The sequence below is a fragment of the Halopseudomonas salina genome (genome assembly GCF_014637955.1).
GTDB classification, from domain to species: Bacteria; Pseudomonadota; Gammaproteobacteria; order Pseudomonadales; family Pseudomonadaceae; genus Halopseudomonas; species Halopseudomonas salina.
Genome location: NZ_BMFF01000007.1, coordinates 113,189 through 170,859, shown reverse-complemented (window position 1 = coordinate 170,859; position 57,671 = coordinate 113,189). Strand labels below are relative to the sequence as shown.

The window sequence follows — 57,671 nt, the reverse complement described above, 5'->3', positions numbered from 1 at the left end:
GCCGTGTGGGCCGGGTCTAAGTTCCATGGTCGCATCGAATTCATAGAATGGCGCCACGAACGGCTTACGAAACCGGCGAGCGATAGTCACCATACCGGTATGACGGTTGAATTCGCTGCCGTCATATTTGAATAGCCGCAGATATAGATCAAGAAGAAAGTCGAAGCCGACTACGCCCATGAAGACGGAGAGGGCCATCCAAACGCACATCCAAATGGCTCCAATGTCGCTATAGGCCATTAACCTGTAAAGGGCAGCAAGGGCGGCCACGCCTAAGCCCGCACTGACCAGAACAAGATAGGCCTTGAAGCTTTTTTTCCAGTATAGCCAGCCGCTCACTCCAATCATTAAGACAATAAAAAACGATACAAGAACCGCTAGAGCGAGTAGATCGGGGAGTAAGTCGACTATCGCAAGCATCCAAAAGAACCACGGAGCAGCAAACAGTGCGGCGACCTTTAAGCCGGGGATTAGAATTAAAAGCTTATTGAAGTTCTCGAACCGCCAGCGCCGGCTATCACAGTACAACTCAAGCTCACCCGTTCGCTCTACGAATGTGTGATCCTCAGCTTGAAGTTGCACATCAACCATCTGCCAAGGCTGCAGATTGGCGTAATTGCCCCAGTGAAGTTGAGTGCGGCGCATATTGGATCGCTTTGCGTCTTCCGTCCATTTATGGGAAGGCTGCGGCGGAACCGATCTTGAGTCATAAGCACTGGCTGCATAAAAATAATTATCTTTCACGGATGAATTCATAGCTGACGATATTCACTCTGTTCAATTATCCAATAGGGTGTATCGCCCATGACATCGTGTGCTGCGGGCACTTGGTTCGAGTTGAAGGCAGACCATTCACGGGGGCTGGGCTGAGGAAGAACAAGGTCGTCATAAGCCGGGAATGGATCATCGGCTCTGCAGCTCTGATGGCCTAATCGGAACTGAGCGCTCACCTTGAGCGCGTGTTTGCTGGCGAAATATGGGTTTGCTTGCGGCTGATTTTGAGAAGGGAGAACGTAAAGGACTCGGCCGGCATCCATGACCACTGCGTCCAGTTTAAGTTGATGAACTGCTTTTGGCGTTCTGCGTTGCCAGCCAGTCCCATGACTGCGTCTGAGAGTTAACTCGAATGCCAACAACATAAACCGCTTGTCGGTGGGGTATTGGCTTAAAAGGCCGGATCGTAGCTCGACCACCCAGTCTAGCGGTTCGAGTTCGCCCTGAGCTTGTCGAGCAGCAGACTGAAATTTTGCTCTATCTTCTTCGGGTGCTTCTTCGAGCCAGCTGTCCAGGCGTTTGATCGTGATTTTCGGCGCGCCTATGGCCCCGAGCAGTTGCTGATATGCAATTAGAGGATCATTCATTTGTGGCAGGCGTCGTTCAATACCGAACGGTCCATGTTTTATCGCCTGTTCGATAGCTCCGTCTGCTAAAAGTACTGCTGCTATCGCTCCTCCTAGTAGCAGAATTACGCCTGCGCTCAGTACCCAAGGGCTTGCCAATACGCCCAGCGTATAAAATGCCCACATGGCACTGCCCGAAGCCGCAATTGCGTTAGCAATAGACGCATCTTTGTCGCCGTGGTCGAAAGCCCGCTTGGCGTCCCACATGAAGAGTGCAGATGTAACACCCATAGCCACGAACGAGCCGGCTCTTGATATGCTGAGCCAACTGCTACCCGTACGCTTAGTAAGATTGGCAGCCCATTGATTCGACAAGCGCGATGCGTCTATGCGTCCTTTTTCCCATAATGCGTACCAGCGGGATCGATCGGTTGAACTTTCTATGATTTTTAATGCGACGTTGTTAGACGCAAGCAAAAGGTCCGCAATAGCTGAGGCGGCGCCGGCGATTAGTCTTCCTTTCTCCGTTTGAAGCAGATTTGACGCACCCACCGTATTCACATGCAGGTTGTAAGCAGCCAGCACGGTAGCCAAGAGCGGGAGCGCTGGCGATCTAGCTATACTACCGGCGCGGTCCAGATTGGCAGTGCTCATTTGCCACGAGCTTAAATCTCGAACCAGTGGGTCGTTTGCGGGCGCTGCAATCACCATCAAACGCCCAAGATCTTTACTGGCAAAGGAATTGGCCTGTGCCAATTTTCCGCTGGTTGTGGCCAGTACGTTCCCGGTCCGCCCCTGCAGATTGCTATACATATAATTTTGACGGGTCAGCGTTGTTCGATCGCTGGCTTTAAGGCCAAAACTGACACTGGCACCGTGCACGCCCAGCACTTCCATGTTCTGAGCAAGCGCTTCGCCTTGAGGCATAAAGCGGATAGTTCTGGCTTGGGTATGTAGTTTACTCAGCAACCCCAGCGTGGGAGCAAATAAGCGCGGCATTTCAATTTGTACAACAGCTGGGTTGGTGCGCAGTTTTCTGAGCGTTAGCAGTACGGCGCGAGTTAGATGGCTTAGCCACTCGTCAACGGCTAGTGCCACGTTCTGAATGGCGTACTGGTAGTTAGGCGAATTCTCGCTGTCCAATCCGGCGAACATTGCCAAGGTGCTGATACCCGCCCTTTGTAGATTAACTGGCTGTGTTGTAGCAGCCAACCGTGCCAAGCGTTGGGCCAGCTCGGGCAGTACCTCGCTTTCACGGGGTAATGCTTGACGAGTCAACGGATGAGTTGCAGCTGCGAGCTGTTTCACCAGTCCGTCCACATGCTGGATCAGGCTCCGATCATCCGGATGGAAACTGCGCGCATCGGTGTCTTCAGGAAGACGGCTGAGCATTTCCAGTATGTCTATCAGCAGGCTGTAGGGCTCTAACAGTCGTTCGTCATTTGAATAAATCCAATCGTTCCATATCGATGGCAGTTTCCTTTGTGCCAGCAACAAGGTGCGATCCAACTGAGTCCTGATAGTGTCGCGTGCAGATTTTCTCTGAATATGCAGCATCGACGTCTCAAGAGAAGTGGTATCGATTTGGTCTCTGAGATTCGATAGCGGGGCGTTGGCAGGTATGGACCATTGGTGGAGCACTTCGGCATACCGGCCGAAAGGCTGGAAGGGAACAAGGGCGTTGAAGGTTTGCAATGCTTCGCAGGCCAACCGAGATTGCTCGACTGCGTGGCGTAATTCAAATAAAGGGTCTTCAAGCAGAAAGCCGATTAGTTTCGGATAGCCGCGGAGGTTTTTTTCAGCTAATAAATCGTTGCCGGGGGGGAGTTCTGGCAGCTCTTCTGGCGCAGCAGAACCCATGTGTGCTGCGAGGTCCCGCTGATATGCATGTAATTGGACCAATAACTCATCAGGATCGAGGGCGGCTAGCGTTGGAGTGAACGCAGCTGGGTTTTGAAGTGCACACTCAACGTGTAAGTCCCGCGCCCGCATTCCTTCTGTGTCCGCAGCGATTATAACTGCCGGCATCGCTTGAGTAGGTTTCCACTCTTGCTCGCCTACTACTGCCGCAGCCCAAGCGGACGCCAGGTTCTGGAAACGATTGTTTACCCGCTTGGCGTCGGCTTCCAACCAGGTAAGGTATTCCCATGTCCAGGGCATTTCGCTGTATGCCATTTCGATCTGATCGCCAACGAAACGACCTTGCAGCAGCATCGGTACCAAAGTGAGCGACAGGGGCTTACCCACAGGTTCTCGATCGTCAGCCGGCTTGCCCTCGGCAGCTCGTTTTCGCCAATCGGCTACATCCACGTCTGCCAGATTGCCTTGCCCATCGCAGGACATTTCGCGCCATAGTCTGCCTTGGCGGAATATATAAATGCGTCCTGGTCTGGGTAATGCACCTTTGGGTTCCTCGGAAGCTTTTTGATGGCCTGGCAGTCTTGCCATAGGCAGCACAGCCAGAAAGGTATTCTGCTGAATCTCTGTCTCTTCCTCATGGCTGCGCATATCACTTTCTACAATAATCTGCAGGGTACTGCCGTCGATGCGCTCTATGTTTAGCGCCAACCGGGCTCGCTGCCTGGTCTCGTAATCGGCGCGCTTGCGAGTTCCTTGCTCAATCGGTTCATCCACTAATCCGCTCATGCGCCATCCTCTGGATCGAGTAGCTGTATCTGGTTGCCGAGTTCCGGATCTCCCCACACGTCGACGATCAACTGCTGCGGCCCCCGTTCGCTAGGATTCGGCTGGACTATCGGATTCACATTGGCTCTGCCAAGTGCTTCGCCTGTTGGGGCGGTATCAGCCGGCTGTGGTGCCACAGGCGGCAATGGCAAAGCCCCGCTACCCGAACCCGGACTCCCACCCGCATTGATGTTGACACTAGGCCCAACCAAGGTGACCCCGCTGGGATCCAGCTTTACGAAGCTGCCGCCGACCTTGAAGGTAATCTCGCTGCCGGCATCCAGGACGATTTTCATGCCGCTGGAGAGATGGATTTCTTCTCCTGCACTGAGCAGCTGTGCGGTGCCGAGTTTGACGTGTTGGCTTGTGCCGACGGTCAGGTGGTCGTTCGCCTTGATCTCGGTTTTGCGTTCGCCGTGGGTGGTGTGGTGCTCTTCGGCCATTAGCTCGGTATAGCTGTTGGCCTCCACACGATCATGGCGTTCGTTGCCGACGCGGATCTTCTGGTCATGCTGGATGTTCTCATCCCAGTCCCGCTGGGCGTGGATGTAGATCTGCTCCTGGTCTTTCTTGTCTTCGATTCGCAGCTCGTTGTAACCGTCACCGCCGGGTGAGCGGAGCGTCTTGAACACGCTGCGGGTCTTGTTGGCGGGCAGTTCGTACGGGACCGGATGTGTCTTGTGGTACAGGTAGCCGGTGACCAGGGGCTGGTCCGGGTCGGCCTCCAGGAAGGTGATCAGGACTTCCATGCCGACCCGGGGAATCGCGATGCCTCCGTACTGGTTACCGGCCCAGGTGGAGGCGACGCGCAGCCAGCAGCTGGTGCGTTCATTGCCCTGGCCTTCACGGTCCCAATGGAATTGCACCTTGATGCGGCCGTATTGGTCGCAGTGGATTTCTTCGCCCTTAGGACCAGTAACCACGGCGGTCTGGGTGCCGAGGACTTTGGGTTTGGGGTGATCGAGTTGTGGCCGGTACTGGACGTCCCAGGGCGCCGCGGTGAACTGGTTGCGGTAACCCTGCGTGAAACCATCTGACTCTTTGACGTCGCTGGTGACGGACTCTTCCAGTACCTGGGGCTGCTTGCCCTCGTGGTGAATGCCGACCACCAGCCATAAATCGTTCCATTCGGCGCGCGGATGCTCTGACAGGGTCAGAAAATGGCCGGTGACCAGTGTGGGTACGTCGCTTTTACCTTCGGCGAGTCGGTAATCGCTGCGGTGCCGTTCCAGGCTGCGCTTGGCCAGTTGTTTACCGCGGGCGCGTTCGGTGAAGCGGCCGGGGTAATCGTAGTCTTCCAGATCGGGCAGCGGTATGGGCTGCTCATCACCTTCAGCTGGTTGCTCCGCCTTGTGCGCGGCTTCCATCAGCAGGTGGGGCTTTTCAAAATCGTAGTCGCGACGGGTTATGCGGCTGGGGCGGGTTTCGATGCGCATGGCAAAGCGTTTGATGACGGGCTCATCGGCGACCAGGCCACTGTCCTGGATGTAGGCCGTGGGGCGGTCCAGCTTGGGAAAGCCGGTCTGATCATCGCCGAATACCAGCAGGTGGTTATCGATGCTGTGTTCAAAGTGATAGTGGATGCCTTCTTCTTCGCACAGGCGCTGGATGAAGTGCAGGTCGGTTTCATCGTATTGGGTGCAGTAGACCCGCTGGGGGTATTCGCTGTTGAGCTGGAAGCGGTAGGCGTCAGCCTGGATGCCGTGGTCGTTCAATACACGGCTGATGATTTCGGGCACGGACAGATGCTGAAAGATGCGTTGGTTGGTGCGGTGCCCGAGATAGAAGAGATGCGGCACCAGGTCGATGTGGTAACGCGTGAGCCGCTTGCCGGCATCACCCTGGGCGACGCGGTGGATCAGTCCGTGGATGCCCTTTCCCTGGCCGGCGAAATTAAAAATCGCGGGCTGTTGCAGCAGTGCTTCAATATCCAGATCGGGGCGTTCGCTCACTAACTCCAGTTGGAAGCAGTAAGACTGGCTGATGGCTTCGGTGCCGGTGAAGGACAGCACCTTGAAGTCATGGGCAATGCCGTGGATATCGAGTGTGAATGCGGCCGTGTTGGCAGGGGTGAACATCCGATGTTCCTTGTGCTTGGGCTGTGGAGCGGGCGCATTATTGCAGATCGGGAAAATGAAAAACGTGAGGTGGTCGGCAAAACGAAACACGGGTTAGGTTGTGCGCGAAATCCAGCTGGATTGGGCGCTGTAGAGCGCTAGCGAGTGCGCAAGAAGTGGCGCAGTTGTTGGCGGTGAGAAGGTCAAAATGGGTTCCCGCGTGCGCGAGAATGACGGGGTTTTGGTGGGGCGCGGTGTTATGGTCTGGGACTCCGCTTGGTTTCCCGCCTTCGCGGGAATGACGGGGTAGGGGCAAGAATGACGAGGAATCGTGGGAATGACGGGGTAGGGGCGGGAATGACGAGGACTCGCTTGAATGATTAGGAATGGCGGAAGTAGCGAAGTGGGGGCGGGAGTGGCGAGGGAGCATGTAAAAGAGTAAGGAGGTTGGGCTGGAATGGGTGCGGGGAAAACTGGGCGAGATGCAGGTGTGGTGGCCGTTTCCATTAGCAATTGAAGGTTTGCTGGGGCACAATTGCTTATTCGGAAATTGAGGGTGGAGAGCAATTATGAAAGGCAACCAGGAAGTCATCGACTGCCTTGTTTCACTGTTACGTGGCGAACTTGGTGCGCGCGATCAGTATTTTCTCCACTCGCGCCTTTATGACGATATGGGCTATAGCAAGCTTTACGACCGTATCAATCATGAGATGGAAGAAGAGACTCAGCACGCTGACGCCATCCTCAAGCGTATTTTGTTCCTCGAAGGCAAGCCGGACATGACACCTGATGCAATTCATCCCGGGTTCACCGTGCCCGACATGCTTGCATCCGATCTCAGGCTGGAATACGAAGTACGCGAAAATCTGGCGGCAGCGATTGCGCTATGTGAGAAGCACAAGGATTATCCGACTCGCGAAATGCTCGAGATCCAGCTTCAGGATACCGAGGAAGATCACGCCTATTGGCTGGAGCAGCAATTGCGACTGATCAAGCTGATTGGACTGCAGAACTACCTACAGTCTCAGATCTGAGCTTCGGGGCGGTAACCCAGTCTTATACCTCCCCAATGTCGTCCATGAACGCGAATGGGCACTGACAGGTCATGCATGATTTCGCCAGTGTCGCGTTTATAGGTTTGCAGCAATAGCGCTTTTTCGTGACTTCCACAACGCCTTCCGGTGGGGTCATCGAATAGCCGTTTGGTACGGCAGTGCTGTGTATCGTGTTTCAGATCGCCGTTAGGGCGCGCACAGAACGCATTGTTGTGCGTTGGGACGTACCCGGCGACGGTAGTCGCAATGGCATATACCAGGGCAGGATTTTCCTTTAGCAGTGGTTCCTGAATGCCCGGGAGGACCTTGTCGGCATACTTGTCGAAGTGGCTGGTATATTGCTGAGGTCGCGTGCCCTCGATGGGGTCGAGCGTGGTATTGAATAGACTATCAAGGCCGATAGCACCACTCAGAATGTCCGCTTCGAAGCGCTCCTCAATAGCCTTTGCAGCTGCCTGAGCAGCCTCGAAACAGTGCTGGTGGTAGGGGTCCAATGCGACCTCTGCCAGCATTTCACTGACCTCTTCCGCTATTGCCACCAACTGGTTTGCTTCATTGCCCAGCGACCGGGTTTGCGCATCGCTGTCAGACAAATCAGCTCTTATCTGCTCCACGGCGGTAGATAGGCTGTCCAGTTGATCCTGATTCTCGACGCTACTGTGGGCGATCAGACTGGTTGCCTGTTTCACAGCGTCACCCTGTTGATTGATACCCGCCAATTGCGAGTCTGCTTCCTCGATAAGGTGCACACCTGCCTGAATCTGTTCGGCAAGAGCATTTATACTCTCGGTCACCAGACCGGCTTGTTGGTGCATTTCGTCAATAATAAGGGAGACTTCGGAAGTGGACTGGCTGGTACGACTGGCGAGGGCCCGGACTTCGTCAGCAACTACAGCAAACCCCCGACCCATCTCGCCGGCCCGAGCAGCCTCAATTGCGGCGTTCAACGCCAAAAGGTTGGTCTGGCTGGCGATTCCATCGATAACCTGGGTCACCTGAACGATTTTGGCGGCCCGTGCATTGAGCTGTGTAAGCATGTGCAAACTGTCACTCGCCTTACCGGCAAGTTGTTGCATCAGTGCTGTGGTGTTGTCCAGAGCTTGCTTGCCAGCGGCGCTGCTGGTCAAGGCCACTTCGGCTGCCCTGTCTGCATCATCAGCATAGCCAGCGGCTTTTTCCACCTGTTGAGCTATGGCACCGGCATTGCTGGCAGCCTGGGTAGTGGCAGCCAGTTGGGAGGAGATCCGGGTCGCCAGCTGGTCGACAGAGTAGGATACCTCTGCTGCGGCAATAGCGTTGTGGCAGGTTGATTTGGATAACCGTCTTGCCAGTTCGCTCAGTTTGTCGGTGCTATCTACAGTCGGGGCTGTAGGCTGGCGCAACAGGGTTACCCAAGGCAGGGCGGCGATCAACGGGGTGTACCAGAGGGTTTCGGGCCCCATAAACAAGACAGCTGCAAGCACCAGTAGAATCTGAATGACAACGCAAAAGAATTTATTATTGGATATTGGCAGCATGGCTCTCTCCCTGGACCCAGGGCGCCTGTTTGGCTAAGCACGATCACTACGCCTGGTAGGCTGAGTTTGCGGCTGGCGTCGAGGTACGCCAATGCGCCTTTGGTCTATTACGCATTGGTCTTGAGGGTAGGGCCATGATCGAAAACTTAGCTGCGTCGGAGCAACTGTCCCCATAACGATTCTGCTGGAGCGCGCCAGATCTGAACATGGAGCCATTCTAGCGAAACCCTGTCTCTCGCTAACAGTGTGCGCTCGGTATTGCTGAGCCCCTCAGCCCCTTCACGCAGGCAGCGTGTGCGTAATGCCTGTAATCGCTCCTTGCGTGTAGCTCCGCCGAGGTCTCGCGCGAGTCCTGCGTGCAAGGCGTTGAGTCGGGGGTTGATCAACGCTTGTTGAAATGCAGACATCTGCCCATGGGCCTGGTGGTGGATGGGCTCATTGCTGAGGTCGTCGAGTAGCTGGGATCCGCTGGATTCTTCCGGTATTACCAACAGCCCACCCCGTCTGAGGGTTTGCCCGGCCCGAATGCGGCTGAGCAATACAAATACCGGTGCAGCGAAAATCAAGGGGATGGCTACTGGCAACGACCACAGAAAAAACATGGGATCAATCCAGTAGGCAAATCCGATCCAGCCCAAAGCCAACAAGCTGCCAAACGCCTGATTGATTATGGCTTCGCTCCAGCCGCTCTCACCGCTGCGATTCTGTCCTGCCCATTGGAGTTTGATATTGAACAGTGACTCAAGCACAAAGCGTGTGTGGGAAAGCATGCGGATAGGTGCGAGAAGTGCAGAGACCAGCATCTCCAGTAGAACGCTGACCATTAACCGGGATGCCCCGCCAAAACTCCGGGATCGGCCACCCATTACCGCATCGAAAACTGCCAGAAACTTGGGCAGAAACAGTAACGCAAAGGTAATCGAAATCAGGACTATCGCTCGAAGGGGCCGCCATTCCGGCCAGACCGGATGCAACTGGTGGGCTTCGGGAAAATACTCGATGGGCCAGATTACCATGCTGGCCGCGGCAACGGTTGCCAGGACTAGGAAGGCCAGCCACAGGGGCGATGCGGCATAGGACATGATGCCGTTGAGAAAGGCCATGCGATGGGCCAGACGTAGTCGACGGCCGCGCAGCATTAGCCACAGGTGCTGAAGATTACCCTTTGCCCAGCGCCGGTCACGGTTGAGTTCCTCCACCAGCGTAGGAGGAGACTCTTCATAACTTTGCCTGAGTTCGGGCTCAAGCCAGACCTCTTGCCCGGCGCGACCCATGTAGGCGGCTTCCACAAAGTCATGGCTCAGTATCGGCCCCTTGAACAATCCCCAGCCGGGCAATTTGCGAAGACCGCAATATTGCATGAAGGGTGCTGTGCGCAAGATCGCATTGTGGCCCCAGAAAGCCGCTTCGCCCATCTGAATGGCGGCAAGGCCGGTAGTAAACAGTGGGCCATACAGCTGATTGGAAAATTGCTGGATCCGCGCGAATACCGACTGGCCATTCAGCAGGCTGGGGCTACTTTGTAGAATACCCACCCGGGGGTGCCGCTGCATCAACTGCACCATTTGTACCAGCGTGTCACCACCCATCAGGCTGTCGGCATCGAGAACCACCATGTAGGGATAACTCTTGCCCCATCGGCGCAGGAAGTCCCCTACGTTGCCACTTTTATAGTTCTGATTCAGGGGGCGACGGCGATAATGGATCTGACCTTCGGCCTGCAGCTCCTCAGTCAGAGAGGCCCAGGCTGCCTGCTCGTCCAGCCAGATATCGGGATCGCGAGTGTCCGACAGAATGAAAAAATCGAAATGCTCGACCTGACCCGTCCGCCGCAGGCTCAGATACACCGTCTTGAGCCTGCCTAGACAGTCGCTGACGTTTTCGTTGTATATGGGCATGACCACAGCTGTGCGGGCCATGGGTGTTGATGCGAGTGTTGAGGCGGTCTGCTGATGCATCAGCGAGTGCCGGTCACCCCCCCTGAGGCGCAAGACAAAACCGAAAACGCCTATCCAGAACCCCAGGGAAATCCAGGAGAACAGAATGGCAAAAATGCTGGCCATGCCAATCTCTACCCAGGTTCCGCCGTTGTAGGGCAGGATAGACAACATGAACCAGGTTGCGAAGACGGTTTGCAGCAACACTGCTACGAGCAACATCAAGCGCCGCCGAAAACCTATCATCCGCCAGGGCCGAACAGGCTGCTCCTGGATTGTTGAGCGGCTTTCCAGGTTCGTCGCAATTGCAGAGGAGGGCGTGCCCATCAGTAGTCACCGTAGCCAAGGCTGCCGCGGCACAAAGGCGGCGACGGGAGTGGGGCGCTATGGCGGGGCAGTTCAAAATAGAGCGGTATCAGCCCCATGCTTGCAGCCAGGGTGTCACCCGGATCCGCATCCAGCGCTTGAGTAACCAGCGCCAACGCCTGTTTTTCCGCATCGACTGTGATGGTTACCCCCGACAACTCGAGATAGCGCAAAACCCGGCGCAGCGCCTGTTCACTTGGAGGCGTTGAAGTATTCACTTTTGCAGACCCAGCAGGCCGGTGTTTCTGGGTAGTTGGTATGTCCAGGTTTCTGTCACCGGCTCATTTTCAAGGGAGAGAAAACCGCGCAGGGTTAGCGGCTTCTCATCCGCAGGTCGCGCAAGAATAGACAGTCGCCACTGCTTCAACGGCTCCAGGTATTCAACAAAATGGCTGATGATTTCGCCATCCTCCAGGCCTGTTACCGAGGCGACGACGGGAGCGTCGGCTACCAGATCCTCCAGAGCACCCCCGGCAAAGTCGACGATAACTCGCACGGCGCCGGCCTGATTGCCCCCGCCCACACGGCTGCCGTCGCCCAGGTGCGTGGCCATTGTGCGTGCCAGTGGCTCGACTGGAATCCGCTGATCACCAAAGGTAGTAGTGTACGAAAGGTGCAGGGGTTCGTTCGGGACGACTTCCTGAGCGGGCTGCCAGAAGGCGACAATATTGTCGTTGGTTTCACCCTTAGTTGGCAGTTGCACCAACACCACATTACCCTTGCCCCAATCACCCACAGGCTCGACCCAGGCGCTGGGGCGGGTGTCGTAGCGGGCTTCCTTATCCATGTATTGGGTGAAGCTGACGTCGCGCTGCATCAGGCCGAATCCGCGTACATTATCGGTGGCGAAGTAGTCTGTGGTCAGCGATACAGGATTCAGCAAAGGCCGCCACAACCATTCATCTGATACCCCATCATGTATCAATAGGCCGTCAGAGTCGTGCACCTCGGGTCGCCATTCACCATGGGGTTTGAGGGTGTTTTCTCCGTAATAGAACATGCTGGTCAGTGGTGCAATACCCAATAATTTTACGTTCTTGCGGGGAAATACGACCGATTTGACCTCAACGGTTGTCTGGTCTCCCGGTGTCACGGTGTATTGGTAGGCACCTGTCATGCTGGGGCCGTCCAGCAGGGCGTGAAAGGTAAAGCTTGAAGCGCCTGCCTTGGGTGTTTCCAACCAGTACTCAATGAAGGCCGGAAACTCCTCCCCGCCAGGAAGGCCGGTATTGATTGCCAGGCCGCGGCCGGATAGCCCAAAGTTCGTATCGCGGCTCACGGCACGGTAATAACTGGCGCCGGCAAAAACCAGAAACTGGTTCTGCAAGTCATTACCCTTTAAAGGGAAGGTCAACTTGAATCCGGCGTAACCAAGGTCTGCGGGGATCTGCTGCTCCAGTTCGCCGCTGGGGTAGTCAAAACTGGATTTATTGAAGGGCAAGGGCTCGCTTTCGCCATCGCTGACGACATTGATCTGCACCGGGTGGGTATAGAACAGGCCCGGGGGCACAAGCATGACCTTGAATTTGGAGTCGGTTTCCTGCCACAAGCTGCTCTGCGGCTTGAACCTGATGCCTTGATACTGATCGTAATTCAGATTCTGCAAAAAACCCGGGATCTCTGGCGGAGCCTGATACTTCTCCCTGGAAAGGGATTCCGCTTTAGCCACAACGGTGCCACGGACAGTGTCTGCATTGGCGCTGACAGCATAAGCCAGCAGCGTAACTGTCAGCAGGGGTAACAGAACGAGCTTCATTCATGGTTTCCTTGCAAAGGGGGGGCAAACCGGTACCGATTGGTCTTTTCAAACAGCTGTGTCGTTCACATTCGATACACGGGGAGCTTTCGCCTTTGGCAGCTGAAACGCTTGTAAGTTCCGTTTCAGAGGCCCGGAAAAGGTGACTGGTGTGACGTTGACAAAGCTAGGGGTGTTATCAATGAGTCGTTGCTGACTGTACCTTGCGAACAGCGCACCCTCGGGGGTATAAGACCCGATCCATTCTGGAGGTCTAAATGAACACACACAATCCAACAGATCCTCTGAGCTGGCGCCCGGCCGGTCGTCGTGAATGGTTGGGGCTGGCTGTTCTGGTCTTGCCCACTCTGCTCCTGGCGCTCGACATGACGGTTCTGCATCTGGCTGCACCGCAATTGAGTGCAGACCTGCAGCCAAGTAGTGCGCAGTTGCTCTGGATACTGGATATATACGGCTTCATGGTGGCCGGTTTTCTGATTACCATGGGCACCCTGGGTGATCGTATTGGTCGTCGGCGCTTGTTGCTGATTGGTGCTTTTGCCTTTGGGGTGGCCTCTATCGCAGCAGCCTTTGCCAGCTCTTCCGGCATGCTGATAGTAACTCGGGCCATTCTGGGGATCGCCGGTGCAACTCTGATGCCCTCCACGCTTTCGCTGATCCGCAACATGTTCCATGTTCCCCATGAGCGTACTCTGGCGATTACCATATGGATGACGGGCTTTATTGTTGGTACCGCTATAGGGCCGTTGATCGGCGGCATCGTTCTGGAATTCTTCTGGTGGGGTGCGGTGTTTCTGCTGGCGGTACCGGTGATGGTTCTGCTTTTATTGGTTGGGCCATTTCTTCTTCCAGAATTTCGCGATGAGCAGGCCGGACGACTGGACTTTCCCAGTGCGCTGCTATCGATTTCTGCCCTGTTGCTGGTCATTTTCGGCCTCAAGGATGTAGCACGCGATGGCGTCAACCTCCTGGCCATTGCGGCTAGTGTGCTGGGCATCGTTGTGGGTGTGTTATTCATACGCAGGCAGCGCAGCCTGGTCGATCCGATGCTGGATATGGATTTGTTTCGACGTCGCGCCTTTACGGTGTCCGTGATCGCAATGTTGATGTCGATCCTCGCCTTGTCCGGCGCGTGGCTGCTGATTTTCCAGTACTTGCAGGGGGTGATGGGTCTCAGTGCTCTGGCAGCAGGCGTGGTGATGCTCCCGTCTGCGGTGTTGCAGACCATCGCTTCCCTGTTGGTACCGCGTATGTCCCGGTGGCTGAAGCCATCCTGGTTGGTCAGCGGTGGCTTGCTGATAGCGGTGATAGGGTTTGCCGCACTGATCCTCGTGGAAGGCGAGTACGGACTAGGATGGATGATTCTGGGTACCATTCTGCTCGGCGTCGGGATAATGCCCATGATGATTCTGGGCACTGATCTGGTAATGAGTTCCGTGCCGCCTGAAAAAACCGGCGCAGCCGCGGCTACTTCCGAAACGGCGACTGAGCTGGGGATGGCCATGGGCATTGCGGTAATCGGGAGTGTTGGCGCTGCCGTTTACCGTGGACACATGGCTGCCCAGATGCCAGCCGGGTTGGACGTGCAGCAGATTGAAATAGCGAGTGACACCCTCGGAGGCGCCCTGGGTGTTGTTGCTATGTTACCCCCGGATTTGGCAGAGGCGTTGCTGGTTGCGGTGCAGGGTGCCTTTGCGGAGGCATTGCACGCCAATGCGCTGATCGGTGGGGCGATCATGGCTGCTGCTGCAGTACTGACGGCAATCTGTTTGCGGGATGTGCGGGTGAGCGGGGGCGGGCACTGACCGTTTTGGCAAAAAAAACGCCCCGGCGGCAAAAGCCGGCGGGGCGTTTCAGATAGCGGGCTGAACCTTAGTTCTTGGCCGCTTTCTTTTCTTTCTCTTTCGCGATAACGGTCTCGGCTACGTTAGCCGGGCACGGCGCGTAGTGAGCAAACTCCATGGAGAACTGACCACGGCCAGACGTCATTGTGCGCAGGGTGCTGATGTAGCCGAACATTTCTGCCAGCGGAACATCAGCCTTTACGCGCACGCCAGTGGCGCTGATTTCCTGACCGAGGATCATGCCGCGGCGACGGTTCAGGTCACCGATAACATCACCAACATGGTCTTCAGGTGCGTATACGTCGACCTTCATCATAGGCTCGAGCATTTGTGGGCCGGCCTTGGGCATGGTCTGGCGGAAGGCACCCTTGGCTGCGATTTCGAACGCAATGGCCGAGGAGTCAACGGCGTGGTAACCACCGTCCTTCAGCTCGACAACCACGTCCAGCACGGGGAAGCCAGCCAGCGGGCCAATGCCCATCATGGAAGCGAAACCCTTCTCGATAGCCGGGAAGTATTCCTTCGGAACGTTACCGCCCACAACGGAAGACTTGAAGGTGAAGCCAGTGTTCGGCTCGCCGGGCTTGATGACGTAGTCAATCTTACCGTACTGACCGGAACCACCCGACTGCTTCTTGTGGGTGTAGCTGTCTTCAACGTCCTTGGTGATGGTCTCGCGGTAGGCAACCTGTGGCTGACCTACAACCAGATCCACACCGTAAGTGCGGCGCAGGATGTCGACTTTGATATCCAGGTGCAGCTCGCCCATACCCTTGAGGATGGTTTCGCCTGAATCAATGTCAGTTTCAACACGGAAAGTAGGATCTTCTGCAACCATCTTGCCGATGGCCACGCCCATCTTCTCGGTGGAACCCTTGTCTTTCGGGGTAACCGAGATGGAGATTACGGGCTCGGGGAACACCATGGCTTCCAGGGTGCAGGGGTGCTTGGGATCACACAGGGTGTGACCGGTTTGCACGTTCTTCATGCCCACGATGGCAATAATGTCACCGGCGGTGGCGAAGCTCAGTTCGTTGCGCTCGTTGGCCTGCATTTCGACCATACGGCCCACGCGCTCGCTCTTGCCGGTAAACGAGTTGAGGATGGTGTCACCCTTGCTCAAGGTACCGGAGTAGATGCGTACGAAGGTCAGGGCGCCGAAACGGTCGTCCATGATCTTGAACGCCAGAGCACGGAAGGGCTCCTTCTCGGAAACGATGGCGTATTCGCCGTTGGCGTTGCCTTCTTCGTCGGTCAGGGGCTGCGGGTTAACTTCGTGCGGTGCAGGCAGGTAGTCGACAACGGCGTCGAGCAGCAGCTGCATGCCCTTGTTCTTGAATGCCGAGCCACAGTAGGTTGGGAAGAACGCCAGTTCCAGCGTGCCCTTGCGGATGCAGCGCATGATGTCTTCGTTGGAGGCTTCTTCGCCTTCCATGTAGGCCATCAGCAGGTCGTCGTCCATTTCCAGGGCAGTTTCGACCAGCTCGCCGCGGTATTTCTCTACATCGTCAACCATGTCGGCTGGGATGTCGGTGATCTCGTAATTTTCCGGCAGACCGGTAGCATCCCAGACGTAAGCCTTGCGGGTCAGCAGGTCAACGACGCCGGAGAAGGTATCTTCCCGACCGATTGGCAGTGTCATGATCAGTGGCTTGGCACCCAGCACTTTCTCGACCTGAGCGGTTACGCGCAGGAAGTCGGCACCGATACGGTCCAGCTTGTTGACGAAGATCAGGCGGGATACTTTCGAATCGTTCGCGTAGCGCCAGTTGGTTTCTGACTGGGGCTCAACACCGCCGGAACCGCAGAATACGCCGATGCCGCCGTCGAGTACTTTCAGCGAGCGATAAACTTCAACTGTAAAGTCAACGTGGCCGGGGGTGTCGATAACGTTGAACCGGTGGCCTTTCCAGAAACAGCTGACGGCTGCCGACTGAATGGTAATACCGCGCTCGGCTTCCTGATCCATGAAGTCGGTGGTGGACTCGCCTTCGTGAACTTCGCCAAGTTTGTGGATACGACCGGTCAGCTTGAGAATACGCTCGGTAGTGGTGGTTTTCCCGGCATCAACGTGGGCGAAGATACCGATGTTTCTGTAGAGGTTAAGGTCTGTCGTCATAGCGCTCTCTGATAAGCCGGGTGGAAATAAAGGCGCTCATCATACAGGATTAGAAGTGATTTCGCTCTGCTTTTACGACGGAAAGGAGGGCAAGCTTTCCAGAGACACGTTTGACGAGCGCCGGGGCTAACGACGCTCGCATATTTCCCGTCTCCGCCTCGGAGTTGGAGGCCTCTATTACAGCCGCTCCGCGGCATCCTGTTACGCCGAGGCTTCTACCTCGTAGTTGGCATAGGAATGTTTCAGTGTCGCATGGTTGAGCAACATCTGTGCTTTGAGTGTTTTGCCACTGGCATCGTAGATGCTGGAAAGCACCCAATAGGATTCTGTGCGCTTGCTCTCGGAGAGTGCAACGATTTCCCGCCGTATGAGGTAGTCCTCGCCTAAAAACAGAGGGCCATCGATCATGCGGATCTCCTGATCGGCGAACAGGCCAATAACCGGTTGCTTGACCGGGAATTCTGCTTCCTTGCTGGTGTATTCAGCGAGCACGCTGACCATTTCCATCGGGATGATGGCGCGGCCCCACGGCGTAGTGGCGGGGTCGGAATACCAGGGAGAGTTCTCGGTGATACCCTCGAGTTTCTGTGCAAGGGAGAACGGGTACAGGTTGCCCATATGTTGGTCGTGGTCCATACGCACTTTTTCGTCGCGGGCGCCGGTCATCCCCACATGCAGGTCCGACAGGATGACCAGTTTTTCCGGTGGGCGCAGTTTGGCCATGCGTTGGTCCAGCAGGCTTTCGCCGGCATCCGGCCCCAGGCTGGCGCTGGCTTCAAGCACCGGAGTGCCGTCTGCCTTTTCGGCCCAGGCGCGCACCCTGGTGGCGCCTGGGGCGGGGCGCTCTATGAACGCGCGAACCTGCTCACCTTCCACGACCATGTTCTGAAAGTGGGCGGAAAAACAGCCACGCTCAAACCAGGTCTGCCCCCATATTTCGGCCAGCAGCGGTGCAAACTGGCTGAAATGCGTGGGGCCTTCAATCGGGCCCGCCCTGAAGCCCAGCTTCTCGGCCATGCTGTCATCGTGTATGGAGGTGTGGCCGCTGTATTCCTGATCGGCCAGCATCTGTTTTGGCTCACGCACGGGGCCGCACAGGTAAAGGGGGGTATCGAAGCTCATCATTGATCCTTGATTTGGCTGTTTGGGTTTCAACAGCTCGAGTGTAGGCGCGGTGGGGCAAAGCCGGCAAATGGCTTGTTAATGCAGCATTCAGCGCGTTTATCTTCGCGTGTTGGTTAGCGCGCCTGGGCGAAGGGAGCTGGCTTGGTCCTGGCTGCGCTCACCTTGCGGTAGCCTTCGGTCAATGCAGCAGCGATACCGTCTGCGTCTGGGATATTTCTCGAGACCACGTATACCAAGGGCCAGGTATCGAGCACGTCGCATTTTGAATCTGCTTGCGGATAATGAAGCAACGCTTTCTTGATTGGATCGGCGTAACTGATCAGGTAGTCGGCACGCCCTTTTTGTAGCAGTTGCATGGCAGCTACGTGATCCGGCGCGACAATTGGACGCCGCTTGTTTTTCTCGAATATGTCGTCGAGCTGTGCGCGGTAGGTGTAACCCCTGATCAGTACCAGATCCTTGCGAGCAAGGTCCTGAACACTCTCGATCGAAGGAGTAGCTTCCAATGAGAATGCGCATAGCGTTATATCGATGCCGATTGAAGGCGTTTCGAGCGTAGCATCTTGCAGGGCAGGAATGGCCTGCGATCCGGGCCAGAAATCGATCTTGCCGGTGGTCAGGCCGTGGTAAATGCGCCTGATCGGATAACTTACCCAATTGATACCTAGCCCGCTTTCCGCCGCGACGCGATTGGTCAGCTCGATAACGCTCCCGGCTGGCTCACCGTTGTCATCGAGATACGCCATGGGGGGGAAGTTCAGAAAGGCTGCATTCAGTGTTCGAACGGGTTCTGCGGCATGCACGAAACTGAAACTGGTGTACAGCATCAGCAGTAGACCCAGAGAGATTCTGCGCCAGGGGCGGGTATATTGGTTCATTTATTTATTATTGGTTTGGTATTTGTAAGCGCACGCTGCCAAGCCTAGACGGGAATTCATTTGGCGTCGAGCCAGGATTCACACCCATTTGGGTTAGACTTGATTTCCTTGTTCGGCCCGGAGAGCAGCTCTTTATGGCTGTAGCGCATCCTTACCTGTCGGCTAACCCGCTGCATGAAATTTACCGGGACTCATGGCTCCTGGCGGCTCACAAGCCGGCCGGTCTGCTGGTACACCGTAGTCCTATTGATCGGCATGAAACCGAGTTTGCACTGCAATACGCCCGTGCGCTCAATGGCGGTGAGCATGTGTACCCGGTGCATAGATTGGACCGCCCGACCTCGGGTGTGCTTCTGTTCGCTCGAGACCCAGCGACCGCGAGTGCTCTGGGGAAAATGTTCATGGATGGAAAAGTAGCGAAGACGTATCTGGCGATGGTGCGGGGCTGGACTCCCGAGGCGGGGGTCATCGACCACCCCCTGCGCGAGCATCCGACTGACCGACGCTGCAAGGGTGAAGAGCAACCCCTACGCGAGGCGAAGAGCGGCTTCCGTCGGTTGGCGACGACGGAGATTCCAGTTGAGATAGAAGGCTACCCGGCCAGTCGTTACAGTCTGGTAGAGCTCAGCCCGCAAACCGGTCGCAAACACCAATTGCGCCGGCACATGCAGCACATCAGTCATCCGATTATTGGCGATACCAATTACGGTCGTACCCGGCACAACCATTATTTCGCCGAGCGTTTCGGCCAGAGCCGGTTGATGCTGGCGGCCACCGCTATGGCTTTCAGCCATCCCGTCACCGGTCAGTCGGTCATCCTGGAATCAGTACCCGAGATGTCGTTCATGCGGGTTTTATCAATTTTTGATGGGGAGTTTAGCTAAGCTCATACACTTTCCTTTTCTGGCTGGGCTTGCGCCTCAAAGAGGAAAGCTTCCAGCGAATCGTCCATCGCATCCATCCAGGGGGTGTGGTGGACGGGGGCCAGGGTGCCGGTCAGTGTCGAGCGGTAACTCTTGTTGCGATAACCGAGTATGTCCGCCTCCTTGTGATGTTCCCACTGCTTGAAGATCTCGGCGACGCCGGTCACATCGAAGGGCGGGTAGTCAGTCGGCTCAAGCAGATCCAGTATGTAGGCCGCCTGGAAGTCGATTGCCTCGAAGGGGTCAGTTACCTGTTCCTCGCGTCCTACCCATTCCCGGGTGTCGGCTGCCATCGCCTGGTCCGTTGGCAGGGTGATGCGGCCGAGCATCAGATCCCGCGCGTACCAGGCCTGGGCGTCAAACATATTGAAGGTGTAGTACTGGTCCTGCATGCCGAGGAAAACCAGTTTGGGGTTGGCCAGCGACACGATGCCCTTGTACAGGCCTTCCGGATAGAGTCGGTTGCTGGTGGTGAGCGTCAACTCGTTGGGCAGGAACGGGAAGTGATGCTGATACCCGGTACACAGGATGATCGCGTCAACGTCCTTGCTGGTGCCGTCCTTGAAGTGGGCAGTCTTGCCGACAACTTCGGAAAGCAATGGCACTTCGGCAAAGGATTCCGGCCAGTCAAAACCCATGGGCTTTGAGCGGTAGCTGAACGTGACCGACTTCGCCCCGTACTTGTGACACTGGGTGCCAATATCTTCCGCCGAATAGCTGCTGCCGATCAGTAGCAGATCCTTGCCCTGGAACTCGCAGGCGTCGCGGAAATCGTGGGCGTGCAGCACGCGACCGGGGAACTTTTCCAGACCTTCGAAGTAGGGCGCGTTGGGTGTTGAAAAGTGGCCGGTGGCAACGATCACATGATCGAACTCTTCAGTGCTGAGCACGTCCTGTTTGAGGTCGCGCACGGTGACTGCGAACTTGCCGGTGGCTTCGTCTTCGGCAACCCAGTGCACAGCGGTATTGAAGCGGATGTACTGGCGCACGTTGCTCTTGGCAACACGACCCATGATGTAGTCACGCAGGACGGCCCGCGGCGGGTAGGAGGGGATGGGGCGGCCGAAATGCTCCTCGAAGCTGTAATCGGCAAACTCCAGGCATTCCTTGGGGCCGTTCGACCACAGGTAGCGGTACATGCTGCCGTGAACCGGCTCGCCGTAGGCATCGAGTCCCGTGCGCCAGGTGTAGTTCCACAGGCCGCCCCAGTCACTCTGCTTTTCATAGCAGACGATTTCGGGGATGTCAGCGCCGTCGCGGCGGGCTGCTTCGAAAGCACGTAGTTGGGCCAGGCCGCTCGGGCCGGCGCCTAGAATGGCAACTCTAAAGCTCATAATGACTCCTGATAACAGGCAAGGTATCGTGCGCGGGCGAGAGCGGCCCGGGCAACGATTAAAAGCGAAAAGCACGCACCGCCCGAACCGAAATACGGTCGAGACATGGGGCTTCGCAATGAAGCGCACTGAAGTCGGGTTAACCGATGGCGCAATGTGATGAAGGCTGCAGCTGTCGGGGTGCAACAGAGGGCCGAAGGTGGGCAGGCCACCGATGAAACGCGAGGTCTCGAGAAAACGCCGGAAGGAAGCGCTCGAACTGGTCAAGCAGAAGAAGAATACTTGGTAACTCGTATGCCAGGAGCGGCACCTTAACACAATCGGGGTGTCCGCGTTTCTGCCGCATAGGATAGCTGACAGGAAAAATCGATATGAAAACCACCTCGCGCTTGGTTTGCCCCCTCTGTGGACAGGCTAACCAATGTGCTTATGTCGCATCGGACGTGACCGTAAAGTGCTGGTGTTTTGCTGTGCCGGTAAGCAAGCAGAATCTGGCTCGTGTCCCGGCTGATCAGATTGACAAGGCATGCCTTTGTCCACGCTGCGCAACAGCTGGAGCAAATACGGCTGAAGCGGACCACTCCGTCCGTCGAGCCGATTAAAGGATGGGTAATACTGGTCGACATATCAGGGAATATTTCGTGTAACACTTTTGGTGGATACGATCAGGTATGCCCAACCGGTGGTATTTCTCCACAAGTCGCGAAATCACCCTCCCTTCCGAGTACATCCTATGACTCTGCTTCGCCGATTCTCCATATCTCAGAGGCTGCTTGCGGGTACCTCGCTGACACTTCTGATCATTTTCGCTCTGGTCGGAGGCTTTGCCGTGGACTTCCGACAAAGCCTCCTTGATGGACGTGGGTTGAAAACACAGCACATTGTGGAATCGGGGATGGGCGTGCTGCAGTATTTCCATGACCGCCAGCTCAGTGGGGAGCTGACAAGGGAAGAAGCTGTTGCTGCAGCAATGGTAGCGCTTGAAGGCCAGCGTTACGGTGACAATGATTATTTCTGGGTTCACACCCTTGATCTGCAGATGCTCATGCATCCTTTCAGCAAGGCGCTGGTGGGAAATAGCGTGGCGCAGGTGAAGGATCCCAATGGCAAGTTTCTTTTCCGCGAAATGAACGATGTGGTCCGCGCTGATTCGGCTGGTTTTGTTGCTTACGACTGGCCGAAACCGGGAGTTACTGATCCTGTTCCGAAAATTTCTTACGTTTCTCTGTTCGAGCCGTGGGGCGTGGTACTGGGATCGGGAATCTATCTGGACGATGTAAATGGATTCTTCTGGGCGGAAATGGCCCCCAAACTCATTCTGGCGGGCTTCGGTTTGCTGGTGCTGATCGGCTTCAACCTGCTGATTGCACGCAGCATCAACGGGCCCCTCGGTCACGCAGTGCGAGCCATGAATGACATAGCAACAGGCGACGGCGATCTGACTCGAAGACTGGATACCAGCGGCAATGACGAAGTGGCGGGGTTGGCGCGTGGCTTCAATGCCTTTACCGACAAATTGACGGGGGTCATAGATGAGCTGCGTGAGGTGGTTTCGCGCAATCGGGAAATCGCGAGTGAAGTTGGTGGGGCCATGGCCAAGGCCGAGGCGTCCTATAACCAGCAAAGCAGTGAGCTGGAAACCATCGCTTCTGCGGTAGAGGAAATGAGTTCGACAGTCGAGGAAATTGCCAGACGCATGTCGGATTCGGCCGGAGCGGCCAAGGAGGCAGGCGACCAGACAGCCAAGGGGCATGAAACTGCAGAGCTTACCTCGGCAATGATGGTAACCCTGGCCAACGATATCGAACGGGCAGGGCAGGCCGTTAGTGAACTGAATGAAAACTCCAAAACGATAGGGTCGGTTCTGAGCGTGATACGTGGGGTAGCTGACCAGACCAACCTGCTGGCCTTGAACGCGGCTATAGAAGCTGCTCGGGCAGGCGAGCAGGGTCGGGGCTTTGCAGTAGTAGCCGATGAGGTAAGAACCCTGGCAAGCCGGACCCAGCGCTCTACCGATGAAATTCAGGAAATGATAACGCTGCTCCAGAATGGTACTACCAAGGCGGTGGAGTCCATGGAGGGCAGCCATCGTCAGTCGGAAGAGATGCAGGCACAGGTTGAGGCGTCCCGTACTGCCCTGGGCTTGATCGCCACCTCGGTATCGACCATTACCGACATGACCCATCAGGTGGCTGCCGCGGCCGAGCAGCAGTCACAGACATCCAACGAAATTGCTCGCAGCCTCAATCAACTCAGTGCCCTGGGCGGCAAGGTGATGTTCGAGCTGAAAGATACCGCAGAGAATACCGAGCACCTCAAGGAGGCTGCTGAGCAACTCGAACGATTGATTGGCCAGTTCAAGACAGCCCGGCTCTGAACGGGCACCCGGTAACAATGCTAGGCTTCTATTCTTGAAAACAACCAACAGGAGCCATGCAATGAAAACTGTACTTATCACCGGTGCCAACCGTGGAATTGGGCTGGAACTGGCTCGTTTGTATGCTGGCCGGGGTGATCAGGTGACAGGTGTCTGCCGCGAATCATCGCCCGAGCTCGACGCCGTCGCTACCAGGATTGTGGCAGGTATCGACGTGACATCTGAGCTCGACGTCAGGCGCCTGGCCAGCGAGCTCGCCGGCAGCCGCGTTGATCTACTGATCAATAACGCAGGCTTGTTGCAGGATGAAAAGTTGGGTGCCATAGATTTCGATTCCATTCGCACCCAGATGGAAATCAATGCCTATGCGCCGTTACGGGTTGCTGAGGCTTTGCTTGCGTTGATACCCAGGGGTGGCAAGATTGCCAATGTCACCAGTCGCATGGGGTCCATAGCGGATAATGACTCGGGCGGGCGCTACGGTTATCGCGCTTCAAAGGCTGCGCTGAACGCTTTTGGCAAGTCGCTGGCGATGGATCTCAAGCCCAAGGGAGTTGCCGTCGCGCAGCTGCACCCCGGTTATGTACAGACCCGGATGGTCGGTTTTTCCGGCCATATCACACCCACTGAGTCGGCCCGTGGGCTGGCTGAAAGAATCGATAATCTGAGTCTGGAAAATACCGGATCTTTCTGGCACAGCAATGGTGATGAACTGCCCTGGTAATCCATTTAGCTTTCGCGCCTAGCGGCAGAACCCGTAATTACTGGTATCCAGATGAAAGTGGTTGGCGTGGGCCTGGTTGTATTCGGGACCAAGGACGGTGCCAAAGTAATCGCAAGCGCTATCCTGGAAAGCCCTCAGGAAATCTCCAGCCTTTGACTCCCCAGGCCGTGCCCAATCCCTGAGCACCGAAATCCGCTCACCACCAACCAGTTCAAAGCTTGCAATATCCAGTGCAGATGCTGTGGCGTGTTCGCTGCGGCGACCCTCCTCACGGTTATACACATTGCGACAGGCAAAACTGCCGTAGTGATCTATCCGCTTCACTTGATTGTCCAGATGGATCAAGGCCAGGCGCTGTAATTCATTGCGTTCGAACATGATCCAGGCCACCGCCCAGGGACAACTGATGGTAAACGGAGAGTTGAAAGCCACGTCGGTTCGATTGATTCTGATTACATTTTCCAGCGGGCAGCCTTCCACCGGGGAGTAGTCTTCAAGCGGCATATAGTCCAATACGTTGTCGGGAGCTGTTGCCAGTGCATTTCTACACTGCTCGGGAGCGAGCTTGAGCCGGGACAACTTCCAGCGGGAAACAGGTGTTAGCTGGTGCTCGACCGACAATGGGGCCCAGGGATTCCAGGCAGCCGGAACAGCTTCCCAGGGGCGCGTCAGATATATCAGCAAGCATAAGGCCAGCAGGGCGAGGAGCTTCGCCAGGCGCAGTAGTAATTTATTCAACTGAACCTCGGTTTCGGGAGTGTGCGACTGTTCTTGGATGTTTCAGTCAACGTATTCATATTGTTGATTTGTCTTGCCTGCAGCACAATTTATGCTTATATCGGCTTTGAAATTCAGCCTCAGTGTGGAGAAAGCATGCCTGACAATAAAAACATCTACATTCTTTATGGCGCGTCCCATTCCCTTTACACAGGTAAAGCGCGCTGTTATTTACGCAACCAGCGCATTTCCTACATCGAGCGGCCGACCACCCATCCGGATTTTGCCGCGCGGATTCTCCCGCAGATTGGCAGGGGGATCATCCCTGTGCTGGAGACACCCGATGGGCAGATCATTCAGGATACTGTCGATATCATCGATTATTTCGAACGTCTGGGTGTACCTTACCCGGTGTATCCACAGGGTCCCTTGCAACGTGCAATAGCGATTATCATCGAGTACTACGGTGGCCAGGCTATGCTCAAGCATGCGATGCATTATCGGTGGTCCTACCTCGAGCAACAGAAAGATTTTCTGGTACATGCATTCACCAGCGGATCGGGTGCAGGGATGGCGGAAAAGATCATGATGCGTATGCAGGCCTATTTGCCGCGTCTGGGTGTAACCGAACAGAGCATCCCGCACATCGAGCGGTCATACGAGGCCTTGTTGGATATTCTTGATGCGCACTTCGAGCAGATGCCCTACCTGCTCGGGGACCGGCCCTCGATTGGAGACTATGGACTGATAGGCTCCCTGTTTGCCCACCTGGGACGTGATCCGGTGCCCTGCCAGATCATGAAGCTACGCGCGCCGCGGGTGTATCGGTGGGTTGAGCGCATGACGGCGCCTGGGCTTGATGTGGTCGAATATCCTGAGCGTGCTGCTGAATTCTGGCCCGAGGACGCGATCCCGCTAACACTCGAGCCACTACTAGAGCATATCGCCAGCGAAATCTTTCCTGAGCTGAGCGATAAGCTGGCCTTTATCGATAACTGGGTGTTGCGCAATCAGCCAGCCGATGGTGAGCCCGTGACTGAAAAGCCCCAGCAACGCCAGCTGGGTATGGTAAATACCAGTTTCAAGGGCACCCCGCTCGAGGTTGGAGTGGAACCGTACCTCTTGTTTTTACTACAGCGTGCAGCGGATGCGTTGGCGGATTTGACCGGGCCCGAGTCTGAGCGCGTGCAGGTCTTTCTCGACCGTATGGGGCTCGCAGCAGCTGTGCCTCGGGGCCTGGCTTACAGTGTTGCCCGCCAAAGCAATATCGAGGTGTGGGCTATAAGATGAAGCTGGGACAGTAATTAACCGTTTTTCAGCTGTGCTACTCAGGCGAGCTCAGCCCTCATCGAACCAGTTGCCCAGATGGATCTTGCCCTTGCGCGTGCTCGATGCGGGCTTGGGTTTCTTGGGTTTCTTCGGCTTTTTGACAATCTGACCGCCGGGGGTAGTTATCGGCACGCGGTGGGTGGGAATGAAGTCGGCTTCCTCCTTGCGCGGCAAGGTCTGGCCGATAAATGTTTCGATTGCTGCGAGCTGCTCTACTTCGTCAGCACTGACCAGCGAGATGGCTTCGCCGTTGCTGCCTGCGCGACCGGTGCGGCCGATTCGGTGGACATAATCCTCGGCGACCACAGGTAGGTCGAGATTGACGACCTGGGGCAAGTCATTGATGTCCAGTCCGCGTGCCGCGACGTCAGTAGCCACCAGCACTCGGACCTCGTCAGCCTTGAAGCGGGCGAGGGCGCGTAGGCGTGCAGGCTGCGGCCTGTCGCCGTGAATTGCATCGGCACTAACGCCATTGCTCTGTAGCATATCCACCAGTTGGTCCACTCCCTGGCGTGTTTTGGCAAAGACCAGTACCTGACGCCATTTGCGCTGTGATAGCAGGTGCATGAAGAGTTCAGGCTTACGTTTCTTGTCCACCGGGATAACACACTGCGAGACGGTGACTGCCGCGACCTCATTGGGGCTGATATCAAGCACCAGTGGGTCGCGCAACAGATCCTCGCCCAAGATGCGAATAGCATTGGAAAAAGTTGCGGAAAACAGCAGCGTCTGACGCTTGCTCGGCAGTGCACTGAAAACCTGATGCAGCTCTTCGGCGAAGCCCAGATCGAGCATGCGATCGGCTTCGTCCAGGACCAGTATCTGTAGCTGGCTGAAAGACACCGCGTTCTTGCGATAAAGGTCCAGCAGGCGACCGGGTGTCGCCACCAATATGTCCACACCCTTGCGCAATGCCATCATCTGCGGATTGATTGAGACCCCACCATAGACTGCATAGCTGCGCAACGGCAGCTGATCCCCGTAGGTCATGAAACTCTGCAGAACCTGTTCAGCCAGCTCCCGAGTGGGTACCAGAATCAGAGCCCGAGTCTGGTTGCTGGCGACCCTGGGGCCCTCTTGCAGCAGTTTGTGTAGTACCGGTAAGGCAAAGCCGGCGGTTTTGCCTGTCCCTGTCTGCGCCGCGGCCATTAGGTCCCGACCCTTGATCACGGCTGGAATGGCTGCTGTCTGGACTGCGGTTGGTGAGCGGTAGTTCAGTCGATCAAGTGTGCGCAGGATCGGGTCGAGCAGACCCAGGGAGGAGAACGTCATGGATGCAATGCCGGCAAGAAAAGAGTCGGTGCAGTTTACCCGTGGCTTGTGGAAGAAAGCCAACCGCGAATAATGGAGGCACCGACGGGTCGAATGGCTGGAGGGCCGCTCAAAGCAGACCTATGGCACGCGCTGGGATTGTCTACCATTCAATAGAACCTTTGCGGGTTATCTGTGTCGACTTTCAACCTACTCACTTTTATGTTCTGCTCTTTATGCCGTGATGTGAATTCTCACGGGCGCACCGCGGTGAAAAGCAAACGTTAACGTAATGGATAGCACAACATGCCCAATCAGTATTTACGATTTACCTGGCAACTGGCACTGGTTCTTATGCTCGGCAGCCTGCTTTCGGGGTGTGGCATAAACAACATTCCTACCTATGATGAGCAGGTCAAATCATCCTGGGCGCAGGTGGAAAATCAGTACCAGAGACGCGCAGACCTTGTGCCCAATCTGGTCGAGACGGTCAAGGGCTTCGCTCGCCAGGAGCGGGAAACACTGACCGCTGTGGTCGAGGCTCGGGCCAAGGCAACATCGATTCAGATCAGCGCCGAGGACCTGAACGACCCGGCCAAGATGCGGCAATTCGAGCAGGCGCAATCTCAGCTGACGGGGGCGCTCAGTCGGTTGATGGCTGTTTCGGAACGGTACCCGGATCTCAAATCCAATCAGAACTTTTTGACACTGCAGTCGCAGCTGGAAGGCACCGAGAACCGTATCGCGGTAGCAAGGCGCGATTACATCGCCTCCGTGCAGCAGTACAACACCGAGATCCGCACCTTCCCGGGTCGCATCTGGCACAGCCTGATGTATAGCGACATGCCCATACGCGAAAACTTTGAAGCCACCACTGAGGGCGCAGAACAGGCGCCGGCAGTGCAGTTCGAATGAGTATGCGCAAACTTCTCGTACCCTGGCAGTTGCTTGCCCTGCTGGTGTTCAGCTGCGCCGCTACTGCTCAGGTGCCGGCCGTCGAGGTCGAGTTGCCAGAATTGACCGGCCGCGTGGTGGATCAGGCTGAAATGGTTGGACCCCAGACTGAGACGCGCTTGACGCAAATGCTTGCTGCTCATGAACAGGCAACCGGTGAGCAGGTGGTGGTAGTGACTGTGCCGGATCTTCAGGGTCGCAGCATAGAAGAGTTTGGCGTGGAACTCGGCCGAGCCTGGGGTATAGGCGAGGCCGAGGAAGATACCGGCGCCTTGCTGATAGTGGCGCGCGATGATCGGAAGATCCGTATCGAGGTGGGTTATGGTCTCGAAGGTCGACTGACGGATGCGCAATCATCAGCCATCATCAACAGCATCATTACGCCAGCTTTCCGTGAGGGCAATTTTGAACAGGGCATCGCCGATGGAAGTGCGGCGATGGTCCAGGTTCTGGGCGGCGATCCCCTCTTGACGGCCAGTGGTCGTCCGGTCACTGAAAAGAATGACAACCCTCCCGGTGGTCTGTTCGTCATTCTGTTTTTCGTGGTGATCTCGCTGATCCGCGGTGCCTTCGGTGGTCGTGGCGGCCGCGGTGGCAGAGGTTTCGGCAGCGCGATACTGGCCGGCGCTCTGCTCGGTGGCATGGGTCGCGGCGGCGGTGGGGGAGGCGGTTTTGGCGGTGGCGGTGGCGGCTTTGGTGGCGGTGGCGCTTCGGGCGGCTGGTAAACTCAATCATGGATTCCCAATGACTCTTCTTACGCAAGACGAACAACAGCAGGTTGCTGATGCGATCGATCGTATCGAACTTGAGACCGACGCCGAGGTGGTAACGGTGCTTGCTGCCCGCGCCGATGACTACCATTACATTCCGTTGCTCTGGGCTGGTGTGCTTGCTCTGCTGATACCCGGTCTGGTGATACTTGTCACCGGCTGGCTGGGTGCGGCAGAGTTACTACTGGCCCAATGGGTGACTTTTATCATTCTGGCACTGGTCTTTCGGCTGCCGCCGGTCATTACCCGGCTTATCCCGCGATCAGTCAGGCATTGGCGAGCGAGCAACCTCGCGCGGCGACAATTCATTGAGCTCAACCTGCACCACACCGATGGTGCTACAGGCATGCTCATTTTTGTTTCCGAAGCTGAGCGGTATGTAGAGATTCTGGTTGATCGGGGTATTTCCGGTCGCATCGATAACGCGGTGTGGGAGTCCATTGTCGAAGCCTTTACCGTCAAGGTACGTGAAGGCAAAGTACTGGATGGCTTCCTGAGCTGCATCGACTCATGCGGAGCACAACTGAGTCAGCATGTGCCAGGCACGCACGACCGCAACGAACTGTCCAACCGTCTGGTGGTGCTGCCCTGAATCGTCGAACGGTTGGCCTCATCCTGATTGGCGATGAATTGCTCAATGGTCGCAAGCAGGACGCGCACCTGCCGGCAATGATCCCGCGGTTTTCCCAGCGTGGGCTGGAAATTGATTGGGTCAACGTCGTTGGCGATAATCCGGGCCTGATCACGCGCGCGCTTGAGGATTCCCTTGGTCGTGGAGATATCGTGTTCTGTTTTGGGGGTATAGGTGCTACGCCGGATGACCTTACCCGCCAGTGTGCAGCGGCGGCGCTGCGGGTAGATATCGAACTGCATCCCGCCGCCGAACAGGAAATCCGTGCGCAATTGGGTGACAGGCTTAACGCCAACCACCTGCGCATGGGCGAGTTTCCGGCGGGTTCTCGTATTATCCCCAACCCGATCAACCGCATACCGGGCTTTTCGATACGTGATCATCATTTTGTGCCCGGCTTTCCTCGGATGGCCTGGCCGATGGTCGAGTGGGTGCTGGATCACGACTACGCCAGTCTGCAAGCCCCGGGCCAGCAAGTCACTCAGACCCTTGTGCTTACCGATACTTCCGAGGGCCCTTTGATACCGCTCATGGAGCAGCTTTTGGCCGAGTTCGTTCATCTGCGTCTGGCCTGCCTGCCCCACGCCGAAGGCCGTCAGGAAGTCGAACTGAGTCTCAGGGGCAGGCCTGAGGAGGTGGTGGCAGGCATGGACCGGCTGCGTGAGTTATTGAATCAACGGGAAAAGTAGATGTTAAGCTGTCGAGTATATTCAGGTAGCCGAGGAATTGATCATGGGTGAGTCAAAGCGTCGTCAGGCAACAGGGGAGCCGAGCCCCCAGAGGCGCAAGCAGAAAGGCCGTAACGGCCTCGTGTGGGGCGGCGCTGTGCTGGCCGTGGCAGCAGCCTTGGCTGCTACCTTTTATCTGGCCACTCCAGGTACCGGTCCGATCGCATTGCCATCGGTGCCCGCGGATCAGCCGGCATTCCCTGCCGAGGTAGACAGATTCGGAGTGCAACTGGGCGACCCTGAGGCACCTGTTGTGGTGCGTGAGTTTGCGGACTATCAGTGCCCGGCCTGCGCGCGTTTCTCCGGCGTTATTGATCAACTGAAAAGCGACTATATTGATTCGGGCAAGGTGCGTCTGGTGTTCTTTGAAATGCCCCTGGCTCAGCACAGTAACGCTATGCCTGCGGCAATTGCGGCCCGTTGCGCCGGCGAACAGGATGCCTACTGGGGCATGCATGATGCGTTGTTCACCAATCAGGCTGCCTGGAGCACTTCAAACGATCCACTGGCACTATTTGCCGGTTATGCCGGGGAGCTGGGGCTGCATGAAGGGCGCTTTGAGCGTTGTATCTCGACCGAGCAGACCCGTTCTGCTGTAGAGGACAGTCTCGCAGTGGCCAAGCAACTGCGCGTCGCCAGTACGCCGACAGTGATCGTCGATAACATCCCGTTGACACGCAGCAACTGGGAGCAGCTTTCAGGCGTTATCGAGCAGCAGCTCGACAGGGACTAACACTCCAGATCGGGACGATGGCCGGCAGGCAGCTGGCCATCGTCCATAAAGCCGAGGCTAGCAGGTATGTCCGATAAACCGCTTGCAGCGCGTTCTGACCGCAGTTCGATCGACGCCTTCATCAATCAGGTACGCGCTCTGCCTGCACGCCCGGACGAGCAGGGCAGACTTATCTTTGCCCTTGACGCCACTGCCAGCCGTGAGGCTACCTGGGATCAGGCCAGTGATCTGCAAAGCGAGCTCTTCGGTGCGGCGCAGGACCTGGGCGGTTTGTCGATCCAGCTTTGCTATTACCGGGGATTTCGCGAGTTCAAAGCCACAGGCTTTGTTGAAAAGACCAGTCAGTTGCTCGGTCTGATGAATGGCGTTCGCTGTCTGGGCGGCATCACCCAGATTGGACGTGTGTTGCGCCATGCCTTGCAGGAGACCCGTGCAAAGCCGGTCAAGGCGGTGGTATTCATTGGTGACTGTTGCGAAGAGTCGGTTGACGAACTCTGTCATGCCGCTGGCGAGCTGGGCATGCTGCGAACACCGGTTTTCATGTTCCAGGAGGGTGCAGATCCTCATGCGCAGGCGGTGTTCCGGCAAGTCAGTAGCCTTTCGGGGGGCGCCTATGCACCTTTTGACCGAAGCAGCCCACAATTGCTCAGGGAGTTACTCGCCGCTGTTGCCGTGTACGCCTCGGGGGGTGTCAAAGCCTTGAGAGATCATTCCGATAGAAGCTCCGTAGAAGTGAGGCGTCTCACGCAGCAGATCCGGTAGGCGTGATGATGCGATACGATCTTTCATTTTTGGAGCGTTAATGGCTGCATTATTGCTTTTTTGTCTGTTCGCCGCTGTTGCTGGCTGGCTCTGGGTGCGTTCCCTTCCATCCGCCCAGCGCAAGCCGGCAATTCTCAAACTGGTGATTATCGGCACCGTTGCTGTGGTTGCCATTCTCGCGCTTACCGGACGTTTTTACCTGGTACTGGCGTTACTCGCGGGTCTGTTTCCATTGTTGCGCCGTATGCTCCCGGGGCTGTTGCTGGGGCGATTATTTCGGGGGTTCGGCTTGCCGGGGATGGGGCGCGGCCGCAGCAAGGCGAGTAGCGGCAATCAATCCCGGGTATCCAGTCAGATTCTGGAGATGACACTGGACCATGACAGTGGGGATATGAGCGGCAGTGTGCTGGAGGGTCCTTTTTCCGGTCAGCAGCTGGCTGATCTGGGCGAACAACAATTCATCGAGTTGCTTGAATATTGCAGGCAGAATGACGATGACTCAGCCCGCTTGCTGGAAAGTTATCTGGATCGGCGCTTCGGCGATTCCTGGCGTGCTGATGACTCAGCTAATGGATCTGCTGAAGGGCGGGAGGGAAGTCAGCGCTCAGCCCGTGCGGGTTCACTCACCAAGTCCGAGGCTCTGGAGGTGCTAGGGCTGGAGGCGGGAGCCACGCAGGAAGACGTTATTCAGGCGCATCGGCTCTTGATGCAGAAAATGCATCCTGATCGCGGCGGGAGTACTTATCTGGCGTCCCTGATCAACGAGGCAAAGGACGTCCTGGTCGACTAGCCGGAGCGACTAGAGGAGTTTTCCGGCCCACTGGCAGGCTCGTATTCCTTGCAGAATACGCCGCCGGCAGACAGGCAATAGGTTACCCATCTAGAGTCAGGTTTTATATCAAAAGGTGTCTCAGGACCGCCCAGAATGGCTTGTCTGGCAGCCTCGCAGCTATCAAACCGTACCGGGATATGGTACCCCGCCTGCGCTACCTGCTCCGGAAGCACTATTTGTGTGCCGGGCCCATCTGCAATACTCCAGCCGTTATCGCGCAATCTGACAGCGTAAAGCGCGCGCTCGACGGGTATCGCTTCGCTGTAATCATTGACTATATGCAATGCATTCTCCAGTTCAGGCCCCCTGCAGGCAGGGGGCCATTCATGTTCAGTCCTCGACCTGGAAGGTCAGACCAGCGTTGTTCTGCAGACGCTCAATCAGCAGCGAGCCAAGGGCTGATGCAGGTGTCCAGATACCACCGGAGGCGGCATTCGGGTTTTTCACCAGACACACAGCGCTCTCGGCGATCATTTTTGATGTGGAGCCATAGCCTGGGTCCTTGTCGCCCTTGACGCTGACCCTGAGGCTGTCGCCCTGCTCATTGGAGCCGGCAAAGAGTACGTCGTAGTAACCGTTTTCACGTTCTTCCTTTGATGGACCCTCGCCTGGCTGGCGCGGATCGTTGGCCATGGATTTGTCCGCGGCTACCGCCTTGGCGGTGGCTTCGCCCTTATCGCCAGGTCCGGTCAACATCATCTCGTCATACACAAAATCTTCGCCATACTTGTGGCCAAGCAGGAAGTTGGAGCGATGAATGTTCTTGGTATTGATCGTGGCCATGACGAAAGGCGCAGACCAGCTATTAAGGTCCTCGTCATAGCTGGGAGCGTTGCCTGAGGGCTGATCCGCACCGGTAAAGCCTGGAGTCAGCGCAAATGGATTACCCAGCACTTTCATCATTTCCGGCTTCTTGGATGCTGCTGCCATGGTGGCCTTGAAGCTGGCCAGGGTACCGCCGGAGAAGGTGCCTTTCATGGCTCGCACGCGGCCCTTGATCCTGGGCAGGGTGGTGGCGAACTTTTCCCTGGCCTTCTCCTGCAGGAAGAATGCGCCCAGGTCGAATGGCACAGAGTCGAAGCCGCAGGAAAATACGATACGCGCGCCGCTGGCCTTGGCGTCATCCTGATGCTTGGCGATCATTTCGTGCATCCATGCCGGCTCACCACACAGATCCACATAGTCAGTGCCTGCCTTGGCGCATGCAGCAACCACATCAGACCCGTAAAGCTGATAAGGCCCCACGGTGGTCAGTAACACCCGGGTTTTTTCCACCATGCTCTTGATTGAAGCGGGTTCATTTGCATCTGCGACCACGGTGGGCACATCGGCGGGTATCCCCATCTCTTCCCGTACGCTATCGATTTTGCTCTGACTGCGACCGGCCATCGCCCATTTGACCTCACCGTTGACGCCGTATTGCTTGTTCAGGTACTCGCATACCAGCCGACCGGTGTAGCCGGTTGCGCCATAAACGATGATGTCCAGTTCTCTTTCCGCTGACATGTCAGTTGCCTCTGTTGAGATGGGTGTATGAATCAATCCTAGACCAGGCCGCACGTCCATCAAGTATCGAGGATTCGGGCGGTGCTGGTTGTGTAGGTCAACAATAGGCTGATCAGATTCATTGCTGAAGCACTATCGCTTTGCGCCATTGGTGGATATAGACAATGGAAATTGACAGGGGAGGGGTGATGCTTGATGTCTGGGGAGAGGTGGAGAGCAGCCTGGCTGCTCTCCTGAGGCTTCTGAAGGATTAGATCAACGCAATCAGAGCTGTTGTTCTTTCTCAAGGAATTCTTCTTCCAGCAGTGCATCGCGACTCTCACGAGCGGCCTCGTCATCTAATGAGGTTTCAGCCATTTTTGCCGGATTGCCACGGGCGTCCAGTTTGCCCATCAAATGCTCTAGGGCATGACGAGCCTTCTCTGCTGCGCCATTGACCGCCAGCTCCAGGGACTCGTCATGGTTGGTCACTGAAAGAGGCTGGTGACCACGGGGACGCATTTCGATCTGGCAACGCTTGTCGCGAGCGCCGGACTTGTTACCATTCTCGTCGCTCACATGAACCTCAACGCGAGTCAGAAAATCGTCGAATCGCTCCAGTTCGTTTACCACGGCTGCAGTGACCCATTCCTGGAATGAGACGCTGGCGGTTTCAATCTGATGGCTGTTAATCAGTACTTGCATCATAGTGTGGTTCCATTTTTCCGCTGTTAAATTATTTGGCTCTTATCGCCACCGTAGAGCAGCCAACACGGATTGGCAACTACTCTGAGCAGTCCTTTTGACGCGGGTCAGGGAAAGCTGTTTGCCGGCAGCAAGAAACCCTGGACTCTGAATTTTGGACGATGGCGCAAAAGAAAAGATTCCGTCTGTCTTCCAAAATAATCCATGGCGTTACGTCATGCGGGATATTCGGTCAATTGTTGCCAGCAATAGTTAGTGTCGAATCAGCCTCGAGGCAAGTCAGCAGAACGCGGCGCTCATGAGTCTGGGTAACACTTCACCGGCAGGCCCCTGGATGGAGTGTTGCTGAGGGTGCTGGCTGCGTACAGGTTGAGGATTAATGTGCACCACATTGGCGCCGAGCTGATACGCCGCTGCGCATACCGAGCAACGGGGAGAATGCAGATCACCGTGTAGATGGATAACGTCTCTGCTGCCTGCGCGCTCATGCAGATCATCCACATTTTGCGTAATCAAAGTGAGGCGTGGCACTCGTTCCGCTAGCCCGGCTATTACAGCATGGGCCGGATTTGGCTGGGTGATACGCAGTTGCCGACGACGCCATTCATACCAGCCCCACACTAGCGCAGGATCGCGATCAAAGGCTTCCGGTGTGGCAAGGTCCATAGGATCATGCAGCGCCCAAAAACCGGTTAGTGCATCGCGAAAAGTAGGTATACCGCTCTCAGCGGAAACGCCCGCGCCGGTAAACACGACAACGTGTGCTGCCTGCCTGAGCAAAGAAGAGCAAACCGCAATATTCTCTTTGTTCATGCTGGCTCCGCCACGCCTATAGCAGGGCTAGGGCTACTGGCTTATCATTTGATTTGCGCATCGTGTGACCCGGTGGGGCAAAGCAGTGACAGAAAGAGGGCCGATGAGGCCCTCTTTGCTGCGCACACTTTTACTCGTCGAGTTCACCGACTTCAGGCTCTTCAGGATAGGTTTTCTTGTACGCGCTGCTGTGTACTGCGTCGTCCGCGCCGGGCATGTCTTCATTTGCATCCGCCTCGCCACGGTTGCTCTTCACAGCATCAGAGTCGGAACTGACGCCTACATCCGTACCGGCACGCGGGCTCTCTTCATGAATAGTGGTAGCCGGGGTGGTTTCCTCGGCTGCCACAGGCGCTGCGATACCCAGGGTTGCGATGGCTGCTACGGCTGTAAGCATTTTCATGTTGACCATAATAAACTTCTCCATTGTTGATTTTGCGGTAAGGGATAGAACACCTTTGCCGCTCGGCCTTCACAAAAATTGACAGACAATGACATCTGGAGTTCCGTTGTTCTGAATTGACATGATTTTGTACACGGATGAAATCGACGAAAAGCTACACACTCAAGATGCGTGGCAGGGCATACTCGTTTTTAGAATATAGCGAGAGAATCACATGAGCATGGAAACCTGGCTGGCTTTTCTGGTGGCGTGCTGGATTATCAGTTTATCGCCAGGCGCTGGTGCTATTGCTTCGCTTTCCAGCGGTCTGAACTACGGTTTTGGAAGGGGCTACTGGACGGCGATAGGGCTTCAGTTCGGGCTTTTGCTGCAGATAGGGGTTGTGGCGGCAGGGGTTGGCGCGCTACTGGCGACTTCGGAAACGGCATTCAGACTGATCAAGTGGTTTGGCGTTGCCTATCTCTTGTTTCTGGCCATACGCCAATGGCGCTCACCACCGGTGGATATGAGTGCTCAAGCGCGGGTTCGTTCCGTAGGGCAGCCTCTGGCACTGATGTTTCGTGGGTTTCTTATCAATGCCAGCAACCCCAAGGCCGTGGTTTTCATGCTCGCAGTTCTGCCCCAATTCATCAATCCCGCAGCGCCGATGGTTACCCAGTATCTGGTGATGGCAGCCACAATGGTTGTTGTCGATCTGATCGTCATGGCAGGCTATACCGGTCTTGCTTCAAGGGTGTTGCGAGTACTCAGTTCCCCACGCCAGCAGCGCATGCTCAACCGTGTTTTTGCCGGACTCTTCGGTGGCGCTGCGGCGTTACTGACGACCGTGCGGCGCGCCAGCAGTATATAGGCCCGGGCAAAAGCCCGGGTGCGTGGCACTGCCAACTTTTATCAGCTCTTACATCTGCGATTGCAAGAAGTTCTCAAGGCCGATGCTATTGATCAGGCTCAGCTGGGTTTCCAGCCAGTCAACGTGCTCTTCCTGGGATTCAAGAATGTCTTCAAGAACTTCACGGCTGCCGTAATCCCCCGCAGTTTCACAGTAGGCAATAGCCGACCGCAGATCGGGCAGGGTTCTCATTTCCAGCTTGAGGTCCGATTGCAGAATTTCCGGTACGTCTTCGCCGATCAGCAATTTACCGAGATCCTGTAGATTGGGCAGACCTTCAAGGAAGAGAATGCGCTTGACCAGTTTGTCGGCGTGTTTCATTACATCAATGGATTCGTGGTATTCGCGCTCGCCCATCTTTCCCAGGCCCCAGTCCTGCAGCATGCGCGCATGCAAAAAATACTGGTTAATGGCGACCAGTTCGTAGCCGAGAATGGTATTGAGCTGCTGAATTACTTTTTTATCGCCTTGCATGACCCTGCCCTCGAATGCGTTCAATCGGTGAGTTTGGAGTGCGGGGTGGGGGCTGTCAATTGATCGCGCAGTAGGGGCGGGGAATTATCAGCCGGCCAGGTGGCCGACCCGGATCTGTGCTGTGGGGGGAGAAGCTGCGCGACTCAGGCCGCGACAAATTGGGATGTATTCATGGATCCAGAAGCTGCACCGGCAAGACTTGATTCATTCAACAGGGATTTGCAGTCGCGACCACATTTACCGCATTGGTTAGCCACATCCAGTGTGTCACGCAAATCACGCATGCTGCAGGCGCCTTCATTGATCGCGTTACGAATCTGCTTGTCGGTCACACCCTTGCAAAGACATACGTACATGGCATCGATCCCATAAATAATCGCTATGTTTTGCATGCTAATGCTAACGAGAATGATTGTCAAACAAGTATCATGTTGATCTTCCTGCCTGCCGCTCCTGCCACTTCAACACCATCACAGTAAGCGCCGGCAACATGGTCAGGGTAACCAGAGTGGCACCGATAATGCCGGCCATGACGATCACACCCACACCCCGGTAGAGTTCACTCCCGGCGCCAGGCAGAAACACCAGAGGGGCCAGGCCGCAGATGGTCGTGATGCTTGATATTGCTATCGGACGCAGGCGTGATTCGACTGCCTCACGTACCGCTTCAACCGGATTCATGCCCTCGTCCTGCACGTTACGCGTGGACCTGTCGACGATCAGAATGGGGTTGTTGACTACTGTGCCCATGAGAATCAGAAAACCCAGCATCGAGATCATATCGAAGGGTTGGCTTAGCGAGCCAAGTCCCAACGTCTGCATGATTTCACCAATCAGATTGAGCACCGCCAGCCCGGCAATGCCGCCAGCAAACCCCAGGGGGATGGTGAGCATGATCAGCAGCGGATAGCCCCAGTGACTGAATATGGCCACCATCAGCAGGTAGACGATGACCAGTGCCACTAAATAGTTGTCGGTCAATGAGTCGCGAGTGGCATCCAGTTGATCTGCCGCGCCGGAAATGGTCAGCGTCACGCCGTTGGGTATCTGCCCGTTCTCCTGAAGGTAACCGACTACGTCTTCCTGCACGGTGGCCACCCCGGTCTCCAGTGCTACCGAACGCGGCGGGATAATGTTCAGGGTGATGGTGCGCCGGCCGTCCTTGCGTCGAACCGTACTGGTATCGACTGTCTCTTCGATGGTTACCAGTTCGGAAAGCAGAAGGGTTTCCCCTGCAGGCGTATGTACAGCGATATTGTCGAGTGTCTCCAGTGTGGCGTTGGGGCCCTGTTGGTTGTACAGGTACATATCGATCTTGTCGTCTTCGAGGAAGAACTCGTTTACGAATGCGCCATCGGTCAACACAGCGACGGCAAAACCGATGTCCTCGGTGGTCATGCCGACATCAGCTGCACGGTCGAAATCCGGCTTTACCTGCAGCAGTGGTTGCGCGAGGGCCAGACTCGAAGGTTGAGACTGAATACGCGGGTTGTCGAAAACGTCCTCGGCACGACTGTAGGCGGCCTGAGCGACTTCATACAGGGTGGCCAGATCAGGCCCGGAGATGTCCAGATTGACGCTACGCGTGCCGCCATCATTGCTGCTGATAATCGAGCCACGTGCAGCGAAGGCGCGCATGCCTGGATAGCTCTCATATTTGCGTTCCAGTGCGTCCATCAGGTCGCGTATGTCCGCCGGGTCCTTGGACTGGGTAATGATGCGGATACCCTGAGGGGTGACGCCCATGTTGATGTATGCCATTGCGGGTACGTCTGTTTCTCCGCGTTGATATTCTCCGGGTTCATCATCCATAAAGGGCAGGAAATAGGCCTGCAGTTCATCGGCATAGCCTTGCATGGTTTCCAGGTTGTAACCCGGGGGTGCGTTCATTGAGGCGAAGGTCTTGGGTTCTTCGCCCTCGGGTAGATACTCGGCTGGAGGCGTCAAGAGCAGGACGATAGCCAGACTGCTCCCCAGAGTTACAACCATGCAGCCCAAGCGCCGCGGGGCGGTTTCGATCAACCATCCAAGGGCGTTCACTACTTTCTTGCGTACCCGCTCGCGGCCACCTCCATCCAGGGAGCTGTCCTTCAGCTCAAGTCGGGCGCTGAGGGTGGGCACCACAGTGACGGCCACCAGCATCGATACAAGGATTGAAGCGGCAATGGCAATTGCTACGTCCGAGTAGAGCTGGCCCGCTTCTTCAGTGATGAAGACAACAGGTAGAAATACCATGACGGTTGTAAGGGAGGAAGCCAGCACGGCCGGCCAGACCTTCTGCACCCCGACAATGGCGGCGCGCAGCCGATCAAGCCCGCGGCGGCGTTCCAGCTCTATGCTTTCCAGTACCACAATGCTGTTATCCAGCGTCATGCCGATGGCAAACGCCACCCCGGCCAGGGATATGACATTAACGGTACGGCCGAACAGCATCAGGCCCAGAAAGGCCGCAATGGTGCAGATCGGTATGCCCAGTACGCCCAGCAGGGTGGCGCGGAACGAGCGCAGGAATACATACATGATGAGGGTCGACAGCAATGCGCCGAGTATCAGGTTTTTCCAGACATTGAAAATCGACGCTTCTACATAAACGACGTCATCGGCAGAGAGCTGCAGGCGCATACCCGCCGGGTTGAGCAGCTCCTTGTTGATAAGGTCTACTTCCTCCAGCATCGCTTCCTTGATCTGTATGACGTTTGAACCGCTTTGGCGTCGCACGGAGAGACTGATGACCGGATCACCATTGACGAAGGAGCGGTCGCGGATCTGGAAATGATCGAGGCTGATCTGGGCGATTTCACCCAGCCGTACCACGCTGTCTCCATCGCGCTTGATTACCATTGTGCGCATATCGTCCAGATCTGCGAAGCGGCCAACGGTGCGCAACAGGTAGCGCCGCTTGCCACTGTTGATTTCGCCCGCGGACACATCCTGGTTGCGCTCGGCGATTGCGCTGCGTACTTCACTCAGGGTGAGATCGCGAGCGGAAAGTTGATCGGGGTCCAGGCGTATCTGGATCTGCCGCTGTGCGCCGCCACGAACCTCGATCTGAGCAACATCGGGAACGCTGGACATGCGTGTACGGACGTTGTCCTCGATGTAGTCGCGCATCATGTCCATGTCGAGATTGCGCGGGTTACCGGGCAGCGGCGCCACGTAGAAATACATGAACGCGTTGGCCGAGAATGAAGTGGCCGTTACTCTGGGCTCATCGACATTTTCAGGGTAGGAGGGCACCTGGGTAAGGGCGTTGTTTACCCTTATGAGGGTTTCGGTGATGTCTACGGCGAAGGGGAAATCCAGTTCGATCTCAGCGGAGCCGGTATTGGCGCTGGAGGTAATCTCTTCGAGATAGGGGATGTTGCGCAGAAATTCCTCCTGCTCGATCAAAATCTCCTTTTCAATATCCTGCGGGGTCGCGCCTGACCAACTGGTTTGTACCGTGATGGTCCGGGTTTCCAGATCAGGGATCATCTGCACTGGTATGCGCAGCGCTGCGATTATCCCCAGCACGCATACAATGAGTACACTGACAGTCACTAGAATACCGTGTCGAACTATCTGCTCGAACATGGCCTCAGCGCCCCGAATCGATGATGTTTACCTGCTGATCTTCGCGTAATGCCTCATTGCCCCGCGTGACCACTTCCTGACCTGCCTCCAGGCCAGATGTGATCTCGATCTGGCCATCAAAGCTCAGACCGGGTTGTACCTGACGCTCGCGGACCTTGGCTGTATTGCCAGTTTCATCACGCTCCACAACCCAGGCGGTGACCCGCCCATCCGGGTAGCGCAATAATGCATCCCGATTGATAACTACGCCTCGTGTGCCACTGGCCAGACTCATGGTGGCATTCACTGACATGCCGGCGATCAGCATGGGTGGGCTGTCATTTTCATCGAGCATAACCCGTAGAAGAAACGTGCGGGCACTGTCACTGCTCTGGGGGACCTTGTGTGCTACCTGTCCGGAGAAACTCTGGTCCGGGTAGGCGTCAAAGCGCAAACTGACAGTAGTCTCGATTCCGATCATTGGATAAAAGCGCTGGGGCACCTGGAAGTCGGCGCGCAGTGGTTCCGAGGAAATGATTTGCAGAAGGCCTGTGCCTGGGTCAACCCACTCTCCGACTTCTACCAATTTCTGGCTGAGGGTTCCGGCGAAGGGTACCGTAACCCGGTGGCGACGCAGCTCGGCTTCACGTTGGCGGATCTCGGCCTGTGCTACGCCCAGAGCGGCTCGCCCGACCTCGGCCTGCGACTGTCGGGTACGTATTTCGCTCGCTGCAATGCTGTTGCTCGCAGCCAGTGCCTGAGCTTCAGATAACCGGCGCTCACTGTCATCCAGCTGCTCCCTAGCGCTGGCTGCTGCTGCCCGTGCCCTTTGCAAGGCTATTTCAGCCAGTTCAGGGTTGAGTTCAAGCAGCGTATCGCCGGCATCAAGCTGGTCACCTATGTCAACGTTGAGGCTGCTTACCAGTCCTGCTACCTCGGCGGAGAGGGTGGCAACTCGGGCTGCGGATAGAGATCCGGTCAGCGGGACTTCATTGATTAGTTCATTTTCGCGCGCGAGGTCGGTCTCTACGCGTGCCGCACGTTCGGCCTCCTGGGCAATAGCAACCGAAAACATGGAGCTGCCTGTAACGCAGGCTAGGACAATGAAAGATAACCAGGTTCTGGGTACTGCGCCTACCTTCAGTTTCATGAATAAACAGCCCGTTACAGATCGAAAATTCAGGATACACGTGCATCCGGACTGCGCAACCACGGGGGTCCGGCCTGAAATGTTGTGAACCAACTTTGTCTGTATACTCGCGCTGCTATGGAACTGATTGCGTTTGCTATCCTCCTAATGAACAGCAACACGCTCGCTGATGCCAGCACGTGGATATCCGCAGGAAGACCTTCAGGAGAATGAAATGGATACGCAGCAAAAGAACATGCAGATACTATTCGAGCAATTGGGTATGAATGGTGATGAAACCAGCATTGAAGCCTTTATTGCAGATCACTATCCACTGTCAGACGAGCTGAAACTGTCCGAAGCGCCATTCTGGACACCGAGTCAGGCAGCATTTCTCAAGGAAGAGATAGTAGAGGATGCTGAATGGGCACCCGTTGTTGATGAGCTGAACGCGCGCCTGCATGAGAATACGTCTTCTCGATAACGCGTTGTTGAGGCCGAGTGAGCCGTCGCTCGGCTGGTGGCATTATCAGCGACGACACGAATACACACGATTTCAGGTAAGCACGCGTCAGGGTCGATGGCATAATTAGGGGTGCACTCAAGACCAGCGGACCACCGCCCAAGGACCTGCCAATGACCATCGCCGAACAATTTCATGCTTCCGGAACAGCGCTTCTGCAAAGAACCCCAGCTCTGGACGGCCAGGATCCGGAACGTAAGCGGGCCGAGATAGCGGATTATTATGCTGCTGTTTCAGATCGCTATGAATCGCTTTTCCAGACCCTGGCTTGTGATCAGGCTTTCTATGAGAAGGCCATCCCCCTGCGGCACCCCCTGATTTTCTACTACGGCCACACAGCTACTTTCTTCGTTAACAAACTGGTGCTTGCCAAGTTGTTGCCAGAGCGTATTGATCCCAGGCTTGAGTCGATCTTCGCTGTAGGCGTGGATGAGATGAGCTGGGACGATCTGGATGAAACGCACTACGACTGGCCCAGCGTTGCAGAAGTTAAAGCCTATCGTGACAAGGTGCGTGCGGCAGTCCTGCACTTGATCAATACATTGCCTCTACAACTGCCCATCACCTGGGACAGTACCTGGTGGCCAGTTATCATGGGTATCGAACACGAGCTCATTCACCTGGAAACCTCCACAGTACTGATTCGCCAGCACCGCCTGGAGTACCTGCGCGCGCACCCAGACTGGAGGCCCTCCCATGAGCATGCCCATGCCCCTGTAAATGAGTTGCTGCCCGTACCGGCTGGGCGAGTGCAGTTGGGTAAGCCGCGAAAAGCCTCCATGTACGGTTGGGATAACGAATTCGGTCTGCGCGAAACTGAGCTGGAAGAGTTCAAGGCAAGTCGCTACCTGGTTTCGAACGGCGAGTTCCTGGGTTTTGTAAAAGCTGGCGGTTATCAGAACGACGCCTTCTGGGACGAGGAGGGTACGCAGTGGCTGCAGTTTGCCCAGGCAACTCATCCGACTTTCTGGGTGCCAGGGGCGCAGTGGCGTTTGCGACTGATGACTGATGAAGTGGAGATGCGTTGGGATTGGCCGGCCGAAGTCAATTACCACGAAGCCAAGGCCTTCTGTAACTGGAAGGCCGAGCAGACTGGCGAACCGATCCGCCTGCCTACTGAAGATGAATGGTATCGACTCTATGATGTGGCTGGTGTGAATGAAGTGCCCGCCGATGCCACTGCAGCGGCCAATCTGCAACTTGACCACGGAGCGTCCTCCTGCCCGGTCAACAGGTTTGCCCACGGTGATTTCTTCGACGTGGTAGGTAATGTATGGCAGTGGACCGAGACGCCGATGTATCCCTTTGACGGGTTCGAGGTGCACCCGCTATACGATGACTTCACTACTCCAACATTCGATAACCAACACAATCTGATCAAGGGCGGATCCTGGGTGTCCTGCGGCAATGAAACGCTGCGCAGCGCCCGTTATGCCTTCCGTCGTCACTTCTTCCAGCACGCGGGGTTCCGTTACGTGTCCAGTCATGCCCAAGCAATAGAACCAAACGCCTACTACGAAAGCGACCGACAGATGTCGGAATATGCCGAGTTTCATTACGGCGAAACCTGGTTCAATGTGGCCAACTTCCCGGCTGCCGTGGCGCAGCTGTGCATCGAAGTGATGGGCGATCGACCCGCACACAGTGCACTGGATCTGGGTTGCGCATCAGGCCGGGCCACTTTTGAGCTGGCGCGGCATTTCGATCAAGTGACCGGAGTTGATTTTTCTGCCCGCTTTGTCAGCCAGGGTGTAGAGATGGCGGAGCAGGGCGTGTTGCGTTACACCTTGACCGAGGAAGGTGATCTGGTCTCCTACCGCACGGCAACGCTTGAACAGCACGGGCTGGCTGATACTGTTGGCAAGGTGGCGTTCTTCCAGGGTGATGCGTGCAATCTAAAGCCGCAATTGACTGGCTACGATCTGATCATGGCCGTCAATTTGATTGATCGCCTGTACAATCCGGGGCAGTTCCTTGGACAGGTTCATCAGCGTATCAACCTTGGCGGACTGCTGGTCGTGGCATCTCCTTACACCTGGTTGGAGGAACACACGCCGAAGGCGCAGTGGATTGGCGGATACAAGAAGGACGGTGAAAGCTACACGACACTGGACGGGTTGCGCGACATACTGGGCAGCCACTTCGTGCAGGTGGGTGATCCGCGGAAACTGGAGTTCGTGATTCGCGAAACGCAACACAAATTCCAGCACAGTTTTTCCGAAGTCACCGTCTGGGAGAGAATCCGCTGAGCTGCCGATTTGCTGCTCGGCGGCCATAACGGCAACGCGCGGGAGAGCAATACAGTGGCGGTAAATTCAATAATCGATTTTGATCAGCAAATAGAGCGCAGCAATACCAACTCGGTAAAATTTGATGCGCTCAACGCGGTTTTCGGCAGCGAAGATGTACTGCCGATGTGGGTAGCGGATACCGACTTCGCTGCTCCAGAGGCGGTGGTTCAGGCCTTGATAGCGCGGGCGCAGCATCCCGTGTACGGCTATTCACTGTTCCCCGACAGCCTGTATCACTCGATGATCGACTGGTTTGCACAGCGACATAACTGGCAGATCAAGCGCGAGTGGATCATGCTGGCACCGGGCGTAGTACCTTCCCTGCACGCCGTTGCCATGGCCTTTGCAGCAGAAGGCGAGGGTATCATCGTGCAGCCGCCCGTGTACCCGCCGTTCTTTGCCGCCGCAGCCAAAACCGGTCGCTCGCTTGTGCTCAATCCCCTGGTACGCCGTGATGGTGAGTACCGCATGGACCTTGAGCAGCTCGAGCAATGCGCCCCTCAGGCGCGGGTGCTCGCGCTGTGTTCACCGCACAATCCGGTGGGCCGGGTTTGGCGCGAAGGCGAGCTGCGCGCGTTGCTCGACATCGCTCGACGGCACAACCTTCTGATTCTCTCCGACGACATCCATTGCGACCTGACATTCCCCGGCCATAGCCACACAATGCTGGCTGCACTGGCAACCGAGCAAGACCAGATCATTACTGCAGTGGCGCCGAGTAAAACCTTCAATATTGCGGGCATGGGGCTGTCGGCCCTGGTCGTTCCTGATCCGGCGCACCGCCAGGCCTTGAAAACCACTTTCGAGGCGATGCACATAGAACCGGCCAATCCGTTCAGTATTGCTGCCTTCGAGGCTGCCTACAGCCAAGGCGGGCCCTGGCTCGATGCGTTGCTCGACTACCTGCAGGGCAATGTGCAACTGGTCAGTGGTTATCTCACCGAGCATATTCCCGAGATACGCATGGACCAGCCCGAGGGCACTTACCTGCTCTGGCTCGATTGCAGCGACCTGGGTATGAGTGACTCGGAGTTGAAGAGGTTTTTCATTCGTGAGGCGCGGGTTGGAATGAACCCCGGGGTGAGTTTTGGTGAGGCCGGTAGCGGTTATATGCGGCTCAATATCGGTACCCGGCGCGCAGTAGTTCAGCAGGCTATGGAGCGTATTGCCCAGGCGGTGCGTGAATTGAAACGTACCTGAATATAAAGGCGGCTCAGTTTCGCTTTGACGACTCCGCTGCGCCAAACTGCAGGTGTGCCAGTCGCGCGTAAAGGGTATTGCTTTCGATCAGTTTGCTGTGGGTTCCGAGGGCGACAAGCTTGCCACCATCAATCACGGCAATCCGGTCCGCATGCTGCACGGTAGCCAAACGGTGGGCGATTACCAGCGTGGTGCGGCCTTGCATCAGTTGCGGCAAGGCTTGCTGGATAAGGTGCTCACTCTGGGCGTCCAGCGCACTGGTCGCTTCGTCCAGGAGCAGGATCGGTGCATCGGTGAGCAGTGCGCGGGCGATCGCCAGTCGCTGCTTCTGGCCGCCGGATAGACCCAGTCCGGCGTCGCCCAGGTGCGTGTCGTAGCCCTGGGGCATCTGCTGAATGAACTCGTCGGCATGTGCTGCGCGGGCTGCAGCAATCACTTCGGGCATGCCTGCTTCAGGTCGGCCGTAACGAATATTGTCGGCAACAGTGCCGTGGAAGAGCGCGGGATTCTGTGAAACCAGGGCAAAGCAACAGCGCAGATCGGGCGGGTCCAGTTGCCGGATATCACAACCCTCCAGTGTGATACGCCCTGCCGACGGATCAAAAAAACGCAGTAGCAGATCAAGGAGGGTGGATTTTCCGGCACCGGAGGGTCCGACCAGTGCCAGGGTCTCACCAGGCTGAACCCGCAAGTTGAAGCCGTCTATGGCATTGACTTCCGGTCGGCCAGGGTAGGCAAAGCTCAGGTTCTCGAACGCGATGTTGCCTGGTACCTCAGAGGGAAGTTCGCAACGTTCGCTCTCCGGTGGGGCGGCTATCTCACGTTCGGTGCGCAGCAGTTCGGCAATTCTCGCCCCGGCTCCTGCTGCGCGCTGCAACTCGCCGATCACTTCGCTCAAAGCACCGGCGGACACCCCGACGATCAGGCTGTAGAACACGAAGGCAGCCAACTCGCCACCAGTGATGCGTCCGGCAATGACGTCCATACCGCCTACCCAGAGCATGACGCCGATTGCGCCCAGCACCAGAAGAATGACCACGAATGTGAGCCAGGCACGCTGGCGTATGCGCTGGCGCGCTACCTGGAAGGCCTCTTCGACCACGCCTGAGAAGTGCTGTTTGTCCTGAGCCTGGTGGTTATAGGCCTGCACTGTCTTGATTTGTCCGAGTATCTCACCGACATAGCTGCCGACATCAGCCACCCGATCCTGACTCAGACGCGACAGAGTGCGTACCCTCCGGCCAAAAAACAGGATCGGCGCTATGACCAATGGGATCGCAAGCATCACGATGCTGGTCAGTTTCGGGTTAGTGATGAACAGCAGGATGATCCCGCCCAACAACATCAGCGCATTGCGCAGGGCGATAGAGACGGTGGAGCCGATCACGGATTGCAGTACCGTTGTGTCGGCAGTCAGGCGTGACTGGATTTCCAGTCCACGGTTACTTTCATAAAATCCCGGGTGTAATTCGATCAAATGATTGAACACCTGGCTGCGGATATCTGCAACAACCCGCTCACCTATCCAGGAAACCAGATAGAAACGAGCGAAGGTACCTATAGCCAGCGCCAGAATCAGCACAGCAAAAAGTGCGACAGACTGGTTGAGCAGCTCCGGCGATCGGGTCGCAAAGCCCTGGTCAACCAGTAGCCGTAATCCCTGTCCTAGAGAGAGGGTAATGCCCGCAGTAAATGTTAGAGCAAGCATGGCTCCGAGGACCTGCCACCGGTAGGGGGCAACAAACCATCGGGCTAGCGCCAGGGCTTTTCGAGTTGGGGCGGGGCTGGTCTTCATGGCGCATCCGGTCGAGCTATTGGTGCGCCTATGGTACTCTTGCCGGCGTTTTTTTCCTGAATAATCAGCCCCTGGAACCCTTTCTGATGAGCTCACGAAATATCTGGACCCACAAAGGCACCTTTCTGCTTGCAGCCGTAGGCTCTGCGGTCGGCCTGGGCAACCTCTGGCGCTTTCCATATCTGGTGGGCGAGAACGGCGGCGGTGCCTTTATTCTGGTTTACGCCGTTACTATTGCGATTGTGGGTATTCCGATCCTGATCGCCGAGACGTTACTGGGTCGTTCCAGTCGTAAAAGTCCGATTCTGGGCATGCAGCACCTTACCGAAAGTCACGGCACCAGCAGAGGCTGGCGTACGATTGGCTGGATGGGTGCGGCTGCGGCCTTTCTTATTCTGAGTTTTTACTCGGTGATCGCCGGTTGGGCGATTCACTACAGTATGCAGATGTTCTCCGGCGCTCTGGCGGGGGCTGATGCAAGCGAAATCAGCGCCTCATTCGATACCTTGCTGGCTTCTCCGAGTCTGCTGATCCTGTACCACACCCTGTTCATTGCCGCTTCTGGTCTGATTGTCGGCATGGGCGTGCACAAGGGTATCGAGGGCGGCCTACGGTTTCTGATGCCGGCACTCTTCCTGATTTTGCTGGTCGTGCTGGGTTATGCGGTGATGGTCGGCGATGCAGGTGCTGCCTTGAGCTTCCTGTTTACCTTCAATCTTGCCGATCTCAGCCTGGAAGGATGGCTGGAAGCCATGGGGCAGTCGTTTTTCACTCTGAGTCTGGGCATGGGCGCGATCATGGCCTATGGCGCGTATATGTCTGACGAAGCCTCGCTCACCCGCACTGCTATTTCCATCGCTCTGGTCGACACCCTGATTGCCCTTATGGCCGGCGTGGCTATCTTTGCCCTGGTATTTGGCAGTGGCCTGGAGGCAGGTCAGGGTCCGGGTCTGATGTTTGTTACCCTGCCACTAGCCTTTGCCGAGCTACCTGGTGGTTCCGTGTTGGGCGGCGTGTTTTTCATCCTTGTTATCGGGGCAGCATTGACCTCTGCCATCTCGCTGGTGGAGCCGGTCGCAGCCTGGCTGGTCGAACGCTTCGGTTTCAGTCGGCCGCTGGCTGTGCTGATGATGATCGTCGGTTGCTGGTTCCTGGGATTATTGACAGTGTTCAGTTTCAATGTCTGGTCGCAGGGTACGATTACCCATGAGCTGTTTGGCCGCTCGCCCTTCGATGTGCTGGAATTCATTACCAATATCCTGATGCCGCTGGGCGGCTTGCTGATTGCGCTGTTTGCTGGCTGGGCACTCACGCGTGAGCAGGTCATGGCACAGATGGCGACTAACGCAACCTGGTTTGCCGTGTGGCAATTCCTCGTTCGCTTTGTTGCGCCGACTGCCGTTGCCTTTGTATTTCTGCGTACCATTCCTCAGATCGAAGGCAACGTGGCACCCGCCGTGCTGGCCTTGCTGATGATTGGTGCCTTTACCGCCGGAAGGACATTCCTGGTCCGCCGCTGACTCCCTTGCCGGACGGGTTCCTTTGCCTGTCCGGCTTTTCACCAGCATCTCGTCCCTTTGCTGCAACACTCTGTTGCCGGCAGCTGTGGCCGGTTTCTGGCATCATGACGCTTCTGTGAATCGGAATTTTCTCCGCCGTCGCTAAACGGAATACGTCATGCCCTTCAACATATTGCTCATCCTCGGTGGGCTCAGTGCCTTCGGTCCACTGGCGATTGATCTCTATTTGCCCGCTTTTCCGGCCATGGCTGACTCCTTTGGGACGGATATTGAACATATCCAATTGAGCATGTCGGTCTATTTTCTAGGCCTGGCCTCGGGACAGATTTTTTATGGCCCGCTGGCTGACCGCTTTGGCCGCCGCAAACCGCTGCTCTTCGGTATCGGTCTTTTTGCACTTGCTTCTCTGGCCTGCGCCTTTGCTCCTACCCTGGAATGGTTGCTGGCTGCCCGTTTCGCCCAGGCACTGGGTGGCTGTGCTGGCATGGTCGTGACCAGGGCGGTAGTACGGGACCTGTGCAAGCCCATCGATGCTGCCAAGGCATTCTCCCAGTTGATGCTGGTAATGGGTGTTGCACCCATTCTCGCCCCTCTGGGCGGTGGTCTGCTGCTGAAGCTCAGTGGCTGGCCATTGATCTTTCTGTTCCTTGCCGGTTTTTCCGCACTCTTCGCCTTTGCTGTGTTTTTTGGCCTGCGTGAGACGCTTTCCAATCTGCAGCCGCCAGCGCCGCTCTCCAGCGCATTTGGCCGGTACAAGCAGTTGCTGCGTGAGCCGGTATTCATGTTTCATGCGCTAACGGGTGGCGTTGCAATCTCGGGCATGTTCGCCTATATCGCTGGTTCGCCTTTTGTGATTATCGAGCTGTACGGTGTGCCAGCGGAGCATTTTGGCTGGTTCTTCGGTGCCATCGCCGCGGGCTTCATTCTGTTTGCCCAGTTCAACAGCCGAATGCTTCGGCGTCGGCCGCCGGTCAAGTTATTGCAGCGCACGACGCTCATCTATCTGTTGTGTACGTTGTGGCTTCTGGGCACGGCACTTTGGCAACCAGACGCGCTCTGGCCCTTGCTGTTGCCCTTGTTCGGCAGCGTTGCAGTGGTGGCTCTGGTGTTACCCAACTCGTCGGCCTGCGCCATGGCGGGCCATGGGCACCAGGCTGGTGTGGCTTCAGCGTTGATGGGGACCATGCAGTTCATCATTGCGGGTATTACTTCAGCCCTCGTGGGTATTCTGCATAATGGCACTGCGGTACCCATGGCAGGGGTGATGGCTGTATGTGGGGTACTGGTGGTCCTGATGGCGCGCCAGGCCCGTCGGGCAGGTGGGCTCGACTTCTAGCGCAGTATCCGGGTGTTGCCTGAAGCACGGGTGAGGCCGGCACGGTCAAAGTACTCCAGCACCGCCACGCTGTGGTTGCGACCAATGCCGCTGCGATCACGGAAGTTCGCCGTGGAAAAATGCCCATCATGCTGCTCTGCTGCCAGACCCCGCGCGACATTCAATAGCCGGTCAGCATCTGCGGGGAGCAGATAGCGGTTACGGGCTATAAAAACCAGCAGCCCCGCTGCACTCAGCCGATCCAGCCAGTCCAGTAGTACATGTTTGTCGACCTGTAGTTGATTGATCATGTCCCCGATTACCGGCGGGCGGGGGCTGCACTCAACAAACGCGGGCCGGACCCGGTCGAACCAGTCAGTTACCTGTGCATCGAGCTGTGGGGTATGGGTCAGCAAGTGCAGGCAAGGTCCGGTTTGCCTCAGGTGATTCCTGTCCAGTGCCAGGCGCAGGATAGCTGCCAGTGTCCGGCTATCTGCTGTCAGCCCCAATTGCTTCCCCAGTTGCGCTCGAACAGGCCCGAGCAGCTGGGGGTTGATCTGGTGATAGTGACTGACCGCAGCTATGGCCTGTTGTATGAGGGCCTCGAGGTTGGCGCGGGTCCATAACCAGCCGCCAATCTGCAGCGTATCCGTGGAAATGGATGGAACAGAGTTCAGCCGACGGCTAAGCATGAAACGCTGGGTATCGACGCCCTCTGACTGAACATCGAGCATGGTTTCCAGTGCCTGATCGGGGCCGACCTGATCCATGGCTCTGATCAGGGCTAGGCGTTCAGGCTTCTGGCGCCCGCGCTGGGGCGCAAAGGGGTCAACGACAACGCCACTGCCAAGCAAGGTTCTGGAAGCGGGGTCGCGAACAATGAAGCGGTCTCCGTGAAAGCAGCACAGGGGCTGCTCCAGGACCCACTGGCCGTAGCTATCGGATGATTGCAATCCCTTCAGCGGCACCAGGCGAGCGCCTACCACTGCGCTGCCGATATGCAATTGTACTGTACCGCGCAGGTTGTGTTCCTGCAGATAAAGACGCGCATCAAAGCGGTTGGTAGGCGCCCACGAACCCTTGGCCAGCAGCTGACTGCCGCGCCCTAAAGCTGCGTCTTGCAGGTCGCCGCTGAGGTTGAGGGCGCAACGCTGGCCGGCACTTGCCTGCTTCGCTTCACGGTGATGAATCTGGATACCCCGTACCCGCACGAGTGCGCCGTTATCGGACAGCTGCAAAAAGTCACCAGTTCCAATCTGCCCCCCCAGCAGCGTGCCGGTAACAACTGAACCAAGTCCGGGTTGCTTGAAGTGACGGTCAATAACCAGTCGTGCCGGTTCGTTGGAGTTGGGTTTCGGGGTAATGGACGCCCATAACTGTAACTGCGCACCAACTGCCTCGACTCCAGTACCAAGCAGGCTGTCGACATGTAAACATATCGTCGCAGGGAGATTCTGTTGTTCTATGAGGCTCAGAACATCCCGTTCAATTGCCACTATCTGGTCCGATGTTGCCAGGCCAGTCTTGCTGATCACGATCAGTAGACGCGGGATTTCAAGCAGTCCAACCAGCGCAAGGTGCTCCCGTGTTTGCGGCATTACACCATCATCTGCAGCAATGACCAGCATCAATGCATCCACACAGCCGACACCCGCAAGCAGCGTGCGCATGAATTTTTCATGGCCGGGTACGTCAACAAAATCAATGCTCTGCCCGGTGTCGCCCGGGAGGTAGGCGTAACCCAGCTCGATACTGATGCCGCGGCGCAGTTCCTCGGCTGTGCGATCGGTATGCTGACCTGTCAGCGCTTTGATCAGGGCTGTCTTGCCGTGATCCACATGGCCTGCAGTGGCGACAATCATGTCGACTTATCGCGGGCAAGCTGGTCGATCAGTTGTTGTTCCTCATCCAGGCAGCGGAGGTCGAGAAGCAGACGGCTGTCGTGAATCCGCCCGACTACGGGTACTGGCATATTCAACAGGGCCCGTTGCAGTTCGCGCAATTGGCGATTAGCGGAACGCGCGGGCCCGGCAGGAGTGAAGGCGATTGCTTCACTGGGTAAACGTTCGATCGGCAGTGACCCGCTGCCTATCTGACCCATGACCGCCACACTGCTGACCGTGGCGCGGTCACCCGCCCACTGCCGCATCGCAGGAAGCAGACGCTCCACCTGCGCGGTAATATCCAGGTGGGGTCTGCTCAGCCAGCGCAGTGCAGGCAAGCGCTGACTGAGGGTTTCCGGGCTGGCATATAATCGCAGTACAGCTTCCAGCGCTGCCAGCGTGACCTTGTCGCAGCGCAAGGCTCGTTTGAGCGGGTTTTTTTTCAACTTCTCGATCAGTTCGCGTTTGCCAACAATAATTCCGGCCTGTGGACCACCGAGTAATTTGTCGCCACTGAAGGTCACCAGGTCCGCGCCGTCACGCAGACTGTCCATGGGCGTCGGCTCATAGGGTAGACCCCATTGCCGCATATCGATCAGGCTGCCACTGCCAAGATCCACGGCATAGGGTAGGCCGTGGGCGTGGGCGCTTTCGGCCAGCTCATGCTCGGCGACGCTGGCTGTGAATCCCTGAATAACGTAATTGCTGGTGTGGATGGTCATCAGTAGACCGGTGCGTTGGCTTATTGCTTCGTCGTAGTCGCGCCGGTGCGTGCGATTGGTGGTGCCCACCTCGTGCAGTTTTGCCTGCGCACGGCGCATGATGTCGGGCACGCGAAATGCGCCGCCAATTTCCACCAGCTCCCCACGCGAGACGAGAACTTCCTTACCCTTGGCCAGCGTGTTGAGCGTCAGCAGGACCGCGGCGGCGTTGTTATTCACCACGGTAGCTGCCTCGGCGCCGGTCAGACGACACAGCCACTGCTCTACATGACTGTCGCGGTCGCCGCGCTTGCCCTTGCCCAGATCAAACTCCAGGTTGCTCGCGCCCCGGGACACGTCGCACATGGCCTGTATGGCTTCTTCGGGGAGTGGCGCGCGTCCCAGATTGGTATGCAGCACAGTGCCGGTCAGGTTGAAAACCTTGCGCAGGGAAGGCGAAAGATATCCATGGATGTGCTGCTCGACGTTGGCGGCAAACTGAACAGGCTCACAGGGTTGTTGCGCTTTGCGCAATAGATCCAGCTGCTGGTTTACCAGACATTTGACCAGCGTCTGGCCATGCTGTTCTGCGAGCACGCGTATGAGCGGCCAGCCTAGTATCTGGTCCATGGCGGGGAGGGTACGGCGGGTGTCCAGCTTGGTGATTGACACTGTAAGGTAGGCCTCGTGATCAATAGACAAAGAGCCGCGACTGATGACACCTGCGGGGTCATCAGCCAAGTCTCCAGACGGGCAGGGCCCGTCTTGATCACGCGCCTTGCAACGTCAATGCTTGCAGAATGTTGTCCAGTGCCTGGTCTGCCAGCAACCTGAGTTCCTCATCGGTACGGTCCTGAATCGGGTGTTGGACGAAAACCATCTTCGGCTCCATCCCCAATGCCTTGGACTGCATTTTTGCCGCGTCGATGAACTCGGTCGAGGCAATGCCTACTCCGGGTATCTGTCTGCCTTCCAGGTCGCCTATATCATGCATACAGCACGAGGTACAGGAGCCTCAGTCGGCCAACCCTTCAACGAGCACGTCACACTCACTGGCGATCTGTTGTTTCAGATCAGTGGGTGCAATGCGAGCGAATGTGGGCTTGCGATAGCGTTTCACTTCGATTCCGCGCTCACTGAGAAGCTCGTCCAGGCGATCCAGCAACACGTTGCCGCGTGCCTTGGAAATGTCCAGCAGGCCGACAGTAAGCCCGTCGAGGGTCGCCGGCCGGGCTGTCAGGCTTCGGCTGGCCGCAGAACGCTCGGCGGTTGGGTCGAGCAGTACGGTTGGCGATGTCATGCCAATACCTCCTTGCTAACCGGGGTGGAGCCGGTTGGGCCAGACGCAGCCCAGCCAGCGATTACGGCGGAAAACAGACCGGCCGGGCCACCGGCCCGCACGATCATCAATCCACCAGGACGAAATTTGGGTAAATCAGCGCCAGCGAAATTCTCCGGCATGCCTTCGGTAATACCCTGGGCGCCCATGACCAGATCCTTGCCTGGCAGGGTCAATAACCTGCCTAGCTCCTCATGCAGGCGCGCCTTGCTCCAGCCGGCATCGGTAAATACGCGGCAATGCTCCGGTGATACCACCAGCATCGCATCGCCGTGCATCACCAGCTTGTAGTGGTCAACCGAGCGTAGCGACAATGCAAAACTGCGGGCCAGGGATTCGGGTGTGCGGGATTTCTGGTCAACGATCGCCTGCACCCCTTCAGCGGCGAACAGGGTGACGACCGACTGGTCTGCGCTGAAACCCCGCTCCACCGCCAGGGAATCCCAATCACTGTCCTCTGCTTCTGCAAAGCAGAAAGTGTACTTGCCCGGAGTACCCATGGTGGCGCGATCAATTTCGCCGGGACGGCCGCCGCCGATGTTACGCACCACCAGTTGCAGGGCGCGCCCGATGCTGGCATTGGCCCGATTACCCTGGCCCAGGCAGTTGACGCCGGAATTCATGCCTACACGCTTGGCCGCCGGACCGTTCACCAAAACCAGCGGGCTGGCAAACATGGTGGTGCAGAGCAGGCCGTGCATGCCGAATTCGTCAATCAGTGCAGCTTCGACCGCGGCCAGCACCACGGGCATATATTCGGGTTTGCAGCCAGCCATTACCGCATTGATCGCCACCTTCTCGACGGTGCAGGGCACCAGGTCCGGCGGCATTAATCCCAATACCTCGTCGGCTTTGCGAGTGGTGCCCTGGAGCATGCGATAGACGCGTTCCGGCGTCGGTGGAACGACTGGCAGGCCATCGCTCCAACCACGCTCGTGACAGGCTTCGATGGGATCTTCGCTTTCGCCGATTTCCACTTCGCGGGAATTGAACTTGACCGCGCCGAAGCGGATGGCCAGGCGGTCGGCGACGCCTGGATCCTGGGTTTTGGACCCACACCCTGGGCGAGATGCGGGTAGATCAGCACCTAACCCGGATACGCCGCTGAGCTTTTCCCAGTCTTCTCGAAACCAGCCGTAGGTGCGATCAACTTCTGCACCTTTTGCACGGTGGATCAGTGTCGGCACAATTTCACAGTTGAGTTGCCAGGACCATTCCAGGCTGTCATCAGCAATTTGCTGGCCACGGCCCACGTCGAAATCAGCGGTGTCCTGCACTATGACAGTCAATGGCAGCGACCCGCCAGCCAACTGGGCGAGCACGGGTTCAATGAGGGCGCAGGTTGGACAAGCGCGCTTGAGGATAACGATGAGTCCATCAGGTAGTGTTTGCATACAAGAGTTGTAGCAGCTTATGCCTGTCAGGCAAGCACTATCATCAGGTTTGATGGGGCAGGGCTGTTGTCGCAAATCGAGACACACGACCGCGTCTATGCCAGATCTGCTGCAGTCGTGTGCCCGTAAACCCGTTTCAAACAGCGAGGCTTGGTCGAGTTCCACGACCCTTTGCAGTCACGTCCGTCAGTAATGCGGACAGGCGCACGTCTGCGCCCAGTACGTAGCGTAATCGACCTTCCATGTCGAATACGGGAGTAGAGAGCGTAAAACAGAATGCGTCCGTCGCAGATGATCTGTACACCGGGCTGATGTGGGGAGCTAGCTGTTCCTTGGCCGCACGGAACCATGGGCGCGTGGACCAGTTCTTGCCGCGCACGCTGTTCTTGGCCACAGGCAGATCTGCGGCCAAGATGTTTTCACTGACCTGGATGCCATCGGCGCCCACGAGATACAGCAATTCCAGACGATTGTCGCGGGCGATGCATTGCTGCATGGCCCGCTCTGCATCGCGAATGCTGGCGATCATGGAGGGCTCTGCGGCCAGGGCTGTAACGCTTTTGCGAATCTGCTGGTGGATACCAAGCTGGAAATCGCCAAGACCCTCCAATAGCCTGTCGCTCTCATTGCGTACGGCATCACTATGCTCGCGCACCGCGGTGGCGCCAAGCTGCAACTCACCTGCCACATCAGCTACGTTCTGTACGTCCTTACTGACAGAGCGTACTGCTGCGCCAATTTGCTCAGTGCCGCTGGCCATACCGGCAACGCGTTGATCCAGCCGTTCCATCGCGCTCGTGGCTTCAATAAGACCCTGGTCTACACTCTGAATACCTTTTTGACCATCGACGACTGCCTGATGCATGCATTCGCCTGCTTGGTGTAACCGCTGCATACTGGATCGAAAGCCGTCGATGATCTGGCTGACCTGATTGGTTGCTTCAGTGGTGTTGCCCGCCAGGCGTCGGACTTCGTCTGCGACCACCGCGAAGCCTCGACCGAGTTCTCCGGCGCGAGCAGCTTCAATGGCGGCATTCAATGCCAGCAGATTGGTTTGCTGGGAAATGGTCGCAATCATGACAATAACCTGGTTGACCTCCTCAATCTGTTTGCCTAACTGAATGATTTCACTGGCTAGCTGCTCTTCCGTATTTTGAATAGTCTGCACCTGCCTGAGCACCAGTTGGCTCTCACTGGTGCAGTCTTTGAGCTGAGTGGTGACATCGCTGGAAAGGTCAGCTACAGCAGTGGCCCCCGGGACCAGCTCAGCCTCGAGACTGGCGCTGATTTCCTCTACAGCGCTGGCTATTAGTTCGGAAGACTGCGCCAGTTGTTCTCCATGGATTTCAGTAGTACGCGCAATTCTGGCCAGTTGAGGTGCATGGGAGGCTATGCCCACCGCTGCGTGCAAGCTCAAGGTAATGCGTTGCTGTAGCTTGGCGGTGAAATGCCCAAGCTTGCCAATCAGCCCAGGTTGAGCTGGGATCTCCAGGCTCAGATCCATATCCTGAAATAA

48 protein-coding genes (1 of these 48 cut by a window edge) are annotated in these 57,671 nt (G+C 56.7%); 20 read left to right on the top strand and 28 right to left on the bottom strand.

Translation table 11 applies throughout. From position 1 onward, the window contains the following. The 3 genes in view from IEV54_RS17405 to IEV54_RS15165 are tightly spaced (at most 8 nt apart) and all read right to left on the bottom strand, a layout consistent with a single transcriptional unit that may run on beyond the window. A protein-coding gene (locus IEV54_RS17405; RefSeq protein WP_223825532.1) for a hypothetical protein crosses the window boundary here: on the bottom strand, window positions 1–744 show its 5' portion. The gene continues 450 nt to the left of window position 1, outside the view; 744 of the gene's 1,194 nt are visible here — the first part of the coding sequence; it begins with the start codon at window positions 742–744; the stop codon falls past the left edge of the window. 8 nt (window positions 745–752) lie between these two features. Further along, window positions 753–3,986, bottom strand: a complete 3,234-nt coding sequence (locus IEV54_RS15170) for a hypothetical protein (protein WP_150278865.1) — start codon at window positions 3,984–3,986, stop codon at window positions 753–755. Continuing rightward, entirely contained in the window at window positions 3,983–6,103 is a 2,121-nt protein-coding gene (locus IEV54_RS15165; protein WP_150278866.1) for a type VI secretion system Vgr family protein, read from the bottom strand. The genes IEV54_RS15170 and IEV54_RS15165 overlap by 4 nt, the downstream gene beginning before the upstream one ends. Window positions 6,104–6,651: 548 nt before the next feature. On the opposite strand from IEV54_RS15165, the gene bfr (IEV54_RS15160) reads away from it, so the two are divergent. Continuing rightward, window positions 6,652–7,116 (top strand): bacterioferritin, encoded by a 465-nt coding sequence (bfr, locus tag IEV54_RS15160; RefSeq protein WP_150278867.1) that lies wholly within the window; start codon window positions 6,652–6,654, stop codon window positions 7,114–7,116. Here the strand turns inward: bfr (IEV54_RS15160) and IEV54_RS15155 are convergent. From IEV54_RS15155 to IEV54_RS15140, 4 genes are all read right to left on the bottom strand, one after another. Next, window positions 7,107–8,654 (bottom strand): methyl-accepting chemotaxis protein, encoded by a 1,548-nt coding sequence (locus tag IEV54_RS15155; protein WP_150278868.1) that lies wholly within the window; start codon window positions 8,652–8,654, stop codon window positions 7,107–7,109. The two genes, bfr (IEV54_RS15160) and IEV54_RS15155, sit on opposite strands and share 10 nt — an antisense overlap. A 146-nt stretch (window positions 8,655–8,800) precedes the next feature. Further along, window positions 8,801–10,918 (bottom strand): glucans biosynthesis glucosyltransferase MdoH, encoded by a 2,118-nt coding sequence (mdoH, locus tag IEV54_RS15150; protein ID WP_150278869.1) that lies wholly within the window; start codon window positions 10,916–10,918, stop codon window positions 8,801–8,803. Then, complete coding sequence (locus IEV54_RS15145) at window positions 10,918–11,175, bottom strand: hypothetical protein (protein WP_150278870.1); 258 nt, start codon at window positions 11,173–11,175, stop codon at window positions 10,918–10,920. Before IEV54_RS15145 ends, mdoH begins: the two co-directional genes overlap by 1 nt. Continuing rightward, window positions 11,172–12,713, bottom strand: a complete 1,542-nt coding sequence (locus IEV54_RS15140) for an OpgD/OpgG family glucan biosynthesis protein (RefSeq protein ID WP_150278871.1) — start codon at window positions 12,711–12,713, stop codon at window positions 11,172–11,174. The genes IEV54_RS15145 and IEV54_RS15140 overlap by 4 nt, the downstream gene beginning before the upstream one ends. A 257-nt stretch (window positions 12,714–12,970) precedes the next feature. On the opposite strand from IEV54_RS15140, the gene IEV54_RS15135 reads away from it, so the two are divergent. Further along, window positions 12,971–14,518 carry an MFS transporter gene (locus tag IEV54_RS15135; protein WP_150278872.1) on the top strand — a complete coding sequence of 516 codons (1,548 nt, stop codon included), beginning with the start codon at window positions 12,971–12,973 and terminating at the stop codon, window positions 14,516–14,518. A gap of 67 nt (window positions 14,519–14,585) precedes the next feature. Here IEV54_RS15135 and fusA read toward each other — a convergent pair whose 3' ends face one another. From fusA to IEV54_RS15120, 3 genes are all read right to left on the bottom strand, one after another. Then, window positions 14,586–16,676: an elongation factor G gene (gene fusA / locus IEV54_RS15130; protein ID WP_150278873.1), complete on the bottom strand. Its 2,091-nt coding sequence runs from the start codon at window positions 16,674–16,676 to the stop codon at window positions 14,586–14,588. A 201-nt stretch (window positions 16,677–16,877) separates the two neighbouring features. Next, window positions 16,878–17,798 (bottom strand): hypothetical protein, encoded by a 921-nt coding sequence (locus tag IEV54_RS15125; RefSeq protein ID WP_223825533.1) that lies wholly within the window; start codon window positions 17,796–17,798, stop codon window positions 16,878–16,880. 116 nt (window positions 17,799–17,914) lie between these two features. Beyond that, entirely contained in the window at window positions 17,915–18,679 is a 765-nt protein-coding gene (locus IEV54_RS15120; RefSeq protein WP_150278875.1) for a substrate-binding periplasmic protein, read from the bottom strand. 134 nt (window positions 18,680–18,813) lie between these two features. Here IEV54_RS15120 and IEV54_RS15115 point away from each other — a divergent pair, with 134 nt between their 5' ends. Beyond that, entirely contained in the window at window positions 18,814–19,563 is a 750-nt protein-coding gene (locus IEV54_RS15115; RefSeq protein WP_150278876.1) for a pseudouridine synthase, read from the top strand. A 2-nt stretch (window positions 19,564–19,565) separates the two neighbouring features. Here the strand turns inward: IEV54_RS15115 and IEV54_RS15110 are convergent, their stop codons facing one another. Then, complete coding sequence (locus IEV54_RS15110) at window positions 19,566–20,936, bottom strand: trimethylamine monooxygenase (RefSeq protein ID WP_150278877.1); 1,371 nt, start codon at window positions 20,934–20,936, stop codon at window positions 19,566–19,568. Between the two features lie 371 nt (window positions 20,937–21,307). Here IEV54_RS15110 and IEV54_RS15105 point away from each other — a divergent pair, with 371 nt between their 5' ends. The 3 genes from IEV54_RS15105 (at window position 21,308) to IEV54_RS15095 (ending at window position 24,037) form a co-directional block, all read left to right on the top strand. Further along, window positions 21,308–21,538 carry a cysteine-rich CWC family protein gene (locus tag IEV54_RS15105; protein ID WP_150278878.1) on the top strand — a complete coding sequence of 77 codons (231 nt, stop codon included), beginning with the start codon at window positions 21,308–21,310 and terminating at the stop codon, window positions 21,536–21,538. A 131-nt stretch (window positions 21,539–21,669) separates the two neighbouring features. After that, window positions 21,670–23,313: a methyl-accepting chemotaxis protein gene (locus IEV54_RS15100; protein ID WP_150278879.1), complete on the top strand. Its 1,644-nt coding sequence runs from the start codon at window positions 21,670–21,672 to the stop codon at window positions 23,311–23,313. Window positions 23,314–23,374: 61 nt separating this feature from the next. After that, window positions 23,375–24,037 (top strand): SDR family oxidoreductase, encoded by a 663-nt coding sequence (locus IEV54_RS15095; RefSeq protein WP_150278880.1) that lies wholly within the window; start codon window positions 23,375–23,377, stop codon window positions 24,035–24,037. 18 nt (window positions 24,038–24,055) lie between these two features. Here the strand turns inward: IEV54_RS15095 and IEV54_RS15090 are convergent, their stop codons facing one another. Continuing rightward, window positions 24,056–24,775, bottom strand: a complete 720-nt coding sequence (locus IEV54_RS15090; RefSeq protein WP_150278881.1) for an extensin-like domain-containing protein — start codon at window positions 24,773–24,775, stop codon at window positions 24,056–24,058. A gap of 135 nt (window positions 24,776–24,910) precedes the next feature. On the opposite strand from IEV54_RS15090, the gene IEV54_RS15085 reads away from it, so the two are divergent. Further along, window positions 24,911–26,044, top strand: coding sequence for a glutathione S-transferase family protein (locus IEV54_RS15085; RefSeq protein WP_150278882.1), 1,134 nt, complete (start codon window positions 24,911–24,913; stop codon window positions 26,042–26,044). A 48-nt stretch (window positions 26,045–26,092) separates the two neighbouring features. Here IEV54_RS15085 and rhlE1 read toward each other — a convergent pair whose 3' ends face one another. Continuing rightward, on the bottom strand, window positions 26,093–27,355 hold the full coding sequence (rhlE1, locus tag IEV54_RS15080; protein ID WP_150278883.1) for an RNA helicase RhlE1: 1,263 nt from the start codon (window positions 27,353–27,355) through the stop codon (window positions 26,093–26,095). 285 nt (window positions 27,356–27,640) lie between these two features. On the opposite strand from rhlE1, the gene IEV54_RS15075 reads away from it, so the two are divergent. From IEV54_RS15075 to IEV54_RS15045, 7 genes are all read left to right on the top strand, one after another. Continuing rightward, window positions 27,641–28,249, top strand: a complete 609-nt coding sequence (locus tag IEV54_RS15075; protein WP_150278884.1) for a LemA family protein — start codon at window positions 27,641–27,643, stop codon at window positions 28,247–28,249. Beyond that, a complete protein-coding gene (locus IEV54_RS15070; protein ID WP_150278885.1) occupies window positions 28,246–29,013 on the top strand; it encodes a TPM domain-containing protein in 768 nt (255 codons plus the stop codon). Before IEV54_RS15075 ends, IEV54_RS15070 begins: the two co-directional genes overlap by 4 nt. Before the next feature lie 19 nt (window positions 29,014–29,032). Continuing rightward, entirely contained in the window at window positions 29,033–29,650 is a 618-nt protein-coding gene (locus IEV54_RS15065) for a TPM domain-containing protein (protein WP_150278886.1), read from the top strand. Then, window positions 29,647–30,378, top strand: coding sequence for a competence/damage-inducible protein A (locus tag IEV54_RS15060; protein ID WP_268235155.1), 732 nt, complete (start codon window positions 29,647–29,649; stop codon window positions 30,376–30,378). Before IEV54_RS15065 ends, IEV54_RS15060 begins: the two co-directional genes overlap by 4 nt. Window positions 30,379–30,421: 43 nt before the next feature. Next, complete coding sequence (locus tag IEV54_RS15055; protein ID WP_150278888.1) at window positions 30,422–31,150, top strand: DsbA family protein; 729 nt, start codon at window positions 30,422–30,424, stop codon at window positions 31,148–31,150. Between the two features lie 66 nt (window positions 31,151–31,216). Further along, entirely contained in the window at window positions 31,217–31,912 is a 696-nt protein-coding gene (locus tag IEV54_RS15050; RefSeq protein WP_150278889.1) for a VWA domain-containing protein, read from the top strand. Between the two features lie 40 nt (window positions 31,913–31,952). Further along, window positions 31,953–32,702, top strand: coding sequence for a J domain-containing protein (locus tag IEV54_RS15045; RefSeq protein WP_150278890.1), 750 nt, complete (start codon window positions 31,953–31,955; stop codon window positions 32,700–32,702). On the opposite strand, the gene IEV54_RS15040 is transcribed toward IEV54_RS15045, so the two are convergent. The 5 genes from IEV54_RS15040 to IEV54_RS15020 form a co-directional block, all read right to left on the bottom strand. Continuing rightward, entirely contained in the window at window positions 32,699–33,028 is a 330-nt protein-coding gene (locus IEV54_RS15040) for a hypothetical protein (RefSeq protein ID WP_150278891.1), read from the bottom strand. The genes IEV54_RS15045 and IEV54_RS15040 overlap by 4 nt on opposite strands. A gap of 46 nt (window positions 33,029–33,074) precedes the next feature. Then, the gene (locus IEV54_RS15035) at window positions 33,075–34,250 is read right to left on the bottom strand and encodes a saccharopine dehydrogenase family protein (protein WP_150278892.1); all 1,176 of its coding nucleotides are present in this window, start codon (window positions 34,248–34,250) and stop codon (window positions 33,075–33,077) included. 264 nt (window positions 34,251–34,514) lie between these two features. Beyond that, the gene (locus IEV54_RS15030; RefSeq protein WP_150279004.1) at window positions 34,515–34,934 is read right to left on the bottom strand and encodes an HPF/RaiA family ribosome-associated protein; all 420 of its coding nucleotides are present in this window, start codon (window positions 34,932–34,934) and stop codon (window positions 34,515–34,517) included. 279 nt (window positions 34,935–35,213) lie between these two features. After that, on the bottom strand, window positions 35,214–35,747 hold the full coding sequence (locus tag IEV54_RS15025) for a Sir2 family NAD-dependent protein deacetylase (RefSeq protein ID WP_150278893.1): 534 nt from the start codon (window positions 35,745–35,747) through the stop codon (window positions 35,214–35,216). A 130-nt stretch (window positions 35,748–35,877) separates the two neighbouring features. Then, on the bottom strand, window positions 35,878–36,159 hold the full coding sequence (locus IEV54_RS15020) for a hypothetical protein (RefSeq protein ID WP_150278894.1): 282 nt from the start codon (window positions 36,157–36,159) through the stop codon (window positions 35,878–35,880). Between the two features lie 205 nt (window positions 36,160–36,364). Between IEV54_RS15020 and IEV54_RS15015 the strand changes: the two genes are divergently transcribed. Beyond that, the gene (locus tag IEV54_RS15015) at window positions 36,365–37,000 is read left to right on the top strand and encodes a LysE family transporter (RefSeq protein ID WP_150278895.1); all 636 of its coding nucleotides are present in this window, start codon (window positions 36,365–36,367) and stop codon (window positions 36,998–37,000) included. 48 nt (window positions 37,001–37,048) lie between these two features. On the opposite strand, the gene bfr (IEV54_RS15010) is transcribed toward IEV54_RS15015, so the two are convergent. From bfr (IEV54_RS15010) to IEV54_RS14995, 4 genes are all read right to left on the bottom strand, one after another. Further along, on the bottom strand, window positions 37,049–37,513 hold the full coding sequence (bfr, locus tag IEV54_RS15010; protein ID WP_150278896.1) for a bacterioferritin: 465 nt from the start codon (window positions 37,511–37,513) through the stop codon (window positions 37,049–37,051). A gap of 143 nt (window positions 37,514–37,656) precedes the next feature. Next, the gene (locus tag IEV54_RS17450) at window positions 37,657–37,869 is read right to left on the bottom strand and encodes a bacterioferritin-associated ferredoxin (protein ID WP_150278897.1); all 213 of its coding nucleotides are present in this window, start codon (window positions 37,867–37,869) and stop codon (window positions 37,657–37,659) included. A 70-nt stretch (window positions 37,870–37,939) separates the two neighbouring features. Further along, complete coding sequence (locus IEV54_RS15000; protein ID WP_150278898.1) at window positions 37,940–41,086, bottom strand: efflux RND transporter permease subunit; 3,147 nt, start codon at window positions 41,084–41,086, stop codon at window positions 37,940–37,942. A gap of 4 nt (window positions 41,087–41,090) precedes the next feature. Beyond that, window positions 41,091–42,140 carry an efflux RND transporter periplasmic adaptor subunit gene (locus IEV54_RS14995; protein WP_188434476.1) on the bottom strand — a complete coding sequence of 350 codons (1,050 nt, stop codon included), beginning with the start codon at window positions 42,138–42,140 and terminating at the stop codon, window positions 41,091–41,093. 289 nt (window positions 42,141–42,429) lie between these two features. Here IEV54_RS14995 and IEV54_RS14990 point away from each other — a divergent pair, with 289 nt between their 5' ends. The 3 genes from IEV54_RS14990 to IEV54_RS14980 all read left to right on the top strand — a co-directional run bounded on the left by IEV54_RS14990 (window position 42,430) and on the right by IEV54_RS14980 (window position 46,208). Beyond that, a complete protein-coding gene (locus IEV54_RS14990; RefSeq protein WP_150278900.1) occupies window positions 42,430–42,678 on the top strand; it encodes a DUF2789 domain-containing protein in 249 nt (82 codons plus the stop codon). A 152-nt stretch (window positions 42,679–42,830) separates the two neighbouring features. Next, window positions 42,831–44,966: a 5-histidylcysteine sulfoxide synthase gene (ovoA, locus tag IEV54_RS14985; RefSeq protein ID WP_150278901.1), complete on the top strand. Its 2,136-nt coding sequence runs from the start codon at window positions 42,831–42,833 to the stop codon at window positions 44,964–44,966. A 54-nt stretch (window positions 44,967–45,020) separates the two neighbouring features. After that, window positions 45,021–46,208: a MalY/PatB family protein gene (locus IEV54_RS14980; RefSeq protein ID WP_223825534.1), complete on the top strand. Its 1,188-nt coding sequence runs from the start codon at window positions 45,021–45,023 to the stop codon at window positions 46,206–46,208. A 13-nt stretch (window positions 46,209–46,221) separates the two neighbouring features. On the opposite strand, the gene IEV54_RS14975 is transcribed toward IEV54_RS14980, so the two are convergent. After that, on the bottom strand, window positions 46,222–48,003 hold the full coding sequence (locus tag IEV54_RS14975; RefSeq protein WP_150278902.1) for an ABC transporter transmembrane domain-containing protein: 1,782 nt from the start codon (window positions 48,001–48,003) through the stop codon (window positions 46,222–46,224). A gap of 86 nt (window positions 48,004–48,089) precedes the next feature. Between IEV54_RS14975 and IEV54_RS14970 the strand changes: the two genes are divergently transcribed. After that, on the top strand, window positions 48,090–49,523 hold the full coding sequence (locus IEV54_RS14970) for a sodium-dependent transporter (protein ID WP_150278903.1): 1,434 nt from the start codon (window positions 48,090–48,092) through the stop codon (window positions 49,521–49,523). 157 nt (window positions 49,524–49,680) lie between these two features. After that, the gene (locus IEV54_RS14965; protein WP_150278904.1) at window positions 49,681–50,859 is read left to right on the top strand and encodes a multidrug effflux MFS transporter; all 1,179 of its coding nucleotides are present in this window, start codon (window positions 49,681–49,683) and stop codon (window positions 50,857–50,859) included. On the opposite strand, the gene selB is transcribed toward IEV54_RS14965, so the two are convergent. From selB to IEV54_RS14935, 5 genes are all read right to left on the bottom strand, one after another. Beyond that, window positions 50,856–52,700 (bottom strand): selenocysteine-specific translation elongation factor, encoded by a 1,845-nt coding sequence (gene selB / locus IEV54_RS14960; RefSeq protein ID WP_150278905.1) that lies wholly within the window; start codon window positions 52,698–52,700, stop codon window positions 50,856–50,858. The two genes, IEV54_RS14965 and selB, sit on opposite strands and share 4 nt — an antisense overlap. Next, on the bottom strand, window positions 52,697–54,094 hold the full coding sequence (selA, locus tag IEV54_RS14955) for an L-seryl-tRNA(Sec) selenium transferase (RefSeq protein WP_223825535.1): 1,398 nt from the start codon (window positions 54,092–54,094) through the stop codon (window positions 52,697–52,699). Before selA ends, selB begins: the two co-directional genes overlap by 4 nt. Before the next feature lie 97 nt (window positions 54,095–54,191). Next, complete coding sequence (locus IEV54_RS17485; RefSeq protein WP_308420837.1) at window positions 54,192–54,722, bottom strand: UGSC family (seleno)protein; 531 nt, start codon at window positions 54,720–54,722, stop codon at window positions 54,192–54,194. Further along, window positions 54,719–56,155: a thioredoxin domain-containing protein gene (locus tag IEV54_RS14940; protein ID WP_150278908.1), complete on the bottom strand. Its 1,437-nt coding sequence runs from the start codon at window positions 56,153–56,155 to the stop codon at window positions 54,719–54,721. Before IEV54_RS14940 ends, IEV54_RS17485 begins: the two co-directional genes overlap by 4 nt. A 136-nt stretch (window positions 56,156–56,291) precedes the next feature. Next, the coding region (locus tag IEV54_RS14935) for a methyl-accepting chemotaxis protein (protein WP_188434475.1) at window positions 56,292–57,671 on the bottom strand (1,380 nt) is incomplete at its 5' end.

Bases quoted from the DNA above. Each gene is read 5' to 3' on its own strand.
- IEV54_RS15170 (WP_150278865.1), bottom strand. From the start codon at position 3,986: ATGAGCGGATTAGTGGATGAACCGATTGAGCAAGGAACTCGCAAGCGC.
- IEV54_RS15165 (WP_150278866.1), bottom strand. From the start codon at position 6,103: ATGTTCACCCCTGCCAACACGGCCGCATTCACACTCGATATCCACGGC.
- bfr (WP_150278867.1), top strand. From the start codon at position 6,652: ATGAAAGGCAACCAGGAAGTCATCGACTGCCTTGTTTCACTGTTACGT.
- IEV54_RS15155 (WP_150278868.1), bottom strand. From the start codon at position 8,654: ATGCTGCCAATATCCAATAATAAATTCTTTTGCGTTGTCATTCAGATT.
- mdoH (WP_150278869.1), bottom strand. From the start codon at position 10,918: ATGGGCACGCCCTCCTCTGCAATTGCGACGAACCTGGAAAGCCGCTCA.
- IEV54_RS15140 (WP_150278871.1), bottom strand. From the start codon at position 12,713: ATGAAGCTCGTTCTGTTACCCCTGCTGACAGTTACGCTGCTGGCTTAT.
- IEV54_RS15135 (WP_150278872.1), top strand. From the start codon at position 12,971: ATGAACACACACAATCCAACAGATCCTCTGAGCTGGCGCCCGGCCGGT.
- fusA (WP_150278873.1), bottom strand. From the start codon at position 16,676: ATGACGACAGACCTTAACCTCTACAGAAACATCGGTATCTTCGCCCAC.
- IEV54_RS15125 (WP_223825533.1), bottom strand. From the start codon at position 17,798: ATGAGCTTCGATACCCCCCTTTACCTGTGCGGCCCCGTGCGTGAGCCA.
- IEV54_RS15120 (WP_150278875.1), bottom strand. From the start codon at position 18,679: ATGAACCAATATACCCGCCCCTGGCGCAGAATCTCTCTGGGTCTACTG.
- IEV54_RS15115 (WP_150278876.1), top strand. From the start codon at position 18,814: ATGGCTGTAGCGCATCCTTACCTGTCGGCTAACCCGCTGCATGAAATT.
- IEV54_RS15110 (WP_150278877.1), bottom strand. From the start codon at position 20,936: ATGAGCTTTAGAGTTGCCATTCTAGGCGCCGGCCCGAGCGGCCTGGCC.
- IEV54_RS15105 (WP_150278878.1), top strand. From the start codon at position 21,308: ATGAAAACCACCTCGCGCTTGGTTTGCCCCCTCTGTGGACAGGCTAAC.
- IEV54_RS15100 (WP_150278879.1), top strand. From the start codon at position 21,670: ATGACTCTGCTTCGCCGATTCTCCATATCTCAGAGGCTGCTTGCGGGT.
- IEV54_RS15095 (WP_150278880.1), top strand. From the start codon at position 23,375: ATGAAAACTGTACTTATCACCGGTGCCAACCGTGGAATTGGGCTGGAA.
- IEV54_RS15085 (WP_150278882.1), top strand. From the start codon at position 24,911: ATGCCTGACAATAAAAACATCTACATTCTTTATGGCGCGTCCCATTCC.
- rhlE1 (WP_150278883.1), bottom strand. From the start codon at position 27,355: ATGACGTTCTCCTCCCTGGGTCTGCTCGACCCGATCCTGCGCACACTT.
- IEV54_RS15075 (WP_150278884.1), top strand. From the start codon at position 27,641: ATGCCCAATCAGTATTTACGATTTACCTGGCAACTGGCACTGGTTCTT.
- IEV54_RS15070 (WP_150278885.1), top strand. From the start codon at position 28,246: ATGAGTATGCGCAAACTTCTCGTACCCTGGCAGTTGCTTGCCCTGCTG.
- IEV54_RS15065 (WP_150278886.1), top strand. From the start codon at position 29,033: ATGACTCTTCTTACGCAAGACGAACAACAGCAGGTTGCTGATGCGATC.
- IEV54_RS15055 (WP_150278888.1), top strand. From the start codon at position 30,422: ATGGGTGAGTCAAAGCGTCGTCAGGCAACAGGGGAGCCGAGCCCCCAG.
- IEV54_RS15050 (WP_150278889.1), top strand. From the start codon at position 31,217: ATGTCCGATAAACCGCTTGCAGCGCGTTCTGACCGCAGTTCGATCGAC.
- IEV54_RS15045 (WP_150278890.1), top strand. From the start codon at position 31,953: ATGGCTGCATTATTGCTTTTTTGTCTGTTCGCCGCTGTTGCTGGCTGG.
- IEV54_RS15035 (WP_150278892.1), bottom strand. From the start codon at position 34,250: ATGTCAGCGGAAAGAGAACTGGACATCATCGTTTATGGCGCAACCGGC.
- IEV54_RS15030 (WP_150279004.1), bottom strand. From the start codon at position 34,934: ATGCAAGTACTGATTAACAGCCATCAGATTGAAACCGCCAGCGTCTCA.
- IEV54_RS15025 (WP_150278893.1), bottom strand. From the start codon at position 35,747: ATGAACAAAGAGAATATTGCGGTTTGCTCTTCTTTGCTCAGGCAGGCA.
- IEV54_RS15020 (WP_150278894.1), bottom strand. From the start codon at position 36,159: ATGGTCAACATGAAAATGCTTACAGCCGTAGCAGCCATCGCAACCCTG.
- IEV54_RS15015 (WP_150278895.1), top strand. From the start codon at position 36,365: ATGAGCATGGAAACCTGGCTGGCTTTTCTGGTGGCGTGCTGGATTATC.
- bfr (WP_150278896.1), bottom strand. From the start codon at position 37,513: ATGCAAGGCGATAAAAAAGTAATTCAGCAGCTCAATACCATTCTCGGC.
- IEV54_RS17450 (WP_150278897.1), bottom strand. From the start codon at position 37,869: ATGTACGTATGTCTTTGCAAGGGTGTGACCGACAAGCAGATTCGTAAC.
- IEV54_RS15000 (WP_150278898.1), bottom strand. From the start codon at position 41,086: ATGTTCGAGCAGATAGTTCGACACGGTATTCTAGTGACTGTCAGTGTA.
- IEV54_RS14995 (WP_188434476.1), bottom strand. From the start codon at position 42,140: ATGTTTTCGGTTGCTATTGCCCAGGAGGCCGAACGTGCGGCACGCGTA.
- IEV54_RS14990 (WP_150278900.1), top strand. From the start codon at position 42,430: ATGGATACGCAGCAAAAGAACATGCAGATACTATTCGAGCAATTGGGT.
- ovoA (WP_150278901.1), top strand. From the start codon at position 42,831: ATGACCATCGCCGAACAATTTCATGCTTCCGGAACAGCGCTTCTGCAA.
- IEV54_RS14975 (WP_150278902.1), bottom strand. From the start codon at position 48,003: ATGAAGACCAGCCCCGCCCCAACTCGAAAAGCCCTGGCGCTAGCCCGA.
- IEV54_RS14970 (WP_150278903.1), top strand. From the start codon at position 48,090: ATGAGCTCACGAAATATCTGGACCCACAAAGGCACCTTTCTGCTTGCA.
- IEV54_RS14965 (WP_150278904.1), top strand. From the start codon at position 49,681: ATGCCCTTCAACATATTGCTCATCCTCGGTGGGCTCAGTGCCTTCGGT.
- selB (WP_150278905.1), bottom strand. From the start codon at position 52,700: ATGATTGTCGCCACTGCAGGCCATGTGGATCACGGCAAGACAGCCCTG.
- IEV54_RS14940 (WP_150278908.1), bottom strand. From the start codon at position 56,155: ATGCAAACACTACCTGATGGACTCATCGTTATCCTCAAGCGCGCTTGT.